This is a genomic window from Collinsella sp. HCP28S3_B9 (assembly GCF_052066095.1).
In the GTDB taxonomy this organism is placed as follows: domain Bacteria; phylum Actinomycetota; class Coriobacteriia; order Coriobacteriales; family Coriobacteriaceae; genus Collinsella.
Genome location: NZ_JBQHST010000009.1, coordinates 1 through 57,671 on the forward strand (window position 1 = coordinate 1; position 57,671 = coordinate 57,671).

A 57,671-nucleotide genomic window follows, 5' to 3' on the forward strand; every position below is an offset into this window, starting at 1 on the left:
ATGGGACACCCCCTCGGCGTCAGAGGGCGGCACCACCGGCCAGGGACGCGCCGTCGAGGCGGTGCGACTGAGGCTCACGGGGTCCCTCGCCAGGGACTACGACGTCTACTAACGCGTCCACGCCTCCAACATCGGCTGGATGGCGTGGGCAAAGGACGGCGAGGAGGCCGGCACCACCGGAATGGCCTACTCTCTTGAGGCCGGTCAGATTAAGTTGATTAAATCTGGTGACTTGGCAACTTATTTTGATGTCTGGTACAGAGTCCATGTGGATAATATTGGCTGGCTTGGTTGGACTAAAAATGGCACCGTCGCTGGCAGCACCGGTTATAGAACGCATGTTCAGGCTGTTCAAGTTCAACTAACAAAGAGAGTTGCCAATGCTCCCGGAAGTACCGCTTCTTCGTGTTTGCTTGGGCAACCTTTTGCACTTGCAAATCCAAAGCAGAAGAAGATTGTTGAGCTTGCTCGACAGGTACCCTCTCCTGGTCCTGGTTTGTGCCCTGAGTGGATCGCAGATATCTACGAGCGCGCCGGATTTAGGAACGTTCATAAAGACGCCTGCGATTACTACTGGGATTATTGTAATTATACCGATTATTCTCAGCTTAAGGTTGGAATGGTCATTGACGTTCCTTCGCATACGCACACATATATGGGCGGGATTTACGGTCACGTTTGTCTCTACATCGGTAATAACCAGGTTATGGATAACGTCGGTCGGATCAGGACGCTCGATATGGCTTACTGGTTGGATTACTATTCCACCTCTTATAAGCTAAAACGGGGCTGGTACGACAACATGCTGCTTGCATAACTAATCGACTGCTATGTCATTGCAAGGGCTCCAACAGACACTCTGATTTAAAACGAACGGGTCGTTTTGCAACGGTCCGTTCGTTTCTATATATCTGCCATTCACGTTTTCGATACTTAAGAAATTGCCGAAACGATAAATAATGATGCTAAAAATGGTCGATTGATGGGGGAGTCGAATGAAGAAGACGCAACGACTGCTAGCAACGGCAATGACGCCATTACTGATCCTTCAGTGTCTTCTGACGCCCCTTTCTGTCTGGGCTGATTCTTTGCCGGTGCTACCGGAAGCTACTGATTATTCCGACGGTGCTGCCAGTAGCTCGAAAGACGAGGGGCCCGTCTTAAATGACGAACGACAGGGGGTTGAAGTCGAACAGCCGGTTGTGTCAGACGATGATTCTCCCACATCCGTTTCTAGCAAGTCTACCTCCAATGCAACTGATTCGGCGAAACCCGAAAATGATGTATCCACTGTTTTTGGCTCCGTTTCATATCAAACTCATGTACAGGATATTGGCTGGCAAGCTCCCGTTTCAAACGGAATGACGGCTGGCACTACAGGTCGTGCTAAGCGTGTCGAAGCCCTCAAGATCAGTCTTTTTTCACAGGATTGCAGCCCTTTGGAGAATGACTGCATTTCGGTCCAATCACACATTTCCGGGATCGGCTGGGAGTCTCAGCCGGTAGGCAACGGGCAGACTTCTGGAACAGTTGGACAGTCGCGAGCTATCGAGGCCATCAAGCTATCTTTGTCGGGCGGTCTTTCTGATTCGTATGACATTTGGTATCGCGTACACTCTGCAAATGTTGGCTGGCTTGGTTGGGCTTCAAATGGCGAGCCTGCCGGAACACAGGGCTATGCTTACCAGATTGAGGCAGTTCAGATTAAGGTGCTTCCCAAAAATGCCCAAGATGCGCCAGCGCGAGGCGATTCCTTTAGGGGCCATGCTCAGGAACCGCCTACCGTATCCTATCGATCTCATGTCTCCAATGTTGGTTGGATGAGTACGGTTGCGAATGGAAATACCTCGGGTGTCGTTGGCTCAAAGAATGCTATTGAGGCGTTGTCGCCTAGGGTTACTTGGTATGGGCACGGAGGTGCTATCTCTTCTCGTGCGCATGTCTCTGGCATCGGTTGGCAAAACTGGTCTTCAGATACTATTGGCACGACGGGTCAGTCTCGATCGATTGAGGCCGTTCAGTTTAAGCTGAACGGCGAGATTTCTACTGCCTATGACATCTGGTACCGGGTCTATGCTTCTGGATTGGGTGGATGGCTCGGCTGGGCGTCGAATGGGGCTCCTGCGGGATCTACGGCGAAGGGTGTTGGCATCCAAGGTGTTCAGATCTTATTAGTTGAAAAGGGCGGTTCTGCTCCTGGTGACACCACGTGCCATTTTGTTGGAGTTGCGGATACTTTGAGCGGTATCTCCCTCGGTCTGAACGGTAAAAGCCTGGGCCTTGCACAGGGAAAGTCGATATTACTGGGTTCTGAGAGCCGTTCTGAACCATTGACTTCAATTTCCCTTGCGCTTGAAAATCAAGATACTCTGGGTTCAATTGATTACTCCGGTTGTTTTGAATTTGGAGGATGGAGTGATATCGTTTCTGATGGTGCGGCACTTAATTCAAAAAATGACGGGCGTGCCTTAAAAGCTGTTAGATTGACTCTTACAGGAGATTTGTCTGGCTCCTATGACATTTGGTACCGCTGCTTTGACTCTCAAAAAGGATGGCTTGGCTGGGCGTGTAATGGCGCGGATTCAGGAACGGCTTTGGCCGGCTCATTCCTTAAGGCGATTGAAGTGCGTGTCATCAGCAAGGATGGCGGTGCTCCCGGCGTAATGGACGGAGCGTTTGTTGCGGACCCGTCCGCTGATGGTCCACATGTTATCTACCAGGCCCATTCCGCTAACAATGGGTGGTCTTCATCTGTTCTTGATGGGCGGGAAGCTGGTACGACTGGAAAATCGCTCTCTCTTCAGGCTTTGAATGTGTCGCTGGCTGGCGTTGACGATGATTCGTTGATCGAGGCCAGGTCCCATGTTGCCAATATTGGTTGGCAGGATTGGCGTTCCGTTGATTATGTTGGAACTGTTGGGCAAGGGCTAGCCATTCAGGCCCTTGAACTGCGTATAAATGGCCCGATTGCGAATCAGTATGACATTTACTATAGAGTTCATTCGGCTGGTTATGGCTGGTTGGGTTGGGCCAAAAACGGCGATTCCGCTGGAACTACCGGGTTAAATATCCAGATAGAAGCTGTCCAAATTAAGCTTGTCGCGAAGGGCGGGGAGCCTGGCGTGTCGTCTGCGCCCGCATTTATCACGGCTCCAGCTCTAACGCTCCAGGCGCATGTTGCCACACTTGGTTGGATTAATCCTGTTGGCAACGGTGGTGTTGTGGGCACAACTGGTAGATCACTTGCTGTTGAGGCACTGAAGCTGAATGTCTCCAGTAGCGTATCGGGCGGCATTGAGTACTCTGCCCATGTGCAGGATGTGGGCTGGCAAGGCTGGACTTCTAATGGGGATGTCGCTGGCACGGTAGGCCACGCAAAGCGTATCGAGGCCTTTAAGATTAGGTTGACCGGTGATTTATCGAACTACTTTGATGTTTGGTATCGAGCGTATTGCCAAGACTTTGGATGGCTCGATTGGGCTTCAAATGGGCAGCCTGCGGGCACATCTAAGATTGGGTACAGGGTCGAGTCGGTTCAAGTGAAGATTGTTCCCAAGGGTGCTGGTGCTCCCGGTCCTACTGGTCGTCCATATACTGAACAGCCGATGCTTCCGACTGACATGATGGCTATGCTCAGCCGTGCCAATCGCTATGCGAGCAATACAAGCTGGCTCATCTTGGTAGATAGGCAGGCGTGTCACCTTGGGGTTTTTCGCGGCCAGCGCGGGTCGTGGAGTTACGCTCAATACTGGACTTGCTCTACCGGTGCTCCTAGTACTCCAACGCCTACGGGTGAGTATACTGTCACCGGCAAGGGCTACTCGTTTGGACATGGGTATACCTGCTATTGCTATACGCAGTTTTATGGGGACTATCTGTTCCATTCAATTCCGTATTACCAAGGGACCTTTAATCCCATGGACAGTAGAATGGGGATGCACGTCTCACAAGGTTGCGTTCGCTTACCGATTGATCGCGCCAAATGGATTTGGGATAACGTGCCCCTTGCTACTAAGGTCGTAATCTACTAGCTATTCCTATATTGGTGGGAGCCTATTAGAGGGCCCTTTCCTGTTACTGAAGTCTCATCAGCAGGAAAGGGCCTTTGCCTTCGGATAAGGTCCCATTTCTTCGTTCCCCTATTTGATGACATTAAAGTGGCCCGCTTCCGATGGTATTTTTAAAATGTCTGCCTATCTGTTGAGGGTCAGCCTTTGGCGAACTCTCGGTCCGATGCAGTGTAACCGGCTTAGTGCTGCGGAAGTTTTGATTTGCCTTAGAAAAATGGATTACGATTACGAAATATAGGTCAATTCCGTTGTTCATCTTATTTAGAAAACTATTCCGGATGATTTGATATGCTTAGCTGATATTCGTTTATCGACTTGATTTCTATTAATTGGGGATTCGTTTGAACACTAAGAAAATTGCTAGGGATATGGTCTTTGCCGTATTTGCACAAGGTCTAAGCACAGCCGTTAGTGTCATACTGACCCTTCTTTTGCCTAAGGTCCTGGGTGTTGCTGAGTTTGGATATTGGCAACTGTTCATTTTCTATCTTAGTTACGTTGGATTCTTTCATTTTGGGATTAATGACGGTGTCTATCTCATCCATGGCGGAGAGACCCGAGATGCGCTCGATAAAAAGGCGATTAACTCCCAGTTTCTGGTCAGCATTATTTATCAGGCAGTAATCAGCGTTGCGGTAATACTCGTCGCCTTATTTGGTCCTTTTGAGGCGCAGCGCCAGTTCGTTATTGTCTGGATTGGCATAATTCTGCTTGCAAATAATTGCTCATTCTATTTGGGATATGTATTTCAGGCGGTAAATGAAACCGCGCTGTTTTCTTTTTCGGCAGCGCTTGACGCCTTGGCCTTTTTTGCGGCTCTGATCATTCTGGTTATTTTTGGAGTTGATTCGTTCGAGCCCTATATTATTTTTTATACGCTCGCCAAATATCTCAGATTGGTTTACTGCCTGTATAAAGCTAGGGATATTCTGTCTGCCGGGGTTTTAACGGGCTCTGCTTGTGTTAAGGAGTCGATTGAGAGCATACGCGTTGGCATCAAGTTGATGTTTGCCAACATAGTAAGCAGTTTGATACTTGGAGTTGTTAGGTTTTTTGTTGATTTGAACTGGGGAATTGAGGTTTTTTCAATTGTCTCTTTTTCTCTATCGATCGCTGCTTTTTTCTTGACGTTCCTGACGCAGGTTAGCATGGTGCTGTTTCCGAATTTGAAACAACTCGACCGCCATGGCTGTTCGAGCGCCTTTTGTATGATGAGGGACATTCTCGATTTGCTGCTTCCGGCGGTGTATATCCTTTATGGCCCTATAACGGTTGTTCTCAATTGGTGGCTTCCCCAGTATGCGAGAAGCATTCAGCTATTCGCGGTCCTATTCCCGATTTGCGTTTTTGAGGGGAAGATGGATATTATCGGCACGACGTTTTTCAAAGTTCTACGTGAAGAAAAGCGTCTGCTAGAGGTTAATTTAGCAACTCTTCTCTTTAGCTTCGCGTGTACTTTATTTGGTACCTTTGCGATTAATTCGGTTGAATTTGTTCTCTTTTGCGTCGTAATTGCACTCGCGTTCAGATGTTTGTTGTCAGAACTGCTAATCGGAAGAACGCTCAATGTTTCTCAGTCTAAATTATCATTTGTAAGTGTCATGTTGAGTGTTGGGTTTGTAATTACTGCGCAAGTGTTTACCCCACTTTTGACCTCTGTCATCTTTCTATTCGTATATTCAGCCTATCTAATCATCAATAAGACGGTTCTACGCAGGGTATTCAAGCTCGGCGATGTATTGAAAAGTTAGGGATTTACCATGAAAGGCATCATCCTCGCCGGCGGGTCCGGCACGCGCCTGTACCCGCTCACGCTCGTGACCTCCAAGCAGCTGCTGCCGGTCTACGACAAGCCCATGATCTACTACCCGCTTAGCACACTCATGCTGGCGGGCATCCGGGACATCCTGGTCATCTCCACGCCGACCGATCTCCCCAACTTCGAGCGCCTGCTCGGGGACGGCTTGCGCTACGGCGTCAACCTCTCCTACGCCGAGCAGCCGAGCCCGGACGGCCTCGCGCAGGCCTTCACCATCGGCGAGGACTTCATTGCCGGCGAGCCGTGCGCCCTGGTGCTCGGCGACAACATCTTCTACGGCAACGGCCTCAGCCGCCACCTGACGCGCGCCGTACAGAACGCGGAGTCGGGTAGGGCCACGGTCTTCGGCTACCACGTGGACGACCCCGAGCGCTTCGGTGTTGTCGAGTTCGATGCGCAGGGCAGGGCCGTCTCCATTGAGGAGAAGCCCGCGGAGCCCAAGAGCTCCTACGCCGTCACCGGCCTGTACTTCTACCCGGGCGACGTGGCCGCCAAGGCGCATGAGGTCAAGCCGTCGGCCCGCGGCGAGCTGGAGATCACCACGCTCAACCAGATGTACCTGGAGGAGGGGACGCTCTCCGTCGTCACCCTCGGCCGCGGCTACGCGTGGCTGGACACCGGCACAATGGAGAGCCTGCACGAGGCCGCGGAGTTCGTCCGCGCCGTGGAGCACTCCCAGGACCTGCCCGTGTCCGTGCCCGAGGAGATTGCCTGGGAGAACGGCTGGATCACGACCGCGGAGCTGGAGGAGGCCGCGAAGGCCTACGGCAAGTCGGTCTACGGCCAGCACCTCAAGAAAGTCGCCGCCGGCGAGATCGTCAACAGCCCGCGCGAGTACTAGGAGAAACCCCTCATGTCTGAGTTTTTCGAGCCCAGGAACATCATCGTCACGGGCGGCTGCGGCTTCATCGGCAGCAACTTCGTGCACTACGTCGTGAACAACCACCCGGGGGTGCACGTCACCGTGCTGGACAAGTTGACCTACGCCGGCAACCCCGAGAACATCGCCGGGCTGCCCCCCGACCGCGTGGAGCTCGTCGTGGGCGACATCTGCGACGCCGAACTGCTGGACCGCATCGTCCCGGGCCACGACGCCATCGTGCACTATGCCGCCGAGTCCCACAACGACAACTCCATCGCCGACCCCGAGCCGTTCCTGCGCACCAACGTCGAGGGAACCTTCCGCCTGCTTGAGGCCGTCCGCAAGTACGGCATCCGCTACCACCACGTCTCCACCGACGAGGTCTACGGCGACCTGGCGCTCGACGACCCGGCGAAGTTCACCGAGGAGACGCCGTATAAGCCGAGTTCTCCGTACTCGAGCACCAAGGCGTCCTCCGACATGCTCGTGCGCGCCTGGACCCGCACCTACGGCCTTCGCACCACGATCTCCAACTGCTCCAACAACTACGGCCCCTACCAGCACGTGGAGAAGTTCATCCCCAGGCAGATCACGAACATCATCGACGGCGTGCGCCCCAAGCTCTACGGTAAGGGCGAGAACGTCCGCGACTGGATCCACACCGAGGACCACTCCTCGGCCGTCTGGGACATCCTGACCAAGGGCCGCATGGGGGAGACCTACCTCATCGGCGCCGACGGCGAGAAGAACAACATCACCGTGCTCCGCATGATCCTGGAGGCGATGGGAAAGGACCCCGAGGACTTCGACTGGGTCGCCGACCGCCCCGGCCACGACCGACGCTACGCCATCGACAGCACGAAGCTGCAGCGCGAGCTCGGCTGGAGGCCGGCGCACACCGACTTTACCGAGGGTCTGAAGCAGACGATCGACTGGTACGTCGCCAACGAGTCCTGGTGGCGCCCGGCTAAGGAGGCCACCGAGGCCCGCTACCGCGCCCAGGGGCAGTAAAGAGGGGATAGAATTATGGCAGACATCGCATTCGAGAAGGACCTCTCCGTGGCAGAGACCGGCATCGGGGGCCTCAAGGTCGTCGACCTCGCCGTCCACGGCGACTCGCGCGGCTGGTTCAAGGAGAACTGGCAGCGCGCCAAGATGACCGCCCTGGGCATCCCCGACCTCAGGGTCGTCCAGAACAACATCTCCTACAACGACAGCCGCGGCGTCACCCGCGGCATCCACGCCGAGCCCTGGGACAAGTTCATCTCCGTCGCCCGCGGCTCGGTCTTCGGCGCCTGGGTGGACCTGCGCGAGGGCAGCGCCACCTACGGGAAGGTCTACACGACCGTGCTGGATCCGTCCAAGGCCATCTACGTCCCGCGCGGCGTGGGCAACAGCTTCCAGGCGCTGGAGGACGGCACCGCCTACACCTACCTGGTGGACGCCCATTGGTCCCTTGAATTGAAGAAGACCTACACGTTCGTGAACCTCGCCGACCCCGAGCTCGCCATCGAGTGGCCGATCCCGCTCGATGAGGCCACCGTATCCGAGGCCGACCTCAACCACCCGTACCTCAAGGACGTCGTCCCCATGGCGCCGAAGCGCACACTCGTCACCGGCTGCAACGGCCAGCTGGGTCGTGCGGTCCGCGCGCTGGCCGAGGAGCGCGGCGTCGCCAAGGACTTCGACTTCTGCGACATCGACACCTTCGACATGTCCGACCCGGACGCCTACGATCAGTACGACTGGTCGCTCTACGGCACCGTGATCAACTGCGGCGCCTACACCGCGGTGGATAAAGCGGAGACCCCCGAGGGCCGCGTGACCGCCTGGAAGGCGAACGCCACCGGCCCGTCCCTTCTCGCCCGCACCTGCGCCGAGCACGGGATCACCCTGGTCCACGTCTCCTCCGACTACGTCTTCGACGGCACCGCCGAGGCGCACACCGAGGACGAGCCCCTCAGCCCGCTGTCCGTCTACGGCCAGACCAAGGCCGCCGGCGACATCGCCGTGGCCGGGTGCCCGCGCCACTACATCATGCGCAGCTCCTGGGTCATCGGCGAGGGCCACAACTTCGTGAAGACGATGAAGGGACTCTCCGACCGCGTCGCAGACCCGGACGACAGCCTTGCGCAGGTCACGGTCGTGGACGACCAGCTGGGACGCCTGACCTTCACGCGCGACATGGCGGCTGCGATCTTCCACGTGCTGGGCACCCACGCCCCCTACGGAACCTATAATTGCACGGGCTCCGGCGCCGTGAAGTCCTGGGCGGACATCGCCCGCGCCGTCTTCGAGGCCGCCAACGGCAACGGCGAGAAGGTCGTACCGGTGTCGACAGCCGACTACTACGCGAGCGCCGAGGGGCCCGTCGCCCCGCGCCCGGTCCACTCTGCGCTCGACCTGTCCAAGCTTGAGTCGGTCGGCTTCCGCATGCCCGACTGGGAGGAAGAGCTGGGGGAGTACCTTGCTTCATCGCAATTAATGTAGAAAGGTCTATAAGTGTCTAATTCAGAATCTCTAGTTGATATCGTCATGGCAACGTATAACGGAGAGCGCTACATTGCCAAACAGATTGAGTCAATTCAAAATCAATCATATAAGAATTGGCGACTGCTAATTTCCGATGACTGCTCCACCGACCAGACTTTGAAGATTGTTCGTGACTATGCCGAGAACGACCATCGTGTGCAGATAGTTTCAGAGGGTATTAAATATGGCGGCGCAATGGCAAATTTTATGTCAGCTATAAAATATTCTGATGCCACTTATTTTATGTTTTCCGATCAAGATGATATTTGGAATGAAGATAAAATTGAATTGTCCATTCGGGCTTTGATTGATTTGGAGGACGCGTGGGGTTCCGATTCCCCGTCTTTTGTCTCTAGCGACTTATCTATTGTTGACGATGACCTAAATCTAATCGCATCAAGCTTTATGAAATATGAGAATTTCGAAACCAACGAGGACTCGCTTCAACGAGTCCTCGTTGAAAACACGGCTTGGGGTTGTACGATTGCGGGCAATCGAAAGTTAAGAGAGCTGTTGTCTCTTTGGCGCGAGTCTGATTGTCCAATCATGCATGATTGGTTAGTAAATCTAATCTGTAAAGCTTGTGGTCATTCAGCGTTTATTGAAAAGCCAACCATTTTGTATCGTCAACATGCTGGGCAAGAAGCCGGTGCGCATAAGTTCTCACTCATTTCTCTGCTTCAAAATTACCAGATTTCGAAATCACGAGAATATTGGCATGGCATAAGGTTAAACGCAAAGGTCTTCTTGGACATATATTCTGATCAAATGCCAATGGAACAGAGAAAGACTGTTGAGGATTTTTTAAGCATATTTGAATTCCGCCCAATTAAAAGGCTGTGGTTCGCTGTGTCTCATGGCTTTCTTCCAACGGGCATCACAAGACGCATGGGCCAAGCTCTCGTCTTTATCCTTACGCCGTCTTCCTTCTTTTGAGGTGAAAAATGAACCGGTATCTAGTTTGGGGCCTTTCTAATCGAAGGGCAGGAACAGAGATGGTAATTAATAACTATGTCAGTCATATCGATTTCTGCTCTTTTGATTTCATTACCTTTGAGCGTCCGGACAATTTTGAGAATCTATTTAAGGGAACCGCTAACCGGTATTTCGTTATAACTGCAAAGAATCGCAATCCGATTAACTATTACCGTGATTTAAGATTATTTTTCCGTGAGCATAAAGGGGAATATTCTGGATTGTGGTTCAATACGAATCATGCAGCGAATATTGATGTGCTCAACTATGCCCATAAAGCAAATATCCCTCGTCGAATTGTACATAGTCATAATTCGAAGGACCCCGAATCCCTTCTGTTGAAGGCGCTTCATTGTCTTCATAGAAAACAGATGCTTAGAGTGGGGACGGAATTTTGGGCATGCTCGGACGTTGCCGCTAAGTACATGTTTCCAGAGAAACAGTATCGGTTTGTTCCAAATTTAGTAGATTCTGAAAGGGTTGCTTTTTGCGAGGAAAAGCGAAACAGGCTACGCAAGGCTTTAGGTTTAGACAATGCGTTTGTAATTGGATCTATTGGCAGGCTGTCGCCTCAAAAGAACCATACTTTTCTTGTTAAGGTGCTTGCCTCCCTTTGCACGCTGAAGACGAATGCATTTTTGGTTATTGTGGGGGAGGGAGAACTTCAGGATGAGATAGCATCTTTGGCTGAATTATTGGGCGTTAAGGATAAGGTGCTATTTGCTGGCGCCCAAAATGATATTCAAGCTTGGCTTTCATCTTTTGACGTCTTTGTCTTTCCGTCGCTTTATGAAGGCTTGCCCGTTTCGTTACTAGAAGCTCAATTTAACGGGTTGCCCTGTGTTATTTCGGATCAGATTACTCAAGATGCCGTGATCTCCAACAACTGTATTACCTGCAATATCGACAGTCCAGATGAATGGGCTACTGTTATCAATAAGAGTATTAGAAAGCCAGCGGCCGTTTCTTTGGGCGCTTCTGCTGATAAATATGATATTAGGCGATGCGCTATAATTTCGCATAAGCTGTTTGACTAATCATGGAGAACCGTTTTGAGTGCCCCAATTGCTTTTATTAATTTAGATGGCATTAATGTAACGCCTTATTTTGAGCACTATGAGCACCTGCTCGCAAAGCCATATGACTATATCTATTGGCAGCGTTCAGACATTGGCGTTGAGCCCGATGCGCAGAAGGTATGGCGCTACAAGCATACGGTCTCTAGTGCCGGATTAAAAAAGTATACTGATCTGCTCGCAGGTTATTTTGGATTTAGACAATTTGCCCGTCGCATTTTGTTGAGCGAAAATTATCAGAGGGTGATTGCGCTTACTGGAAACAGTGCTGTCTTAGTCGGGGATGTTCTTAAAAAAAAATATAGAGGTCGTTATTTAATTGACATTAGGGATTATTTTCTAGAAAACAATCCCTTATATCGTATGTTTGAAGAGAAAATAATTGACAGTTCGGGTCTTTCGATTATTTCTTCCCCTGCATATACCTCTTTTCTCGGAGAGCACGATTTTCTTCTGATGCATAACGCTCATTTGATTCCTCAGTCGGACATTTCGCGTGTAAATCAAAGAAAAAGACCAGGGACGCCTTTGGTGCTTGCTAGCATTGGTACAGCAAAAAACATTGAGCTAGACAAGCTCGTACTCGATTATTTTGCAAATGATTCTCGCTTTAAATTGATGTTTCTTGGACGTGGCTATGAGCAGCTTCGTCCTTATATTGAAAGCAAAAAAATCGAGAATGCTGTAGTTTCGGGTGAGTTCGATTCTTCTCAGACTTATGCTCTATATGAGAATGTCGATGTTGTCATGAGTATGTATGGTTCGAAGTCGACTCACGTAAAATACCAGCTAACAAATAAGTTATATTATGCAGCTCAGTTGCATCTTCCTATTCTCGTTAGCCCGGGTTCCTATATGGAGACAATTTCATCTAAGTATGATTTTGGTTTAGCTTGCGATCTGTCTGACGATAGTCTGAAAGATAAGATTTTTGAAATGTTTGAGCCATGTAAGTTTAAACGTATGTGCGATCGTATGGATTGTTTTATGGAAGATGTATTGGCCACCAATAGGAAGACCAATCTTTCGGTTCAGGCATTCCTTCAATAGCTTTTATTTATCCTTCCAGTAAAGAAAGATTCCAATGTGCAAAATCAGTTTAATTGTTCCCTGCTATAACGTGGAGAAATATCTTCCACGTTGTCTTGATTCTCTTGTCAGCCAAACTCTCCAAGAGATTGAAGTCATATGCATTAATGACGGCTCTCCCGATAGGTGTATTGATATTCTTCAGAATTACAAGAAAGAGTATCCAGATAAGATTGTTGTAATCGACAAAAAAAATGAGGGCGTTTGGCGTGGTCGCCAAGACGCAATCGCTTTGGCAAAAGGGGAGTATATTGGCTTTGTCGATAGCGATGACTATGTTGCCCCCGATATGTGCGAATCCTTATATTGTTGTGCCTTAGATAACGGTGCCGATATAGCTGTTTCTGGTTTTTACAGAGTAGATGCTGATTCCGGGAAAGTTTTAAATGAAGAGATGACCGATTCTCGTAAGGCTTTTTCAGTGAAATCAGACCCCGTGCAATTGCTCCAATTGAATGGTGCACCTTGGAATAAAATCTTTAAGGCCCATCTGTTGAAGGATATGTACGATTTCAAGAATCCTCCAAAAATATTTGACGATATGATGATGCATCTCTTGGTGTATCCCTTCGTTGACAAGGTCGCTTTTGTCCCTAAGCCACTTGTTTATTACGGCATTCGAAACGATTCGATTATGACTACTATTTCTAAAGAGAAGGTCGATTCGACGTATCGATGCATGCGAGAAGTTAAAACTGTTTATAGGTCATTAGATGCTTCTCCTAATTTAATTGAGTTTCTTGATCTATCTGCTGGCTTGCATCTTGGCGTATCGCTGATGTTTAGACTTGCGTACGATAAATCGGCAAATTTGAGGGATGTTATATCGGAAAACGATAGATATCTAGATCAGCACTTTAGCACTTGGAGAACGGCCGACATTTCTTCTAATAGCAAGGCAATGCGAAAGATTAAATTTGCTAGGGCTGTCCGATGCTCTGGTCAGTTCCTTTTAGCACTAAAGGTTTATCGTGCCATGGTAGACAAGCTCGGTATTGACATTAAGTGGTAGCGGGCAGTCGTCTTAGCTCGTCGCTCTTTCGATAAGCGATAATAATCGGTAGGCGCAAATCATTTTATTTTGAGTGTTCCCGATTCAGCTGAACATATTAAGGGATGTCCCTTTCCTTCGGTTTTCCGCACGCCCCCGTGCCTTTTTTGGGTTTCGGGGGCGATATTTTCTGAGCTAGATTATCTGCGGCAGGCCCGGCGATTGATTTACGACATCCATATACAGAATGTAAATTAGCAGAATGTATTTCTATGCTAATTTCGTACGCTAAAATAAATTAAGAAACTAAGACTTCGAGAATGGATTTGCGTGTCCTATTGTCCAAGAACCCTTGTTGCCATTCCGGCATATAATGAGGAAGAGTGCATAGAAAACACCATAATCGAGCTTAGGCAAGTCGCGCCTAAGTTCGATTTTGTAGTTATTAATGACGGATCTCATGACCGCACGCTTTCTATCTGCGAGAATATCGGCTGCAATATTATTAACATGCCAATTAACTGTGGTCTTACTGTCGGTTTTCAGACTGCAGCTCGATATGCTGTCGATCATGGATATGACTATATGGTTCAGTTTGATGCTGACGGGCAACATCGTCCGGAGTATTTGGCTGCTCTTGTTGAGAAAGCGGTAAATACTGGTTCCGACATTGTTATTGGTTCCAGGTTTTTGACTGTCCGAAAAGATAAATCGATGCGCATGGTCGGTTCACGTATGATTACCGTTTTGATTAAGATGCTCACCGGTCATCGCATTAGTGATCCTACATCTGGCTTCAGGCTGTTTAGTCGCCCTGTACTCGAGAGATACTATTACGACAATACTCTTAATCCTGAACCTGAATCTATCGCTTTGTTTTTAAAGCAAGGGTATTCGGTCTCTGAAGTTCAGGTATCAATGCGTGAACGCCAGGGCGGCGAGAGTTACTTAAATCCTGTCAAGTCAATGCAGTATATGCTTAGAGTGTTTGCTACGCTGCTAATAGTTCAATGGTTCAGGTGAGTTGTATGTCATTTACACTGCGCGCACTATTGGTATTTTTTGCTGTTGCTGTCTTTTATTTTGTTATTCGGAAATTGAAAAAAGCTCAAATGCAGGTTTTGGACTCGCTGTTTTGGATTTTGTTTAGTACTAGCTTTGTCCTACTCGGTATATTTCCTGATATAGCTGTGCGCATCGCTGACCTTTTGGGGTTTATGTCTGCCTCGAACTTTGTTTTTTTATATGTTATAGCCGTTCTAGTTGTTCGCGATTTCACCATTTCTGTGAGGCTTGCTAAGCAGGAAGAACGGTTGAATTCTCTTGTTCAGGCAACCGCTTTAAATTGGGACAGTATTGATTTGAAATCTTCTAATGAGGACTGATTTCTATGATGTGTATCTAGAACTACTGTGGCTCGGCGTCCTTTCGATGATTACGCCGAGCCACAACTCTATACGGATATGAGTGTTTCCATAGGTTAAAAATCAATTTGATACAGTCGCATATCGCCATCGGAAAGCAGGCATGTAAAACCTGGGGTATCATCTGTGATGTCTAATATGCCTTTCCATTCGTTTGGGTCAAAGTAGCCAACATTTACAGTCTCATCGAGGATGAGCACATAACGTGCGCGCGTTTTCTGTATTGCGTTAAGGACGTCATTGTTTCTAGAGGCCTCGTAAAGTGAAGTTTTAAACAGCTCGTATTCTTTATAAGGCGTAGAGTAAAATTGACGAGAGATTACGTTTATATCATCGGATGCATATAACCAGATACTGCCATCTGAGGGTATATTGATCACGGTGTTATTTCCAACGATTCGTTTTACCTTGTCTACAAATTGCCTTTCTCCAGGTGAAATGGAAACGCCTGACGCTAAGGAATAATTCACCTGTATTTGCTCGCAAAGATATCTGTAATTATTTTTGCCGAATGAAATAGTTTTAGGATAAGCAACAATGAGGATGATCATGCATAGGGTGAACACAGGAAGTAGTAATTCGACAGGTTTTATTCTGCCACTATTTAATATGGGCCTAATAAGTATGTGTACGATTTTGCATAGTCCAATTGAGGCTAGCGGCACGGCGATAATTGCTAGCACTCCATCTAGTCGAATAGTTCCCGAGTACCAGAAGCCGCATATGAGCTGACGAAGTGGATGGTTCAGAGTCATGCATGTAAACACCAGTGCGGCAACTAAAATGTATGAGATTGAAAGCCATTTATATCTAGTGCTTGCGAACGCGGCGACGAGTCCAATAATAACAAGCAGTCCGAGTATGGGTTGCGCGTTGGCGGACTGTCCGAATTTAAAAAGAAGGATGTTCTTAAAAGCTTCTAGTGGTGATGCCGTCGGTTCTCTATATATGTTGACGATAGGTTGGATAAAAGGCAATGAATATACCAATAGCCAGAGGATGCCGATCAATCCAATCGTTAGTATTGGGCTCAGAAAACGTAGCTCAATTCTGTTCGTATAGCGTCCTGCCGTTTTCCAGGAAAATTGGACAATCAACGGAATGAAAATTACGCCGGCAGAGAAAACCGCATTAGTCTGTGACCCTACAAGAGCAATGAATGATATAAGCAATATTATTATCGCGCTTGGTGCGGAAGACAGTGTATTTGCTTTTGACTTTTCGATTGACCCTTTGTTTGAAAGGTAAATGCTTGTAATTAATTGATAGAACGCAAAGAGAAACCCTGGTAATAGCGCGTTTGATAGTAAATTAGAATCAAATTGCCCCACAATCAAAAAAGCCCAAGGAAAATAGGAAAATAGGCTACAGGTAACTCCGCCTGCAAAAATGAGACCTTTTTCGTTTTTAAAAACGGAGGAAAGAAAAAGCCATGTTGAAAGGGGGTATACAAATGCGCAGATAATGAAATTAATCGCATTGTGTGCAACGATGATATTCGTTTTTGATAGTCCGCTTGCAACGGCAGTAATGATGTGCCAAGCAGCGGGATAGAATATGCCCTTTCCTGCGTTCATTAAGTCTGGGTATTCGGAGGCATGTAGAATCGAATACCTGCCCGAATCGAGCATGGCATTTGCGCACGATAAATGGAAAGTTGTATCGGTCTGCACCGAATAAGATGCCGGCCCGTCTATATTTCGAAGGAATATTAAGACCGTCAGGGCTGTTCCCACAAGTACATAAGTTGATAGCGATAAATACTGGCTGGTATTCAGTGCCGATCTGTTTCTCCTAAATAGCATGAATAGCGTGAGGCTAAGCAATAAAACTAGCAAATATATTTGGAGCGCAGACATGCTAATTTGATATGCAATTAAACCCACAACTATGAATAGTGCAACAGATGCTGCCGGCGAGAAAGCGATTGCTTGTAAAGGGTTACTAAATAAGGTCCGTCCGATGAAGTAGCCCGGAACAATTATTGTTAAAATGCCGCAAAGAAAAGCAGCTATAAAAGATGCCCACATGAGTACGGTCTGCCCTTTCGGCTGTATAGTGCTTGTAGCCTTTGAATCGATCGGTATCAATCTTTTCGTTGTAACGTCTTATGGCGTGCTTTGCTAATTAATGATTTTATATAGTGCCATATCCCCTGTTTGTAAGATCAATTCGAAACCTGGCGTTGCTTCGCTAATCGAGAGAATTCCCGTCCAACGTGACTGCTCAAAAGCCGGATACCATGCCTTCATGGTCCCCTCGTCTTCCTCAAGACTGAGCACATACTGAACATCCTTGTCGCGGACGTTTTTCTTTGTTGAACTTGAACTCACGTAGTTGCAAAGGTTAGACCGAAGATCAATGGCCCAGCTGCTTGTGGTTAATTCGGTATAGTTTTCATCGTTACAGAATAGTAGATTGAGGTTAGCAATGCCTTTTGCAAAGCAGCTTCCATCGTATGGGGTGTTAGCGATTACGGCATTCGGACCAGTGATCGTAGCGACTTTATTCAAGAATTCAATTTTGGACTCAGTTAGAATTGCTCCCTCATCAACCCTTGTAAATCCTCTCATGTTTGCGGTCATGGTCGAATAAGGAGTGGTAATTTCCGTGACACCTCGGATGACAAAAGAAGGTAGGGCAAATATAACAAAGATCGTGATGACCGCGGCGATACTGACGAAGTAAGACTTGCTTCCCATGTCAAACCGATTAGCGATCGCCTTAAATGTCTTCAAGAGCAGGGTGAATCCCGAATATGCCATGGGAATGGAACAGAAGGCTAACATCGCCGCTACTCTGTACGGGTCGGTGTACCAAAAACCTGTTAGCACATGTTTAATGACGTTGTCGCCAAAACCTGCAGCAACGACATATAGAACGATTGCTAATAAGCATGAAATAACTGGCCAATATTGTTTTTTTTTCAGTAACTGTAAAAGTCCTGCCGCGCACAGCAATGCCATAAAAACACTTGCCGGTTGAATTGGATAAGCTATAAAAAGACAGTCAGCCATCGATTGCCAAATAGTGCTTATCGGGCTCCAATAATATGAAACTACGCCCTGAAAAGATGGTAATTTATATAAGGCAATCCATATCAATGAGATAGAAATGGTTGCAATGGAACCGGTAATTAATCTCGCCTTCTTTATTCCGATCCTATTTGCAAGTTTCGTTTCACAGCCATGCTTTGAGCAGATCCATACAGTATATGGAATAAGAAATACGGCGCACACAAAAATGCCGTTGGGCTGCGTGACACTTAATCCGCCACAGCATAGAAGAAATCCCGCGACTTTGGTCAGCCTATACTTGTTTGAATCGGTTGTCGCATCAATAAACAAGGCGGCTGCAGCCGGGACAAGACACATTGTGGCAAGATTTGGAAATAGAGGCCATACTGCGAGCAATACCCAGGGTGATGCCGGTAAAACCAGAGAAACGATGGCCCCAGTGGCGACGCGCAGCTTGGATTCATTTGGAAATACTTGGCTAATTAAGTAATAAGATCCCAGAGGCAGTGAAATGCCGATAAGAGTGAAATTAACTACATTTGTTCCAATTCCTATGCTGGTCGCTGCCAGTGCGCAGGTAATAGCAGGTGGAATATGCCATCCAAGGGGATAAAATCCTCCGGTCTGGGATAAATAGGGGTTGAGCGATTGAGAAACGCCTATTCCATACATGGACACGTTTAGCGTCGACCAATCCGTTGAGTTGAGAAGACTGCGTATGTAGGCATAGTGACGAATGTTGTCTTCGGATTGCGTTAGATGGGACCAGTCTGCCAAGGAGTGTGAAAAGAACCAATAGGCAAAGACGAAGCCGGTTCCTATGCAAATTAATAGAGGTAAGAAATCCTGTCCATTAGGCTTGGCTATGGAAGGATTTGTCTTCCTAGTTTTTGAAATAACCAAGAAGAATAGAGAGATGCCAATTGAAAGCAAAACTGTGAACGTAAATATGCTAATCGCCGAGATGGCAATATGTAATTTCGAACACAAGATGCCGACTAACACATATGCAAAAATACTCGTTGGAGGCGCCGCTGCGGCAGTCGCTGCTGGGTTGTCAAAGCGGTTGTTCCAAATAATGCAGCCAGGAAGGTAGAGGACTGCAAGCGCAATGAGGAACGCTGTTAGAGGAAACAAAGGGATTCTCCTTTACGGGCTTCTCGAGCAATGAGTTTTATCTAATTATACGAAGCGGATGATAGTATTAGACCCGTAGTATTCGTTACGTTAACGGTGGGCTATGTTGAAAAATCCTAAAGTTTCGATTTTGGTGCCAATATGCAATGTTGAGCGCTACTTGCGCGAGTGCCTTAATAGTCTGGTAAATCAGACGCTTCGCGAAATTGAAATCATCTGCATTAATGACGGATCAACCGATTCATCCTTGTCGATTATTCGCGAATACGAGCGACGGGATGAGCGTATCGTTGTAATTGATAAGCCCAATAGTGGGTACGGCGATTCGATGAACAAAGGCATTGACCTTGCTCGTGGCGAGTATATCGGGATCGTTGAGTCCGATGACTTTGCCTCCCTCAATATGTTCGAAACGCTTTATAAAGAAGCGACTAAAAATGATCTCGACGTCGTCCGTTCAAATTACTATGCCCATCGTACGGGAGAGGACTCGTCGTGCGATTATCTGGTCGAAAATCTTGCTGCCTGCGGGTCGTACGACAAGGTTTTTCATCCGATCGATAATCCGCGCGTCTTTATGTGCCAGCCTGCAATTTGGACAAGCATTTATAAAAAATCGATGATTGATAAGGATGAAGTGCGTTTCCTGCCTACGCCAGGGGCTTCGTTCCAGGATACGGCTTTCTATTTCAAGGCATTTTATGCAGCAGACAGAGTCAAGCTGCTTAAAGATGGTTATCTCCATTACCGCATCGATAACGCCAACTCTTCTGTAAAGAATCAGAATAAACTCTTTTGCGTGTGTGATGAGTACGCTGAGGTTTGGGATTATGCCAAACGAGACCTCGATAAGTTCCAAACTTTAAAGCATTGGATTCCTCGCCAGCAATACGAAGGCTATCTGTGGAATCTAAATCGACTTGCGCCCGAACTGCAGCAGCGTTTTTATCCGAGATACGTTGAGGAGTTTAGCAAGATAAGGCAAGCGGGATTGATTGATTCAGATCGATTCGAATCGCGCACTTTAGCTCGCTTGAATAAAATGCTCGACGAGCCGGAGACATATTTCCTCGAACAGTATGGTCCTAGTGAACCCAGGCGCTCGGTCTTAGTCTGTTGCAATGCTCTTTCTATTGCGGATGCAAAATCATCCGTGCGGGCTTTGCTGGATGTATTATCAAATGATGACGAGGTATTTGTTGTTTCGCCTGATTCTGACTCCCTTGTATTTGAGCTTAAAAATGAATTTGAAGGAATGGGCAGACTTCGCAGCGACGCTGACGTTCTTCAGCATCGCCTTTTGGGCCATTGTGATGCGGACGCGTGCCGTGCTGAGAACATTTCTATTGTTGCCCTTGCTGCGAGAGACGCCAATTTTGACGATCTTGCTGCTACCGCTGATGGCGAAGATGTTTATTCGACTGATGGTAAGAACTATGCCCTTCGAGACGTTGAGCTTCGGGTCGAGGATTCTTCTACGCTTGTGACGGCTGCACTTCGTGCAATTTCGAAACTGGATCTAAATCAAATTAAGCGGCTCCCGGATAATTGGGCGTCTTTGCTTTGTTCCTCTTGTTCTCTCGAGGATGGGGCTTTTGGCATTGCCATAGATGATGCAAAAGAAATGGCAAGCTGTTTGTTTGACATGTCTGAGCCCTATGAAAAGGTACGACTACTTTACGGACAGCTCCTCTCCGTGTGGTCTTCGGTCCGCAAGGGGTATTCGGCTCTCGATTGGGATCAGGCTTGCCGTTTGCGCGAACAATATTATTCCATGGCAAGTGTTGATGCGCTGTTTACTCCTCATGCCTGCTCGGATGATTCGCCTTTCTTGTCCGTAGTCGTCCCCGTTTACAATGTTAGTAAGTATCTCGAAGAGTGCCTGGATTCTGTGATCCAGCAGTCTTTTAAAGATTTTGAAGTATTGCTTATTAACGACGGCTCAACTGATGGCTCTTTGGACCTGCTGGAAGAGGTCGCATCTCGTGACTCGCGTGTTCGTGTCTGGAGTCAGTTTAATTGTGGCGCTGGTTCTGCCCGAAATAGAGGTATTGAGCTGGCTAGCGGCAAGCACCTTATTTTCATTGATCCCGATGATATATTTGCCACTGACCATGTGTTTTCCGATTTGATCGATGCGATGGATAAGTCGGGAGCTCTCATCTGTGGTGGCTCTCTTTCATTGATAAAGCCGTCCGGAAAGATTAAGTCTGAGTTTTCATTTGATGAGTCTTTCTATCATGTTTCTTACGAGCGCGAAGTGCCTCTCGAGCAGATTTGGACTGACTACGGTTGGATTCGTTTTATGTACGACTCGTCCCTGTTTGTCGACGGTAAGGTTCGTTTCCCTCAACTGAATTGGTATGAAGACCCCGTCTTTTTCTTGCGTGCAGTGGAGAAGGCAGGCTGCTGTAAGGTCGTTCCGGTTGACGTGTATCATTATAGGGTCGGCTACAAAGAAACTGAATGGACCGTTGCTAGAGTCAGAGACATGCTTTGGGGCATGGGGCACAATCTTGCTGTTGCCGATAGGCTGAAAATGCGCGAGCTATACGTGACAATTGTCAATCGATTTAACCGCGACTACTCAGACGCCATCTTAAAACAGATTAAGGATCCTGGAGTTTACGAACAGCTCGTTACTATTCAGGCCTCCATCAACCATAGGCTGTTAAAGGAGTGCTCTGCATATGATGAGCCCTATTATTATCTGCTGCCTTTATACGGCGATCGAAAGAAGCGAGCGGTTGCTGTCGAGAGACTTGCTCGCAGAATTGCTGAGTCCAAGGCGTATGTCTCTGCTCAACGTCTTATTTATAAATTGACTGGACGCGCTTAATTAACTCTACTTCCGATTGCTAATTGGTAATGAGGTTGTTTTAGACATGAAGAATTTTGTTAAGAAACTCCTGCCTGTTTCTTTATCGCGCTTCGCATTGCTTTCGAAGGACGTTGAAGATATTAAGACAAACATGCTATGGGCTTCTGAGGCACGCAGTATTCACGATGAGCTGCATTGGGATGTAAGCGTTCAGCTTCTAAATGAAGTCAAAGCACTGAGGGACGATCTTAAATCTCATGATGAAAAGGCCATGCTCTTTGCATGGGAAGAATATCGCAAGGAGGGGGAGGCACTGATTGATGCCAAAAAGCGCTTCTTTACATCGCTCCCTGCTGCCACGGGCAGCTTGAGGCTGCTTCAGCTTGGATCGGCTAAGTTGCTGGCCGACTTTGACTCCCTGTGCAGGGATAATGACATCCCGTATTTCGCTACCTGTGGGACCCTGCTTGGAGCGGCGCGCCATAGTGGTTTTATTCCCTGGGATGATGACATCGATCTTGGAATGCTGCGTGAGGATATTGAGCGTTTGATAGGCCTGGTCCAATCTCACGACCGATTCCGTGTCTCAGTTGCTTTTGATGGATTTGTCCAGTGCCGTCAGGTGAGATTCCAATACGCGGACGAATCTATCCCCGTATTCTTGGACATTTTTATTTTTGACTGGGCGTCAACCGACAATGTTGAGATCTACGACCAACAACTTCAAATTCGTGAGGCAATGGTCGAACGCATGCGCAATGACTCTTGTCTTTCGTCTTGGATCGATAAGTCGTGCGTTCCTGCCACTGATCCCAATATGGACATTGTCGATTCTTTATTTTCGAATGCGATAAATGAGGAAAAGACAGTTGGTCTTGTGTGTGATAGGCACGATGCAAAGGCAGTTGTCTGGTCGATCGACAACACCGTTGGTGTTGACAATTTCCATTGGGTTTCGCCGTTAGATGAAATATTCCCTCTTATCGACCTTGAGTTTGAGGGAATGCAAATCAAGGCGCCCTGTAAGTACATGGAATTGCTAACGAAGCATTATGGCGACCCTTTTAGCCTTCCAAATGATATTGCTTCCCATTTTAAGCATGCCGATGTTGCTGATAGCGCTACCGAAAGTGCACTTCAGCGGCTTCTAAACTAGTATAAGATGAGATGGTTTTGACACTATTTGTGTAAGGGCGTGCTGTTGGTTACTTGGTTAGACAGCACGCCCTTCCTCTGGGCTCAACACTTTGCGCGGCATAGTTTCTTGACAAGTTTTGTGTATCCAGCTTGCATTAGCCTAAGTATTGAGGAATCGACAATACTTGCTATCAATAATGCCAAAAGATATGCCGACAGAAGCGCAATCAAGAAAAGCGGCAAGCGCATGATTGTTGCTAGTGTTGTCTCTTGTCCCAAAAAACCGTTATTGACTAGTGGTGTGAATACAATGCCTATTGTTGTTACTTGCAGTAAGTATATTGAATAGGAACGCCTTGCGGTCCAACTTAGCGCCTTGCAAATCGAGGCGCTTTCGATGCTTAATTTACTGAACAATAAGAATATGGCTGCAGTTGCCGGGAACCACAAATAGCTCGGATCTGATCTCTGGTAACCAAAATGTGATAAAAATGCGCCTGTAATCCAACAGATAATGCCAGCATATTCAATTACTTTAATTTTATTCGGTTCTAGGTATTCAGGAATTATCTTAACGAAATAGCCCAAACAGAAATATGGAAAGAAGCTTCCTAGAATTACTTGTGATCCCGATGGAACAATATAATTCATTACGTTGACAATTCTTGACAAACGTGAATTGGGCAAAAACGAAGTAATTAGTGTTACAGCTATTCCAAATGCGCATGCGGCGGTCAGTATATACCCAAGTGTTCTTACCTCTTTTTTACCAAGCGAGGAAAACATTTGATATAAAAGTGGTGCAATAATTAGATAAGGTATGAGTGTCGGGATAAACCAGTAGCTACTCGCCAATATGCTGGCTGTCCATTCCAGGAATGCGCTTGGGCCGAGTGTGATGCCTCCAGCTAAAGTTCCATAAAAATAGACAAGAACTACGTATGTAAATAGGGGGAGAACAATCGTTCGGACCTTATTTGATAGATAGTAAGCATAAGATTGCTTAAGAGGTCTAATGGCAAAGTATCCTGACAATGTAAAGAAAATCGGGTCACAAATTAGAGCGAGCTCTCCAATTACCCCCTGAATTGATGTGCCGTGGACGGGTCCAAGATAGCCTGCCGTGTGTACGACTACAACCAAAAACATTGAGATTGATCTGAGTAAATCCCAATTAGCCATTCGCGCGTTTGACATTAGATATTAATCCCTATCTATCGTGAATTTATTTAATACCTGCTACTAGCATCGTATCGATTGCATCGTTAGATTAGCATGTTTAATGCTTTAATCTAGCGATGTAATTATGTTCGGTTCTTTGCCCGCGTGTTTTGCGCGTGCAATGATATTCACATAATGAGTTATAACGGGTCTGATATCTTTGGTGCAGGGGTTCACTCGAGAGAAAGATGAGTAAGTCATGGCGATTTGCGCAATCGTTATCGCTGGTGGAGTTGGCTCGCGTATGGGGCAGAAGATTCCTAAGCAGTTTATTAATGTGGGGGAGAAGCCTGTCATTGTTTATACTCTCGAGGCCTTTCAGAACCATCCGCTTGTGGATTCGATTGAGGTAGTTTGCCTGGATGGCTGGGAACAGGTTCTTGTCGCGTATGCGAAACAATACAAGATTGATAAGTTAAAGTGGATCGTTAAAGGCGGAACTTCGGGTCAAGAGTCTATTCGTAACGGCGTGTACAATCTCGAGGGTAAACTCTCTGAGGATGATATTTGCATCGTGCACGACGGTGTGCGGCCGATGCTCGATCCCGAGGTTATTACTGACGTCATTCGTGTGGCGCAGAGTCACGGGAATGCCGTGACAAGTATGCCTTATAACGAGCAGATTTTTATCATTGATGAGGAGGACCCAACCACCACCACACAGTATATTCCGCGTGAAACGCTCCGTCGTGTTTCAACCCCGCAGGCATACCGTTTCGATCTCCTTGACTCCAAGTATCATGAGGCGTTCGAGAAAGGCGTGGGAATTGACGGGTCTAACTACACGAACACGATGATGGTCCAGCTGGGCGTTAAGCTTAACTTTGCCGCTGGTTCTGACAGAAATATTAAGCTCACTACGCCCGAGAATCTTGAATTCTTTCGCGCATGGGCTGCGGAGAAAGAAGCTCGTGATGAATAGATTGGCCTGCACTGAATACGTTGCCGATCTTGATGCCGTGTGCAATCTCGATCTTCCTTGGAATGACCTTAAGGAGAAGACGGTTGTTGTCTCCGGTGCGACCGGAATGATTGGTGCGTTTCTCATCGATGTTTTGATGCGAAAGAATAAGACGGACGGATTGGGTTGCAACGTTGTCGCATTGGGCAGAAGCGCTGAGAAGGCTCGCTTGAGGCTCCCATACTTTGGTGCGTCTTTCTTTTCATTTGAAGAGGCCTCTATTGTGGCGCCTGGCTATCGCCCCGCCATTTCTGCAGATTACGTCTTACACTTGGCAAGCTCCACGCATCCACGGCAGTATTCAACCGATCCAATTGGCACAATTCGAGCGAACGTCGATGGGCTGCAGAATCTGCTCGAATTCTCCGCCGACAATGGCGCAAGATTACTCTTTGCTTCGTCTGTGGAGATTTACGGTCAGAACCGTGGTGATGTTGAGCGCTTTGACGAACGATATTGTGGAAACATTGACTGTAATACATTGCGAGCGTGCTACAACGAATCTAAGCGCCTGGGCGAGGCAATGTGCCAGGCCTACCGCTCTCAGAGGGATGTCGAGGCGGTAATTGCACGTATTGCGCGCATTTACGGACCGACGCTTTTGAACGATGACTCTAAGGCCCTATCGCAGTTTATTCGACGATCGCTTGACGGTGAAGACGTTGTCCTCAAAAGCGATGGGACGCAAAGGTTTTCGTATTTACATGTTGCGGATGCTGTGTCCGGTTTACTGCACGTGATGTTGCTTGGTATAGATGGCGAGGCATACAATCTTGCCGATACAGGGTCCGATATTTCATTAAAGGATCTTGCCGGACTTGTTGCCGGCGTCGGAGGCGTGAGCGTTGTCTTTGATTTGCCCGATGCTCAAGAGGCGGCTGGTTACTCGGTGGCTACATTAGCTCTTATGAACGGTTCAAAGGCTCAAAGTCTTGGCTGGAGGGCTCGTTATACTATTGCAGATGGTATGCGGTCGACTGTGCAGCAGATGCGCAAGATGGGTTGGGCGACGTCGGTTTAGTTGCTTTAGGGATTGGCTCGTAGCGAGCCTGTAGCCTAAATCAAAATGCTGCTATGCGCGTTAGACTGCTTTAGCCCGACCGTGGTCCTGAAGCCCCAGGGTTCGTATGCTGCCCATGGGGTCATCTTAGAAACAGGAAGAACGTATGAACTTTAAACTTGCTAACATAATCTTGCGGGTCGATAGACACGCGGCCATGCATCCCGAGCTTTACTATCGCGTGCTTTCTGGTGATGTCTCGTATAACGATGACATTCATTCACTCCATATCAACGGAAGCGTCGACTTTCTGACCTATGTAAATGGCCTATCTGCCAACAAGTGGCATCGGTATGCGTCTGTAAACGGCGTTGTCTTGCATATGGCTTTATTTGGCTGCGGCCGGGTTGTCGTTCATGGAGTGAGATCTGGTGAACTGGATCCTATCGATTTAAAATCGACCTCTTTTGAGGGTGATCAGGTTGATCCTCGCGTGCTTGACATTGATATCGATACGATCGGCTACGATTTAATCGGTTTTAGGGTTGAGAGCGATGCGAACTATTCCGTTGACCTTTTGAGCGCTTCTTATCTGACCGATGTTTCTGAGGGCTCAATTAACTCGATTAATCTTGCTCTTTCTACTACCACATTTAAGAATGAGCAGTACATTCTTCCCAACATCGAACTTGTTAAGGAGGGCATTTTCAAAGAGGACGGTCCAATCCGCGACCACTTCCATATGTTCGTTGTCGACAATGGGCAGACGCTTGATTCTGTATCGCTTTCCGATGAATTGGTCACTGTGCTCCCGAATCCCAATACGGGCGGTTCGGGAGGATTCGCGCGTGGAATGATGGCGGCTACCGAAACTCCCGGTCAGTTCACCCATATCATTTTGATGGATGATGATGTCTCCATCATGCCCGAGAGTTTGATTCGCACGTTCAACCTGCTCTCTCTTGCAAAGGGTAAATACAAGGATGCCTTCATTAATGGTGCCATGCTTTCGATGGAAGATCCAAGCCGCCAGTTCGAAGATGTCTCATTTGTGACCCCTTCTGGTGCCTATCGTCGCGTGAAGGAAGATTTGAATGTCGGTAAGTTGACTGCCATCCTCGAAAACGAGCGCACAAACGTCGAGGTTGACCAGGCTTACGGAGCTTGGTGGTATAGCTGCATCCCTGTGAAAGCTATTGAAAAGAACGGCCTTCCCATGCCTTTCTTTATCCGCTGTGACGACGTTGAGTTTGGCATGCGCAATAAGCCTGTCTATATGACCATGAATTGCATTTGCGTGTGGCATGCAAGTTTTGAGGGGCGTTTCCGCGCTTCGGTTGATTGCTACCAGTACTTTCGCAACTTCTTTGCCATGATTGCTCTCGATGATTGTGCTGACGAGAAGATGTTTGTCCTTCGTATTCAGCGAGGGGTACGTCAGAACTTGCGCGATATGGACTATCAGGCTGCCGAGTTTATTCTTGATGGCTTTGAGGACTATCTGCGCGGCCCTGAGTATCTCCAGAAGCTTGATGGTGCCGCAACGATGGTCGGCAAGGGTAAGTTAAACGAAAAACTGACTCCTGTTTCCGAAATGGACCCAGAGCTTCTTCGTAATGCAGGGGTTACGGAGCAAGTACTCGCTAATGCTAATCTGGAATTCCATCCATCGAGGTTTATGAAGATCTGGAGATCCATTCCTTACGACAAGCATTATCTCCCCGATGTCCTGTTGCGTGGCAAACCTGGCTATGTGGTTAAGAACGGTAGCTGTACGCTTGAGGGCAACTCGATGCGTTGCAAGACGCTTATCTTTCTTGATCCGACTCGTGAGAAGGGGTCGGTCCGCACGATGGATCGAGCACGGTTCAAGAGTATTCGCCGTCGAGAACACGAACTGATGACGCGCTATCGTAAAGAAGGCAAGAGCGTCAGAGGGGCATGGAAAGATGCCATGCCGTATATGACTTCGCGAGAGTTCTGGGAAAAGTACTTGGGACTTTAATAAGAAGAGGTCCGGATTAAGTCCGGACCTCTTCTTATTTTGAATAGGTTTTATAGGCTTGTAGCTCCCATTGCTTTCGTTCAACCTTCGCAACCGAGTCGAGAATGAGTCCCGTTGCCAAGCTCAGGCCGCACAGAAACATGAATGAGGCTGCGAGCATGGCTGTGGGGAAGCGGGGGACTAAGCCGGTTTGGAAGTACTCCGCAACAATTGGTAATCCCAGGGCAAGACCGATGATGGCGAAAACGAGTGCAATAAGACTAAAGAACTTGAGCGGACGATAGTCTTTAAAGAGCGTCCCGATCATTGCGATGACCTTGATGCCGTCGCTGACCGTGTTGAGTTTGGATTCGGAGCCAGCAGGGCGATCGCGATACTCCACCGGCACGTCTTTAATGCGCCAGCGGTGATCGACGGCGTGGATGGAGAGCTCGGTTTCGATCTGGAAGCCCTCGCTCAAGACGGGGAAGGTCTTGACGAAAGGCTTGCTCATGGCTCGGTAGCCGGTCATCACGTCGTCAAAGCTGTAGCCGTAAATCCACTTAATCATAGCGCGAACAAGGTTGTTGCCAAATCCGTGAAAGGCTCGTTTATTCTCTTCGGCATAGGTGCCGTTTGACAGGCGATCGCCAACGGTCATATCCGCTTCGCCGTTAAGGATGGGCTCACAGAGTGGCTTGGCGGCCTCAGCAGGGTAGGTATCGTCGCCGTCGACCATCAAGTAGCATTCGGCATCGATATCGCGGAACATTTGGCGGCACACGTTGCCTTTGCCCTGCCTGGGCTCGTGGCGCACCGTGGCCCCGTGCTGATTGGCTATTTGCGAAGTGTCGTCGGACGAGTTGTTGTCGTAAACATAGACAACTGCGCCGGGCAGCTCTCGATGAAAATCGTCGACAACTTTGCCAATCGTCAGCGCTTCGTTGTAACAGGGGATTATGACGGCGGTATTCGAATAGTCCATGTAGGACCTCCTTTAATGACTCATCTGGTCGAAAGTATACCTATCGCCCGTCGCTTTGATTAGATATGGGTTAGTTCTCCAGATTTGTTGCGGTGGGTTATCGTCATCGTGGGAGGGCTATACTTTCCACTGTTATGTTTTACGAGACAAGGAGATGGTCCGTGGCTGACAACGTAGAGAGTCAGAAAGCGGTGGCTAAACCGGCCTCTCACGCTAAAAATGATTTTGAAAAGGACAAGTTCATTCTTAAGCAGCTTGTCACCAAAGATTTTAAAATCAAATATCGTCGCAGCGTTTTGGGCGTGGCATGGTCCGTCCTCAATCCGCTGTTGATGATGGTTGTTATGTCGATTGTGTTCTCGACAATCTTCGCGCAAGGTCGCAATGGTTCTATTACGCCCGAAATGTATCCGCTTTACTTGATTGTCGGTAACGTGACGTTCTCTGTCATGTCCGAGTCGACGAACCAAGCGCTTATGTCCATCATTTGGGCTTCCTCGCTGCTTAAGAAGGTCAAGGTGCACCGTTGGGTCTTTCCGGTGCAGAAGGTGCTGTTCTCGCTCGTTAACTTCGCCTTCTCTTTGGTTGCTGTCGCCTTGGTTATGCTTTGGTTCCACGTGCTTCCCACCTGGCATTTAATTCTGCTGCCGGTTTGCTTGCTCCTGCTTATGTGTTTCTGCATGGGCTTGGGCATGATGCTGTCTGCGCTGGCGGTTTTTTTCCGCGATGTTATGCACCTGTGGACCGTTGTTATCACGGCCTGGATGTATCTGACGCCGATTTTCTGGACGACCGACTTCATTAGCCAGATGGCACATTGGATTCAGGTGCTCGTGGTTGTCAATCCCATGTACAACTACCTTCAGTTTATGCGCGATATTTTCCTGTTTAACACCATGCCCTCTGCGCTTACCTTTGGGCTGTGTGTTGTTTGGGCTGTTATTGCTCTTGCTATTGGCTACACCGTGTTTCATAAGACCGAGCACAAGTTTATTCTCTACATCTAAGGAGTGCTGTTCATGACTGAATCTGCTATTGATTACAGCAAGCAGCCCCTTGCTGTTGAGGTCAAAGACGTCACCATGATCTTTAACATGGCGTCCGAGTCGCTTACAAACCTCAAGGAGTACTTTATTAAGCTCGCCAAGCACGAGCTGTTCTTTGAGGAGTTCCGTGCGCTTAAGCACATTTCGTTTGATGTGCATCGCGGCGAGGTCGTTGGCCTTGTTGGTACTAACGGTTCCGGCAAGTCTACGATGCTCAAGATTATCGCTGGCGTTTTGGAGCCCAGCGAAGGCGAGGTTAAGGTTCACGGCAATATTGCACCGCTGATTGAGCTTGGTGCCGGCTTTGACCCGGAACTTACCGCGCGTGAGAATATCTATCTGAACGGTGCGCTGCTTGGCTATACCAAGGAGTTTATCGACGCTAGTTTTGACGAGATCATCGAGTTCGCTGAGCTTAAAGACTTCGTTGACATGCCCTTGAAGAACTTCTCTTCGGGTATGGTCGCACGCATTGCCTTTGCTATCGCTACGATTACCGAGCCCGATATCCTCATCGTCGATGAGACGCTTTCTGTTGGCGACGTCTTTTTCCAGCAGAAGTGTGAGCGTCGTATTCAGCACTTTATTGAGAGCGGCGACGTCACGGTCTTATTCGTTTCTCACTCCATGGAGCAGGTTGAGCGTATTTGTCAGCGTGCCGTATGGATCGAGAAAGGCGATCTACGCATGGATGGCCCCGTGGACGAGGTCTGCAAGGCGTACCACGACCAGTTCAAGTAGGTTATAATTTATTAGTCGCGTGCACTTGTACCCGCTTGGACGCGCGGCTTTATGCTCCATTAGCTCAGTTGGATAGAGCAGGGGACTTCTAATCCCAAGGTCGACGGTTCGAATCCGCCATGGAGCACCATATGAGTTTTAGAGACCCGGTAATAATGCCGGGTCTTTGCTTTTTGAGACGCGTGCGCGTGCAGTGCTCCCTCAACAATAAGTCCGATGCAGCGATGCTGCACCGGACTTTCTACATCCCAGAATGGCTATCAGCCTTTGGCTGCTGCGCTCCTACGCCTCAGTCGGCTCCACGCCCAGCTCGTTGCGGACGAGCTCGAAGGCGGCGGCGATGGCCTTGTCCATGTCGTAGTACTTGTAGCCGCCCAGGCGACCGGCAAAGATCACGTCGCCCTCCTGCGCCGCCAGCTCCTCGTACTGCTTGTAGAGGGTCTCGTTCTTGGCGTCGTTGATGGGGTAGTAGGGCTCGTCGCCGGGCTTCCAGTCGGCCGGGTACTCGCGCGTGATGACGGTCTTGTCCTGCGTGCCGAACTCAAAGTGCTTGTGCTCGATGATGCGGGTGTAGGGGATCTCGCGCTCGGTGTAGTTGACCACGGCCACGCCCTGGTGGTCCTGCTCGTCGAGTGTCTCGGTCTCAAAGCGCAGGCTGCGGTACTCGAGCGTGCCCAGCTTAAAGTCGTAGAACGCGTCGATGGGGCCGCAGTAGATCGTCTTGGCGGCGATATCGGGCTCGGCGGCGATCAGCTCCTTGTACTCCACGCCGCAGCGCACCTCGATGCCCTCGAGCATGTTGGCGACCATCTTGGTGTAGCCGCCCATGGGGATTCCCTGGTAGCGGTCGTTGAAGTAGTTATTGTCGTAGGTAAAGCGGCAGGGGAGGCGCTTGATGATGCTTGCGGGCAGGTCGCGGCAGTCGCGACCCCACTGCTTCTCGGTGTAGCCCTTCACGAGCGTCTCGAAGATGTCGCGGCCCACGAGCGACAGCGCCTGCTCCTCAAGATTCTGAGGCTCGCCGATGTTCTCGGCGGCCACCTGCTCGGCGATCTTGGCCTTGGCGTCTGCCGGCGTGACGACGCCCGGCCACATCTTGGCGAAGGTGTTCATGTTAAAGGGCATGTTGTACATGTTGCCGTGGAAGTTGGCGACCGGCGAGTTGACGTAGTTGTTGAACTCGGCGAAGCGGTTAACGTAGTCCCAGACGTCCCTCATGGAGGTGTGGAAGATGTGCGCGCCGTAGCGGTGGACCTGGATGCCCTCGACGTCCTCGGTGTAGATGTTGCCGGCGATGTGGTCGCGGCGGTCGATGACCAGGACCGACTTGCCGGCGCGCTTGGCGGCATTGGCAAAGACGGCACCCGAAAGGCCGGCACCGACGACAAGGTAATCGTACTGGGACATGGATATGCTCCTTTGTATGTCAATTGGACGGTTACTTTAGATTTGGGACAAGCGCTACTGACTCATTTGCCCCATAGATTAGTGTAGCAGACGCTCCCTCAGCAGCTCCAGCGCGTGAGCGTTGCCAGGTTTCCAAATGAACTTAAGGACTCGCTATTCTGCCCGTAGGCACTCGGGCAAGACGTTTGCTACTGCATCCATTGCCTGCGGCCTCAGGTACTGCTCATTGAGTTTTGCCTTTTTGTAGGCATAGCGAGTGTCTGCCGAGTATTTGATCAATACGTCGGTGAAGAATCGCTCCCAACTTAGGTACTTGCGGCTTTCGATATAGCTCGAAGGATCCTTGAGGATTTTTGGAATGTCGTTGTTGGGGATGAGGCCGGATTGCAGAAGCGTCCACTCAAATGATTCCGGGAGGAACAAGCGAACGTTCTTGTAAACGCGCTGTCCCAGCACCTTTTCGATGTAGGGGCCAAACGCTGCGCCGTCTCCAATGGCAAGAACGTTTTGCTCGGGGCATTCATGAATCGTTCGTTTTAGGTTTGCTACGCCGGTAGCGGTGTAGCAGGGGATTCCCAGTCGGTTGCAAAGGGCGCTGTAGAATTGATAACCAGACTTGCTATCCTCGACAATTACGGCATCGGGATTGTCGAAACCTACGTTAAGGTCCTGATACAGCATACTTGCCGTGTGGTCATATAGCGGCTTGGTCACCGAGTAGAAGCGCCTGTCGCTCTTGCGGCCATTGATCGTCTTGCTTGTGGTGTTGACCAGTTTTAGGATCTCGTCGACGCTGTAGGGGAGCTCGTTGGCGTCGCGACGAGATATCAGAACAAAATAGTTGGACGAGCCGTTGACGGCTTTGGCGAAGTCCTTTGAGTAGATAAACTCGTTACCCTCATCTAGAAAGACGATTGAATCTTCGATGATCGACAGCTCGCGCTCCCAGCGTCTGCCAGAAAGCGTTTCGCAAGGTACGTCGCAGCTGAGTGCAACGCCGCTTTCCGGTCCTCGGTCGTTGTAGTCGCGAATCATCGAGATGAGCGTCGTTTTGCCCGTGCCGCTGTTGCCGCGTATGAAGGAAATATTTCGTTTAAACGTGAGCGTGTATTTGACCTTTGCACGCTCTACGACAACGGTGTGCGTTCCCCTCATTACTCATCAACATCCAAATAGTCATTCGTGGCACCGACAAACTCCTGCATGTTCCTGACGATGCGGCCATCGTTTTCAATGCGGATTTCAAAGTTCTTCCAGGGGAATTTCATGATGTGGTAAAGGGTCACCAGCACATCCTGTTCTTTGCCGATCTTGAGTAGCCAGCGGGCACAGTTGTCTCCGCAGGTGGATGCGTTAAACACCATATTTGGGAGATTGCGCACCAGCAGCAGCGTCTTAACGCCGCCGGACAGTTCGAGTGGAGTGATTGAGCCCAGCTGCTTGCTTACGATGTTGTGGGGACCGATGAGCTCTGATCCGTCCACGCGTTTAATAATCTGTGCGGCCATGGGGTCTTCGAACCATGAGTCCAAGTATGAGTTCCTAAAATAGGTTTCGGTATCGTAGATGGAACCGGGGTAATCCCCCAGGTGAATGCTCAGCATGTGGGTCTCCAGACGTAGTGTGACTGCAACGATTATATGCCAGTAATAAAATGCCGGCAGCAGCGAGGTCGCTACTGCCGGCGCTGGCTTTATTAGCGCGTAGTCGTGTTGATGGATTTGCTCGCGACGCTACTTTTCGAGATGCTCCTTCAGCAGCTCCAGCGCGTGCGCGTAGCCTTGCAGGCCCTCGCCGGTGATGGTGGCGAAGCAAGCCAGGCGCGCATAGCTCACCTGGCGGAAGTCTTCGCGGGTCTCGACGGCGCTGATGTGTACCTCCACGGCGGGGATGGCGACGGCTTTGAGGGCGTCGAGAATCGCCACGCTCGTGTGCGTGTAGGCAGCCGGGTTGATGACGATGCCGTCGACCTTGCCGTAGGCCTCCTGGATCTTGTCGACGATGCTGCCCTCGTGGTTGGACTGGAAGACCTCGACCTCGTCAAAGCCCTGTGCGGCGCCTGCCTCCTGGCAGATCTGGACCAGGCGGTCGTAGTTGTCGCTGCCGTAGATGCCCGGCTCGCGAATGCCGAGCATGTTGAGGTTGGGTCCGTTGATGACGAGTGCTTTCATGGTTGCTTCCTTTGCGGTCTGGTTGGTGGCGGGGCTTGCTGTCTGCGGCGTTTGCCCAGATAAAACCTGCCAAAATAAACCTGTCCCTTTTTGGCAGGTTTTAGAGGGTGTCGAGGAGGGCGCGGGCGGTGTTGGCGGCGCAGTCGCGTGAGTCGATGATGTAGTCGGCCCAGGAGCGGTAGCGCGGCATGCGCTGCTCGGCGAGCTTATCGATGCCATCGCGGGCGGTGATGGGGCGACCCTTGTGGGCGAGCTCTTCGAGCTTGCGGTTGAGCATCACGATTTGGCTGTTCTGGTGCAGCAGCGGGTAATTCTCGTCGCGTGTGACCACGCCGCCGCCGGTGGAGAGCACCAGGCCACTGCGCTTGGAGATGTCGGCCAGCGCCGCCGTCTCCTGCTCGCGGAAGGCCGCCTCGCCGCGCTCGACGATAAAGTCGGCGCAGGACATGCCCAGACGCTCCTCAAGCGCGCGGTCCAAGTCGATGTGCTCGCGGCCCGTGAGCTGGGCGATCTGCTCGCCCACGCGGGTCTTGCCCGAGCCCGGCATGCCGATGAGCGCGATGTTCTGCTCACGGCGAGACAAGCGCTCCGTTACGTCCAGGATGCGCTCGCGCGGGGTGACTTGGCCGGTGTAGCGCTCAACGGCCTGTGCCGCTTGGGCCACGAGCATCAGCAGGCCGCCGATGCAGGGGATGCCGCGGCGCTCGGCCTCGAGCATGAGTCCCGTGCGGGCGGGATTGTAGACAATGTCGATGACGCCCTCGAGCGCATCGAGCCCTTCGAGCGTGCAGGGAGCGTCGGGGCAGTGAGGGAACATGCCGGCGGGCGTGCAGTTGACGAGCAGCGCCGCGTCGGACTGCTGTGCGATGTTCTCGTAGTTGACTTCACTCGTGCGGCCGACAGGTACAACGACCGCGCCCAGGTCACCGAGCACCATGCTTGCTGTGGTGCCGGCACCACCGGTGGCGCCGAGCACGAGGACCTTCTTACCGGCAACCTCTACGCCCAGCTCCTCGACCAGGCATTGGAAGCCAAAGTAGTCGGTATTGTCGCCGCGCAGGCGGCCGTCGGGTAGGCGCGTGATGGTGTTGACGTTGCCCATGCGCTTGGCCAGCGGACTCAGCTCGTCCAGGTAGTCCATGACGGCGCGCTTGTAGGGGATGGTCACGTTGGTGCCCTCCCACTCGTCGCCCGTCATAAAGGCTTCAATCTCCTCGGGCTCGCGCTCAAAGCGCACGTATTCCAGCCCCGCGAGCTCCTTGTAGATGGTCGGGGTGTAGCTGTGCCCCAGCACGCGGCCCAGCACGCCGTAGGGGCGGGTTGCGGCGGTATCGGTCATCTAGAGCACCTCCGTGTAGCTGCCAAAGTAGGTGAAACTCTCGCACACGTCGTCAATCGAGTCGAGCAGGTCGTCGAGGGCCTTGCTGCCAAAGGGGCAGTCCAGGTCAAAGTAGAACATAAACTCAAAGTCGTGCCCGGGGATGGGGCGGCTCTCGAGCTTGATGAGGTTGATGTTGAGCGCGTAGAAGCGCTCGAGCACGCGGTAGAGGGCACCCGGTTCGTTGGCCGTGGTGATCATGAGTGAGGTACGGTTGGCACCGGGATAGACGCGCGGCTCGCGGCAGATGGCGACAAAGCGCGTGTAGTTGTTGTCCGAGTCCTGGATGTTGGGCTCCAGTACCTCCAGACCGTAGAGCGCGGCACAGCTGCGCGAGGCGATCGCGGCGACGTCGGTGCGATCGGAGTTGGCGACCAGCTCGGCCGACATGGCGGTGTTGGGGTACTTGGTGGCGTGCAGGCCGTGGGCCTCGATAAAGCCGGCGCACTGGGCGATGGCCTGGCCATGGCTGTAGACCTCGCGCACGTCGGCGAGCTTGGTGCCGGGCTTGACGAGCAGGTTGTGATCGATCTTGAGGCGCAGCGAACGCACGATATGGAAGTCGAACTGTGCGAGAAGATCGTAGACGGCGTTGACCGAGCCAGCGGTTGAGTTTTCGATGGGCAACACGCCAAACTCGCAAAAGCCGTCGCGCACGGCGTGCATAACGCCCTCAAAGGTCTCGAAGAACGCGATGTCGGGTACGTCGAAGAGCTTGCATGCGGCGATTTGGCTGTAGGCGCCCTCGACGCCCTGGCAGGCGACGGAGGCCGTTTGAGGGAAGGGCGTGTCAAATGCTGCTGCCGTGGTATGGGCCTTTTGCGACACGGTGATGCCCTTGAGCTCGTTGATGTAGCGCTGCTGCTCGGCCTTGCTCATGCTCATGAGAAGGCGGAACAGGGTAATGGTCTGGGCCTCGTAGCGCTCGGGTGCTCGGCTGGCGAGGTTGTTGAGTTTGGAGCGCTCGCGGGCGGGGTCAAAGACGGCCTTGCCCATCTCGATTTTTGACTTGGCGACCTCGGTGGCAATGTCCATGCGCTCGACAAAGCTGTTGAGCAAGGCGATATCGATGCCGTCGATGGCCTGGCGAATATCGGCAAGGTCCATGGAGACCCCTTTCGTGAATCGTTGCCTGGGGTAGCTAATTTGGGACGGGGCTTTTTTAGCTACCCCCATATGCCAGTGAGTATTTGCCCCGGCACCCATCGATTCGCCACCAGTCAAAGGGTAGCTAAAAAAGCCCCGTCCCAAATTAGCTACCCTCGAGGTGGGTGGGCTAAAGCTGGGCGGCGTCTTCTAGGAGGGCGTCCCAGATGGCGAGCGCTGCGGCTGCCTCGGCTACGGGGACGGCGCGCGGGACGATGCAGGGGTCGTGGCGGCCGTGGACCGAGAGCTCCGCATTTTCCATGGCGTCCATGTCCACGGTCTGCTGCTCGCGGCCGATGGAGGGCGTCGGCTTTACGGCCATCCGCCACATGACGGGTGCGCCGGTGGAGATGCCGCCCAGGATGCCGCCGGCGTTGTTGGACTCGACCGCAATCCCGCCGGTCTCGGCATCAACGCGATACGGATCGTTGTTCTCGCTGCCGCGCATGGCGGCCACGGCAAAGCCCATACCAAACTCCACGCCCTTTACGGCGGGGATGCCAAACGCGATCTGCGCGATACGGTTCTCGATGCCGTCGAACATGGGGTCGCCGATGCCCGCGGAAAGGCCGTAGATGCCGCACTCCACGATGCCACCGATGCTATCAAGCTCGTCGCGTGCGGCGAGAATCTCCTCGCGCATGCGACCGGCGGCCGCGGCATCAATACAGGGCAGGTCGTTCGTAAGGATCGCCTTGCGGTCGGCCTCGCGATAGACCATATCGTCCATGGGCAGGTCGGAGATGCCGCCGATCTGCGCGACGTGCGCCATCACCCGAATACCGCGGGCCTCGAGCGCCTGCAGCGCAATGCCGCCGGCGATGCATAGGGGGGCCGTTAGGCGGCCGGAGAAATGTCCGCCGCCAGCGACATCGTGCATGTTGTGGTACTTCACGCGCGCGGGGTAGTCCGCATGTCCCGGGCGGGGCTTGCGGCGCAGCTCGGAATAGTCCTTGGAGCGCGTGTTGGTGTTCTCGATAATCGCGGCTATAGGCGCGCCGGTAGTGTGCCCATCGACTACGCCAGCAATGATATGCGCGGCGTCGGCCTCGCGGCGCTTGGTCGCGGTCTCGTCGCGACCGGGGGCGCGACGGTCCAAAAAGGCCTGCAGCTGCTCCTGGTCAACGGCGATACCTGCCGGAATGCCGTCGAGCGAGCAGCCGATGGCGGGGGAGTGCGACTGGCCGAAGATGCTTAAGTGCAATACGTTGCCAAAGGTCGAGGACATACTACTCCTCCTCGAGCGTGACCTTGCCGCCCAGCAGGCGGTAGTGGTCAAAGAAATCGGGATAGGACTTATTGACGGCCTCGGCGCCGTGGATCACAACTTCGCCGGTAGCACGGCTCGCGGCGATGGCGGCCATCATGGCGATACGATGGTCGTTGTGCGAATCGACCTCGCCGCCGATAAAGGCATCGACACCCTTGATGATGAGGTCGTCGCCGGCAATGCGCACCTGCGCGCCCAGTGCGGTGAGCTCGCGGGTGGTGGTGACCAGGCGGTCAGATTCCTTGATGCGTAGGCGGGCACAATCGCGGATGAACGTGCGGCCCTGCGCCAGCGAGGCCACGGCCGAGATAACGGGCACCAGGTCGGGGATGTCGTGCGCGCTCATCTCAAAGCCGGCGAGCTTGTCGGACTGCACGGTGGCGGCGTTGGTGGAGCGCACGATGCGGGCGCCAAAGCGCGAGAGCGCGGCAAGCACGTTGCGATCACCCTGGGCCGAGCTGAGTGACACACCCTCGACGGTGATGGGGTCGGAGCCGATGGCGCCGGCACACAGCCAAAAGGCGGCGTTGGACCAGTCGCCCTCGACAGCCACGTTGCCAGGCGTGCGGTACGAGCCGCTGCTCACGCGGAAGTTTGTGACCTCGGGCTTGCCGTTTTTGGCGGGGATGCGCTCGACGTTGACCTCGACGCCAAACGCCTTCATAGCCTGGATGGTCAGGTTGATGTAGGGGCGACTCTCGATAAGGCCGGTCACCTGCACGCAGGAGGGCTGGGCCAGCAGCGGGGCCGCCAGCAGCAGGCCCGAGATATACTGCGAGCTCACGTTGCCCGGCAGGACAAATGTGCCCGGGCGCATGCGGCCGCTCGTCTTGAGCGGAAAGCCGCCCAGGCCCTGCAGGTCGCAGCCGGCGGCGATGATCTCGTCGGAGAGCGGGGAGAGCGGGCGGGCGCCCAGACGGCCCTGGCCCACAAACGTGGCCTCTGCCCCCAGCGCGCAGGCCACGGGCAGCATAAAGCGGAGCGTGGAGCCGCTTTCGCCGCAGTCGAGCGTGCCGCCGGCAAGTGCCTTGAGCAGGCCAAACTCAATACTCTTCATAGTGGGATGGACTTGGAAGCCATCCTCGACGGTCTCGATGCGGGCGCCGAGCGCCGTGAGGCAGCGCACCGTGGCCTCGATATCGGCGCAGGTGGTATTGCAGGTCACATGCGTCTCTCCGTTGGCAAGGGCGGCGCAGATGATCAGGCGGTGCGCCATCGACTTGGATGCGATGGCGGGGACGGTGCCCTTGAGTGGGGACGGAGTGATGCGGGCTAGCATGCGGAGACGTCTCCCTTCTGGCCGAGGCCCTCGGCAATTAAATCATGGAAGGTGGAAAGCGGCGTGCGGTCGATGCTGCAGCGGCCAATGTCGTGCGGAATTACCAGGTCGATGGTGTCACCGGCTCGTTTTTTGTCGTGCAGCGCCTCGGCAAAGATGGCGTCGGCGGAAAGCGAGCAGCGGGTCTTGAGACCGTGGCGTGCGCAGAGCTCCTCGATGCGGCCGGGCAGCGCGGCGTCGCAGATGCCATGAAGCGCTGCGGCGCGCGTGATGATGCCCATGCCGATCGACACGCAGTTGCCATGTCCCAGCTCAAAGTGCTCGCAGGCCTCGACAGCGTGTCCGGCACTGTGCCCAAAGTTGAGGAGCTTGCGCTGGTTGGTCTCGCGCTCATCGGCGACAACCACGGCGCGCTTGATGTCGATATTGCGGGCGATGATGAGCGCCACACGGGCCACGTCGCGGTTGAGGAGCTCCAGCGTGAGCGGGGTCTTCTCCAACTCGGTGAAAAGCTCGGGGTCGGCGATCACGGCGTGTTTGACGACCTCTCCGCAGCCGTCGGCGAACTGCTCGGGCGTGAGGGTGGCGAGACACCCCACGTCGGCAATAACAACACTCGGCTGCCAAAAGGCGCCGGCCAGGTTTTTGCCGGCGGCCAGGTCGATGGCCGTCTTGCCGCCCACCGACGAATCGACCATGGCGAGCAGGCTCGTGGGGATCTGCACAAACTTGCAGCCGCGCATGTAGGTGGCGGCCACAAAGCCAGCCACGTCGCCTACAACGCCGCCGCCGAGTGCCACGATCACGTCGGAGCGCGAAAGCTCGTGCTCGGCCACAAACTCCAAGATGTTGATGTAGGTCTCGGCGCGCTTGTGTGCCTCGCCGGCCTCGAAGGTGCAGACACTCACCGTATAGCCCGCAGCCTCCAGGCTCTGCTTAACGGGCATTTGGTAGAGCGGACCTACGTTGGTGTCTGTCACAATAACGGCGCGCGATCCGCCGGCGGTGGCGCGGACGAGCGGGCCCGCCTGCTCCAGCAAAAACGTGCCGACGTGCACTTGGTAGGGGCGTGCGGTGTCGATATCGATGGTAATCGCCATAAGCTTTGGTCCTTTCGACCTGGCGTGATAGGTGGTCTAGTGGGCGGCCTCGTCGTCGAGCGCGCGCTTAATGCGGTCGCCCTCGGCAAGGAGATTCTCAAGATAGCGCTGGTCGCGGTCCTTGAGCGCACGGCTGTAGGCGCCGAGCGAGTCGATCAGATGGTCGATCTCGAAGGCAAGTGCGTCGGCGTCGTCAATCATGAGCTCCGACCACATCTGGGGGTTGAGGTGCGCCACGCGGGTAAGGTCGCGGTAGCTACCGGCCGAAAAGCCGTGGTGAACCTGGGCAGTCGGGCTTTTGACGTAGGCGTTTGAGACGACGTGCGCGAGCTGGCTCGTAAAGGCGATCACGCGGTCGTGCTCGGCGGCGGTGGTCACGCTGAACTTGCCAAACCCTAAGGGGCGCACCATCTCTCGCACCTGGCCTAAAAGCTCCAGTTTGAGCGCATCGTCCACTGCAGGCGGCACGAGCACGAGTGGCGCGCCCTGGAACAGGTCGGCACGGGAGTGAGCGTAGCCCGAGTACTGGGTGCCCGCCATGGGGTGCGCGCCCACAAAGTAAAACCCGTATTCGCGGGCGAGTTCGAAGGCACGCTCGCACACGATGCCCTTCACGCCCACGGTGTCAATCACCACGGGCCCCATGATGGCCTCGGTATCGGTGGCGTCGGCGAGTGCCTGGGCGTGCGCCTCGAGCCATTCGATGCAGGCCTCGGGGTAACAGGCCAGCACGATGATGTCGCACTCGCCGAGCGTCTCGTCGTTGAGCTCGCCGGCGACGGTGCCCATGCTGGCGGCCGTCATGACGTCATCGTCGGGGTCCCAGGCCAGCACACGGACGCCCGCCTGTGCATAGCCGCGGGCAAAGCTGCCGCCGATCAGACCCAGGCCCACAACGCCGGCGCATTTGGGGCCGCCCTGGTTAACGCGTGCGTTTCTCACCGTACCCATGGGCTACTCCATGGTCTCTTGGCAGACGACCTCGCGGATGGCGCGGATGCGGCGCATGGTGTCGTCAAACTGGTCGGGGGTGAGGGCCTGGGCGCCGTCGGACCATGCGCGGCTGGGCTCGTCGTGAACCTCGATCTCCAGACCGTTGGCGCCGCAGGCGGTCGCGGCGAGCGCCATGGGTTCAACGTAGCGGGTGTAGCCGGTCGCATGGCTGGGGTCGGCCACGACGGGCAGGTGCGACAGGTGGTGCAGCACCGGCACGGCGTTGAGGTCGAAGGTGTTACGGGTGCGGGTCTCGAAGGTGCGAATGCCGCGCTCGCACAGGATAACGTTGTCGTTGCCCTCGCTCATGATGTACTCGGCAGCCATGAGCAGCTCGTCGATCGTGCCGGACATGCCGCGCTTGAGCAGGACCGGGGTCTGGGTCTTGCCGACCTCCTTGAGCAGGGGGAAGTTCTGCGCGTTGCGGGCGCCGATCTGCATGACGTCAATCTTCTTATCCAAGAAGACCTGCACGTCGCGCGGGTCCATGATCTCGGTGACGATCGGCATGTCGAGCTCGGCCGAGGCCTCGCATAGCAGGTCCAGGCCGGCGGGGCCCATGCCCTGGTAGGCGTAAGGGGAGGTGCGGGGCTTGTAGGCGCCGCCGCGCAGCATGGTGGCGCCGGCGGCCTTTACGCGGCGTGCGATGCGAATGAGGTTTTCGCCCTCGACGGAGCAGGGTCCGGCGATGACCTGGAACTGGTCGCCGCCGATCTTGATGCCGTGGCCGCAGTCGATGACGGAGTCCTCGGGGTGAAACTTGCGGTTGGCACGCTTGAACGGTTCGGAGACGCGCTGCACGCGCTCGACGACATCCATGGACTCGAGCAGGAACGGGTCGATCTTGGTCGTATCGCCCACCAGGCCGATGATGGTCTCGTTCTCGCCGCGCGACACGTCGGTTTTGAGACCCTTCTTCTCAATCCAGCTGACGATGTGGCCGATGGCCTCATCGCTGGCGCTCCGCTTTAAAATTGCAATCATGGTGTGCCTCTCACCTCGATGGATAACCCTTGCAAAAACGGCCCGCAGTGCGAGCCGTATCATATGGTGCATGAGAGTTTATACTAATTATTTCACTTTTGCGTCCTAAAGTGAGCCGTTGCGCTTCGTCTCCCACGTAATTGCAGAGCTTTTTCTATTATGTTGTTAGCTCGTGGCGCACTTGGGTATAATGCCAACCGTTCGCCCTATTAGCTCAGGGGATTAGAGCGTCTGCCTCCGGAGCAGAAGGCCGTTGGTTCGAATCCAACATGGGGCACCATCGAACGTAAGACCGTCCGAACCTCGCATGGTCCGGGCGGTTTTTCTTATACCGACGCGACGTGATAGGACGTGGTATGGCAACGACGGATATCGAGCGCGGACTTTCGACCGCCGAGGTCGAGGAGCGCATTGCCGCCGGCAAGATCAACCGCAACATGGAGCTTAAGACCAAATCGGTTCGTGAGCTTATCATCGAAAATCTCTGCACGCTGTTCAATCTGATCAACGTGATTTTAGCGATTTTGGTCATTATGACCGGATCGTTTAAGAACCTGACGTTCCTGTTCGTGGTGTTCCTCAATACCGCCATCGGTGTTATCCAGTCCATGCGCTCCAAAAAGATGGTCGACAAGCTCACGCTCCTCACTTCAAAGAAGGCCATCGCGGTGCGCGACGGCGCCGAGGTGGAGCTCGACTTGGACCAGATCGTGCTCGACGACATCATTCGTCTGGGGCGCGGGGACCAGATACCTGCCGACGCCGTGGTGGTATCGGGCGAGGCGCTCGTTAACGAAAGTCTGCTGACGGGCGAGAGCGACCTTATTAAGAAGCAACCTGGTTCCGAGCTCATGAGCGGCAGCTTTATCGACTCGGGCCTGTTGCGTGCCCGCGTGGTCCATGTTGGTGCGGATAACTATGTGGCCAAGATCAACAACGAGGCCAAGTACGTCAAAAAGGTCAATTCCGAGATCATGAACGCGCTCAACGCCATCGTGCGTTTTGCGAGCGTCATCATGATTCCGCTTGGTCTGGCCTTGTTTGCCTCGAGTGTAAGTGGGTTATGGGGCGCCGCCGGTACCCCGGGCGATAGCGCGCTTTCGTGGTGCTTTTCCGAGCTGCTGGCCGGTCGCGTGCCTTCGTCGGCGCTGCTGTCCACGGTGGGCGCTCTTTTGGGCATGATTCCGCAGGGCCTGGTGCTGCTGACCTCGTCGGTGCTTGCCATCGCCACGGTGCGCCTGGCGCGCCGCAAGGTACTCGCGCAACAGCTCTATTGCATCGAGACGCTCGCGCGCGTCGACGTGCTGTGCCTGGACAAGACGGGCACCATCACGTCGGGTCGCATGGAGGTCGAGGGCACCTATCCGTTGCCCGTTGAGGGCGTGGGCTTGGCCTCGGACGAGGCACCCGTCCCCGTCGATACTACCGTGCTCGATTTTGCGCTTGCCAATGTCGCGCGCGCGACCTCGGCCGATGCCAATGAGACCTGTCAGGCGCTGCTCAACTACTACGCCGACCGCCCGGTCGAGGTGTCCGAGCCGCTGTCGGTCATTCCGTTTTCGTCCTCCAAAAAGTGGAGCGGCGCCTCGTTTGCGCAGGGCTCCTATGTGATGGGCGCGGCGCAATTTGTGCTTTCGGAGCGTATCTTTGCGCAGGTCGAAAATCGTGTGGCCGAGCTTGCCGACACCTGCCGCGTGCTCGTGGTGGCCCGTGTGGACGGCTTTACGCCCGATGGCGATATGGTGGGCGAGGCCGAGCCCGTGGGCTTTGTGACCATTCGCGATGAGATTCGCACTTCGGCCGCCGAGACCATCGGCTACTTTAACGAGCAGGGTGTGACCCTTAACGTGATCAGTGGCGACGACCCGCGCACGGTGTCGTCGATCGCGCGCGTGGTGGGCGTGCCGGGGGCCGATGCCTACGTCGACGCCACGACGCTCGATACGCCGTCCAAGATTGATGCGGCGGTGGACCGCTATCACGTCTTTGGCCGCGTGACCCCGCAGCAGAAGCGCGAGCTCGTGCAGGCGCTCAAACGTCGCGGCCATACCGTTGCCATGACGGGTGACGGCGTCAACGATGTGCTGGCGCTCAAGGAGGCCGACTGCTCCGTGGCCATGGCCGCCGGTTCAGACGCCGCACGCAACGTGGCCGAGATCGTGCTGGTCGATAACGACTTTGCCTCGATGCCCGCCGTGGTGGCCGAGGGCCGTCGCTCCATCAACAACCTGCAGCGTTCGGCCTCGCTGTTCCTGACCAAGACGCTGTTCTCGATGGGCCTGGCGGCACTGTGCATCGCGCTGCCGCCGTATCCCTTTGAGCCTATCCAGATGACGCTCATTAACTTCTTCTGCATCGGCGCGCCGGGCTTTGTGCTGGGCCTTGAGCCCAACAATGCCCGCGTGAAGGGGTCATTCTTGACCAACGTGCTCAAGCGCGCGCTGCCGGCGTCGGTTGCAGTCATTTTGGCCGCGGCGCTCGATATCTTTGTGGCGCGCGTGTTTGGCTTTAGCCAGCTCACGCTGTCGACGATGTGCCTTCTCACGTCGTGCGCAGCAAGCGTGAGCCTGATCTGGCGTATCTCGCAGCCGCTCACACCCTTGCGTGTGGTGCTCTTTGTATTTGTCGTCGTCGGCATCTTGGTGGGCGTTATCGGATTCCCCGAGCTGCTGTCTATTGCCAACTTGTCGATGGGCGAGGCAATTATCCTTCTGGTGATTGTGGTCTTTACTTGCAGCGTGTTCTTTAAACTCGCCACGATGATGGATTCGCTTAAGCCGCGTCGCCGCCATGCCGCCACTGGCTTTGGCCGCGGCGTGCGCGTTCGCTTGGGCCGCGGTGGCGGCAAGGTGAGCTCGACGGGCTCGACGGCCGAGCGTTTTGCCAAGCGCGTCGCCGCCGACATGGCGCAGCGCCGCGAGGAGCGTACGACACGTGAGGCCGAAGCCCGCGCGCTCGAGGGCGTGGAAAAGACCCAGCCCAAGAAAAAGAAGGGCGCGGGCGCCAAGCGCTCGCGTGTGACCAAGTCCGCCCAGGGCATTAAGGTCTCGATGCCGAGCAAAAAGAAAAAGTAACCGCACCTCACAGGGTAGCTAATTTGGGACGGGGCTTTTTTAGCTACCCGGCTGATGACGCGATCTATTTGGCCGATTGGCGGCCAGGGCAGCTAAAAAAGCCCCGTCCCAAATTAGCTACCCTGCGATGTTGAATTGGTGCCCTGTGCCTTTAGGGGCGTAGCGATGTTATGCTCTAACCTCGATGGTTCGAATGATTCCGAAAAGAGGATGCCGTGATTTGCCCGCATTGTCTCAAGACCATAGAGGACGGCTCCTCGTTCTGCCCCTATTGCAACACCTATGTTGGCCCGGGCGATGGCCCCGAGCACACCGAGTTTGTGTTCTGCGAAGGCTGCGGTGCCCGTCTGTCGCCGCATGACCGTACCTGTTCCAAGTGCGGGCGCCCTGCCCCGGGCATTCTATCCGAGGATGCGGCCGCATCCGACCTGGCTGCTGGGCGCACGGCTGGTTTTCCCCGCCTGACGCAGGAGCAGATCGATACCGAGGTGCCCCATGCGCCGGCCTCTGCCGCCGCGGTACTTTCCGATGCCGCCGATCCCAATGAGACCTGCGTGCTGCCGGCTTTCGACAGGGATTTTGGCATTCCCAAGGTCGATATCCCGCTGCCGGTGTCCCTTCGTGACGACGCTCAGTCCAAAAATCAAAAACCCAAGCGCAAGGTGCATCCGGACGAGGATGCCTACCACAAGCACAAGCGCCGTATTCCCAAGCCGCTCATCGTCATCGCGTTGCTCGCTGCCGTGTGCGGCAGTGCCTATTGGTTTGTGACGTCGGACCCCATGGGCGTTATGCCGGGCTTTTACGACCAGTTTGGCCAGGCTGCCAAGACGACGTTCCCCTCGCGCCAGAAGGGCGAGGCTACCGAGGAAGAGACCAAGTCCGACGATACCGCCGAGGTGGTCCAGGAGGAGACCGTCCTTTCCGACGACCAGCTCTATACCAAGCTCGACGGTCTGTATCGGACGATCGTGTCGTATGGCGACGATGATCAGATCGGCGAGGTTGTCGACTCGTTTAACAGCGGGTACCTGCGCACGCCGCTCTCCACGCGTCAGGAGCTGTCGCAGAGCGCTTATGCCCTGCGCGACCAGATCAAAAATACCCAAGACGAGCTCAACAACCTTAAGGTGCAAGATGATACCGTCTACGCGGAGGATATCGAGCACCTCAAGCAGCTTGCCGAGTGGATGTACGAGCGCGTCGACATGATCTGCCAGAGCTGGGATATCTCGCTGTCCATTCCCGATGGCGAGTCGCTGAGCGCCCGCCAGAGTGAAATCTTGGCGCCCATCGCACAGGGCGGCAACAGCGCCCTTAATCAGTACGATGCCAATGTGAGCGCCTGGAAGCCGCAGCCGCGTTCGTAATTTGTTGCCCTCCGACGGCATAACCTGCGTGCGCAATTGATGGAAGCCCGTGCTTATTGCTACAATTCGTACAAATATGCTTTAAACGCACGAGGAAGGAACCACATGTTTGGTTTTAAGAAAGAGCTTTATACGCCCGAGTACCAGCTCGCTGGTGACGAGTGTGCGATCATCGAGACGTCGAAGGGTACGATCAAGGTCAAATTTGACGGCGAGGGCGCTCCCATCCATGTGGCGAACTTCTGCGAGCTTTCCACTATGGGCTTTTATGACGGCCTTAAGTTTCACCGCTATGTGCCCGGCTTTGTGATCCAGGGCGGCGACCCCAATACCCGCGATATGTCCGGCGCTGACGTCGCCGCCGGCCTTGAGGGCCCCGACGGTATGCCCGGTACCGGTGGCCCCGGCTACTGCATCAAGGGAGAGTTTGCCACCAACCCGCGCAACAGCCATGTGGACGGTGCGCTTGCCATGGCACGTTCCATGGATCCCGATTCCGCGGGCTCCCAGTTCTACTTCTGCCTGGGTGCCCAGCACAATCTGGATTCCGGTTACACCGTCTTTGGCACCACGGTCGAGGGCCTCGACGTGATTTCGCAGCTGCGTGCCGGCGACGAGATCGTCCATGTCGAGATCGTTCACGAGTAAAAGGGGACTTCCTTGAATAGCCAGCTGATTCAACAGGGTCGAGCCGCTTATCGTGCGGGCGACTTTTCCGCTGCCGCTCAGATGCTCGGTGCGGCAAAGACCCCCAGCGAGATCATGGGCGAGGCCGACCATCTGCGTGGCAACGCTCTGATGCACCTGGGTATGTATGCCGAGGCTGCCGAGGCGTACGCGGCTGCCCTCAACGACGGCACCTATGGAAAGCGCGGCGCGCTGCTCACCAACCGCGGCAAGGCGCTCGCTGCCGTGGGTGACTATGTGACCGCAGCCCAGGCGTTCTCCGCCGCAACGCAGGATGCTTCCTACGCCACGCCGTTTAAGGCCTATCTGGGTCTTGGCAACGCGCTGTTCCAGTCGGGCGATTTCGCCAATGCAGGCACTGCCTTCCGCCAGGCCGCCATCGATGGCGCCAATCCAGCCCCCGCGGCCGCCCTTGGCGAGCTCGGCCGCTGCTTCATCAAACTTGGCCGACCGGCGGACGCCGTGGAGACCTATCGCACGGCTATCGACTTTGCCGGTCCGCGCGATGACACGCGTGCGCTTAACGCGGGTATGGGCGAGGCACTTTCTGCCGCGGGTCGTCCTTCCGAGGCGCTCGATGCCTTTAATGCCGCCACCGCCGACGGCATCTATCAGCTCACGCCCGAGCAGGCCGATGAGCTTGCCCGCGTGCACGATTCACTTGCCGCGCTTTCGGCCCAGACCGCCATGGCCACGGCCCCGGCGCCCGCCATGGATACGACTGCTGTCGATTCGCTCGATCCCACGGGTGCCACTGGCCAGTTTATGCCCGATCCGTCCGACACGGGCTTCTTTACGCTTTCCGAGTCCGAGATGGTCCAGCAGGATCGTCAGGACCGCAAGCAGGCCAAGGTCCGTCGTCGCCATCGCCATACGGGCCTCAAGGTCTTCCTGGTTTTGCTTCTGCTGATTGTTCTTGCCGCGGGCGGTTTGGGCTTTGCCTACACGCGCGGCATGGGTATCCCCTCGCAGGAGTCCGTCATCACCGATCTGTTCCAGGCTGCCGGCGACGGTGATACCGCCAAGGCCGAGTCCTGCCTGGCCTCGAGCCTGTCCGAGGACGCCAAGGCGATGATTATCTCCTCGATCCCGCAGGGCGCCACCGTCTCCGTTGAAGGTATGGATCAGTCCATGACCGAGACCACCGCGAAGGTGAAGGCTTCCCTGTCCAAGGGCGGCGAGCAGGAATATACCGTCAAATTCGTGCGCTCCGACAACCATATCGGCTGGGCGGTATCTTCGCTCGACATCGATTTCTCGGCCGCTGACAACCAGTAGTGACCTTATGAGATTTGGCGCTGCCCGGTGCTTCACCGCAAGTGAGGTGCCGGGCTTGCGCTAGTATGATGAGCTAGTAGTTTTCCAGCAATCATCCAACACATCAGGAGTTGCGTTGTTTTCTTTGATGGACATGTTCTTCGGTAGCTATGCGGGCGATCTAGCCATCGACCTCGGCACCGCCAATACGCTTGTCTCTGTGCGCGGCAAGGGCATCGTCATTCGCGAGCCTTCCGTCGTCGCCATCGACAAAAACGATGAGCGCATCCTTGCAGTCGGTATCGAGGCTAAGCGTATGCTTGGCCGTACGCCCGGCAACATTGTGGCCGTGCGTCCTCTTAAGGATGGCGTTATCGCCGACTTCGATGTCACCGAGGCCATGCTTCGCTACTTCATTGATAAGGCTTCCGAGAAGCGCTATCCGTGGACCCCTCGTCCGCGCGTCGTCGTATGCGTTCCCTCCGGTGTCACGTCGGTCGAGAAGCGCGCCGTGTTCGAGGCTACGATTCAGGCTGGCGCTCGCCAGGCCTATCTGATCGAGGAGCCTATGGCCGCGGCTATCGGTGCTGACTTGCCTGTCGAGGAGCCGACCGGCTCCATGGTCATCGATATCGGTGGCGGCACCACCGAGGTCGCCGTTATCGCCATGGGCGGTATCGTCGTGTCGCAGTCCATCCGCATTGCCGGCGACGAGTTCGATCAGGCTATCCTCACGCATGTTCGCGATGCCTACAATTTGGCCATCGGTGAGCGTACGGCCGAGGACATTAAGATTAAGGTCGGCTCTGCCGTGCCGCTCAAGGACGAGCTTGACGTCGAGGTCAATGGCCGCGACGTGATCACGGGCCTGCCCAAAACCGTGCGCATCGAGAGCGAGGAGATTCGTCGTGCGCTCAATAAGCCGCTCGACGAGATGGCCAAGGCCGTCAAGGACGCACTCGACGCCACGCCGCCCGATCTTGCCTCGGACCTTATGTACTACGGCATTCTGTTGACCGGCGGCGGTGCGCTGCTGCGCGGCCTCGACGTCCGCTTGCGCGATGAGACAGGCGTTTCGGTCAACGTGAGCCCCACGGCGCTCGACAACGTCGTAAACGGTTGTGCCCGCGTGCTCGAGGCCAACGCGTTTGACGGCGGTTTCGTCCAGACCAATGCTTAATTTCCAAAAGGTGGATTCCATTTGGCACGATCTTCGGGTTTCTCTTCAAATCTGAATACCAAACGACAATCAACGGGTATGCGCCCGTTGATTGTTTTCAGCCTGATTTCTGTGTTGCTGCTCACGTTTTACATTCGAGAGGGCGAGGCCGGGCCGATACATGCCGTGCGTTCGGGCGTCACGACAATCACCTCTCCGGTGCGTTTTGTTGGCTCGGCGGTGGCGGCGCCATTCAATGCCATCGGCAACGTGTTCTCCAACCTCACCGCTTCGCAGGAGTCGCTCGACGACCTTAAGAAGCAAAACGAGGTCCTCACTTCCAAGGTCGCGGAGCTTTCCGAGGCCCAAAAGACCGCTGAGCGCCTTGAGGGTCTTGTGGGCCTGCAGTCGACCTATAACCTCAAGTCCACTGCGGCTCGTATTGTCGGAGCCTCGGGTGACGCCTGGACGTCGACCGTCACCATCGATAAGGGTTCTGCCGACGGGCTTACCATCAACATGCCCGTGACGAGCTCGGCCGGCGTCATCGGCCAGATTATCGAGGTTTCGGCCAAGACATCGACCGTGCGCCTGATTGGCGACGAGAACTCTGGTGTGTCCGCTATGGTGCAGGACACGCGCGCACAAGGCATGCTACAGGGCCAGCCCGATGGCACGCTGCGTCTTGAGTACGTGAGCGTCGACTCCGATGTTAAGGTGGGCGATATCATCGTGACCTCGGGCATCGGTGGCGTGTTCCCCAAGGGACTGCCGCTCGGCACCGTGTCTTCGGTCGAGAAGTCGGCTAACGACGTGTACTACACCATTGTGGTGCGTGCGCAGACCACGGCCGAGAATAACGAGGAAGTGCTCGTCATCACCTCGCTCACCGACGAGCAGTCGGCTTCGGACGATGATGTGAGCTCGGCCAATAGTACCCCGCAGGGCTCGTCGCGCGATGCCGCGACTCAGTCTAAGGACGAGAAATCGGATGATGATTCCGACACGGCCGAAGCGTCCGATTCTGGATCGAGCGAATAGGGAGGCATGTCCATGGATCTACACGAGCAGGGGACTGGCTCCCGCGCCTTTGCAATTGCCGCTATCGTCTGCGTGCTGCTGCAGGCGGGACTGGCTCCGCAAATCTCCATCGCGGGCGGCCGCGTCAACTTTATGATTATTTTGGTGTGCCTGAGCGTGTTTTCGGGCGACCCTACGCGTGCCGTCGTGTGCGGCTTTTGCAGCGGTCTGTTTTACGACCTTTCCGCCGCCGTGCCGGTGGGCGTTATGTCGCTGCTGCTGACCGTGGGCAGTTTTGCTTTGGTGCACAGCGCGGCTGGTCAGACGGGCGGCTCGCCGGGTGCGCGCGGCGTTACCGTGGGCGCCTTTGCGCTTGCCATCAACGTGGTCTACAGCATCATCTTGCTGTTTATGGGTCTGGAGACGAGCTTTGTGGTGGCCATTTTTGGGCACGCTCTGCCGTCCTCGATCCTGACGGGCTTGATTGCCATTCCGTTTTTGATGTCCGGCGCCGCTCCGCAGTCTGGCTATGGGTTCTCCGCGCGCGGTGGGCGTCAGACGGGCATGCGCTTTAAGCCCAAGACCCGTAAGCTCAAATAGGGGAGGCCTCAAGATGTCTTCCCAGTTGACGGTTGTTGTCGCCGGTATCGCGCTGGTCGTGGCCATTGTGGTCGCGCTGGTCATCATGCGCCGCGGCGACTCCCGCTTTACCTACGACACACAGCACGGAACGGCACCGCGCGCCACCGAGGGCGAGGGCAATACGGCCGCCACGGCCTTCAAGGGCCGCTTCTCCATCCTCACCACGGGCGTGGGTGCCATGTTTGCCGCGCTTGCCGTTAAGCTGTGGGGCATGCAGATGGTCTCGTCGGACTACTACGACAAGCAGGCCAAGAGCAATCAGACCCGTACCGTTACCACGCCGGCCGTCCGTGGCCGCATCTTGGACCGCAACGGCGTCGCACTGGTGCAAAACCGCCCCTCGCTCGCCGTCGTCGCCTATCGCGATCTTGCCGACGACAAGGTGCTGGTGCGTCATCTTGCCAACGTGCTCGGCATGCCGTATGTCGCGGTGCTGCGCAACATCCAGGACAATTCCGAGGGCGCGCAGAGCCTGCATACGATCGCGACTGACGTGCGCCGCTCTACCGTCGCCTACATTCAGGAGCACGCCGGTGAGTTTCCCGGCGTGAAGATCGCCGAGCGCACCGAGCGCCAGTACCCGTATGGCGAGACCGCCTGCCATATTTTGGGCTATACCGGCACCATTACCTCCGAGCAGCTCGAGGCGCAGAACAAGAAGTCGTCGGACGGCAACGAAAGCGCGGCTGGCCAGATCTCGTATCAATCGGGCGATATTGTGGGCCAGGCGGGCGTAGAGATTTACTACGAAAACCTACTGCAGGGCATTCGCGGTGAGCAGACCGTGAAAGTTGACGCCTCGGGTAACGTTACCGGTCAAGCCGGCGCCGTTCCCGCCAAGGCCGGTTCTGACATTAAGCTTACGCTCGATCTTAAGATTCAACAGGCCTGCGAGACGGCTCTGGCGAATGCCATTGAGCTTGCCAAGACTACGGGCCATAGCAATGCCGGCAACGGAGCCGTGGTGTGCCTTGACCCCAACAACGGCGAGATCTTGGGCATGGCAAGCGAACCCAAGTTTGATCCTTCTGTCTTTATCGGCGGCGTCTCCAATGACGTGTGGACCGAGCTTAACGATGACGAGGGCTCGCATCCGCTGCTCAACCGCGCCATTAGCGGCCAGTACATGTCCGCCTCGACCATCAAACCCCTCTCGGCGCTGGCTGGCCTCGAATTTGGCACGTACACTTCGAGTCAAACGACCAACTGCACGGGATATTGGACCGGCTTGGGCAAATCTTGGGGAAAGTACTGCTGGCTGCACTCCGGCCACGGCACGATGACGCTGCAGTCCGGTATCGCCAACTCCTGCGACCCCGTGTTCTACGATATGGGCAAGGCCTTTTTCTACAACGACCAGCATCCCGAAGGCCTGCAAGAGGTCTTTCGCCGTTGGGGCCTGGGCAAGACCTGCGGCATCGACCTGCCGAGTGAGGGTGCGGGCCGCATTCCCGATGCCGAGTGGAAAGAGTCGTACTTTACCGACGCCTCGGCCGAGGACCGCAAGTGGAATGCCGGCGATATGACCAACATCGCCATCGGCCAGGGCGACATTCTGGTGACACCGCTGCAGATGGCCTGCGCCTACATGGGTATTGCCAACGGCGGCAAACAGTATGTGCCGCATGTGTTCTTGTCTGCTGTCTCGCGTGATGGCGACGGCGATGCCTACAAGTACAACGGCAAGGGCAAAAAGAAGCGCCTTGAGGCCCAAATTAACAACGATGCCGATCTTGCGCTGGTCCGCAACGGCATGCACGATGTGATTTACTCGGCGTCGACTTCGACCGCCGCGCACTTTAACTCCCTGACCCCTACGGTCTACGGCAAGTCCGGCACGGGCGAGAAGAGCGGCGAGGACGATTACGCGTGGTTTTGCGCCTACGCGCCGGCCGATGACCCCAAGTACGTGATCGCCACTGTCTTGGAACAGGGCGGTGGCGGCTCCGATACCGCGCTGCACGTTGTGCGCGATGTCCTCGGTGCGATTTATGACGAGCCCGACACGTCGACGGCCACGGGCGATTCCTCGGTTCGATAGGAGGTTGCGATGGACTTTTCGCCGGCGGACCTGTTCCGCTCAACCAAAACCGGCTCTCGCAGCAGCCTGGACCGCGTCAACAAGCAGATTTCCGCATCGCGCGGAACGTTTCGCCAAAAGGTGCACGTCGGCGTGCTGTTGGCGACTGTGGCGCTCGTCACCTATGGCGCCATTATTATCTGGTCCGCCTCGCAGTTTAAAGCCGATGCCTCGTTCTCGCGTCACCTGCTGGGTATCGGTATTGGCGCGGTGCTGGCGGTGCTCGTCTGGCGCACCGACCTGCGCGGCATTTCCAACTTTTCGACGGCCCTGCTCGTCATCGATCTCATCGTGATCTTCTCGCCTAAGATTCCGGGCCTGTCCTACACGGGCGGCTTGGGAATGACGGGTTGGATCAAGATTCCCGGTATCGGTTTAACATTCCAGCCCGTTGAGCTTGCCAAGCTCATCACCATCTTCTTTATGGCCACGCTTGGCTCGCAGTACAACGGGCGCATCGATACCGCTCGCGACTACATTAAGCTCTGCGGCATGCTGTCCGTTCCGTTTTTGGCCGTCGTCGCCATGGGCGATTTGGGCTCGGGTCTGGTCGTGCTGGTGTCGGGCGCCATCGTCATCTGCATGAGCGGTGCGCGCCGCGAATGGGTGCTGTCGACTTTGGCTCTGCTCGTGGGTTTGGTGGCGCTCGTCCTGGCGCTCGATTCGGTCTTCGATTCGCTGCTCGGTCATGATGTGCTCATTAAGCAGTACCAGATGAATCGTCTGACGGTCTTTATCGACCCCGACAACGCCGATTCGGACGATGCGTACAACCTGCAGCAGTCGTTGATCGCGGTCGGCTCGGGCGGTTTCTTTGGTAAGGGCCTGGGGCATGCGACGCAGTCGGCCGGCGGCTTCCTGCCCGAGTTCCATACCGACTTCGTCTTCGCCTTTTTGTCAGAGACGTTCGGCTTCTGCGGTTCCTTTTTGTTGCTGTGCCTGTACGTACTGCTCATCTTCTCGACGATCCGCGTCGCCTTTAAGTGCGAGTCTCTGTTTCTACGCTTGTCATGCGTGGGTATTGTCGGCATGTGGGCATTTCAGACGTTCGAGAACATCGGCATGTGCATTGGCATGATGCCGATTACCGGTATTCCGCTGCCGTTCATTAGCTTTGGTTCGTCCTCGATGATGATCCAGTTGTTGACGGTGGGTATCGTACAATCCATATGGCGGCATCGTTCGGGCGCCGCGTAACCGCTGGAGGGGTTTGCCATGAAGATTCCCGTGGAAAAGCTGACTCGCGCTTTTAAAATGGGCGCGACCACCAAGAGGGATTCCGATACGCCGGTGCGCGTTTCGGTCTACCTGGATTCGACTGCCTCGCGTTTTTTGGTCGAGACGGTGCGCGATGCCTTTGTGCCGCAGACGACCTCGGGTATTGTCCGCGTTGAGCGTCTGGGGGAGGAGCGTATCGTCCCCAAGACCGATACCGACGTGGTGCTGGTGCTTTCGTGCGGATCTGAGCGCCTTGAGAGTGCTGTACAGGAGCTCGTCATTGCCGGCGCGCCCGTGTGCGTGCTGGCCGAGTCCGCTGTCGAGGTGCCTTTTATCCAGGAGTCCACGCCCATGCTCGGCGTGGTAGCGGCCACCGATAAGACGTATCTGCTCGAGACACTCGCCCGCTGGATCCTGGACCGTACGGAAAAGGAGACGGCCTTTGCGGCGAACTTTGCCTTTATGCGCATCGCCGCCGCCAACCGCATCATCACCTCGTGCGCGCTTACCAATATGGCGACGGGCGCGCTGGTGTTTTTGCCGGGGGCCGATTATCCCGTTATGGCGCTGGCGCAGGTTGGCATGCTCTTTGAGCTTGCGGCCATCTTTGGACGCGGCATTAAGCCCGAGCGCGGCTACGAGGTCGCGGGCGTGCTTGCCGGCGGCTTGGTAATGCGCGCCGTCACTCGCGCCCTGGTAAAGCAGACGCCGCATATTGGGTTTGCCGTTAAGGCACTCTCCGCCGCCGTCGGCACCTATGGCATGGGTCGTGCGCTCGTGTCTCTCTACGAGCGCGATATCGACTACAGCCGTGCCAACGAGGTGGTTGCCGCCACGTTCTCGCGCGTCCGCGACCTGGTGACCACGGTTGCCGGCGCTACCCGTCCCATGAATCCTTTTGAGGATGCATCCGATCTCGCTGCTTAGGGGTTTCTTTTGCGCGTTCCATACCAAGACTGTTTTCATTTGATCGAGCCGCTGCTCGCGAAGGTCGAAAAGCCGAGTCGCTATATCGACCACGAGTGGGGTACGCTCTCCAAGGCCGATGCCGACTATCGTTGCTGCATGATTTACCCGGACGTGTACGAGGTCGGCCTGCCCAACCAGGGTATCGCCATCCTGTACAACATCCTTAACCAGGCCGAGGGCATCTCCTGTGAGCGCGGTTATGTGCCGTGGCCCGATATGGGCGATGCCATGCGCGAGGCCGGTATCCCGCTGCTGTCGCTCGAGGGCGCAGCGCCCGTGGCCTCGTTTGATATCGTCGGTATGCATGTGCCGCACGAGATGGCCGTGACAAACTTTCTCGAGGCGCTCGACCTCGCCGGCATTCCGCTGCTGGCTGCTGACCGCACCGAGGACGATCCCATCGTCGTCGCCGGCGGACCTTCGGTTTATAACCCCGAGCCGTATGCGGCCTTCTTCGATGCCATCCTGATTGGCGAGGGTGAGGAGTCGCTGCTCGAGATCTGCCACCTGCATCGCCGCCTGCGTGACGAGGGCGTCCCGCGCGCTCAGATTGTCGAGCGGCTCGCGACGGTCGGTGGCACCTATGTGCCGTCGCTGTACGAGGTGCGCTATGACGAACCCTGCTCACCGCACGGCTACACCGTGCCGCGTGAGGGTAAGGACGTCCCGCCGGTGGTCTACAAGCGCGTCGTCGAGGACTTTGGCGCTACCAATCCGTTGTCGCAGTCGTGCGTGCCCTATGCGCAGCTCGTTCACGATCGCCTGTCTATCGAGATCCTGCGCGGCTGCGCTCGCGGTTGCCGTTTTTGCCAGGCCGGCATGACGTATCGCCCGGTGCGCGAGCGCTCGGCAGACCAGATCGTGTCCTCGGTGATCCAGGGCCTGGAAAAGACCGGCTATGACGAGGTGTCGCTTACCTCGCTTTCGACCACCGACCACTCCTGCATCCGCGACGTGCTCGGTCGCCTTAACCGCCGCCTGGAAGATACGGGCATTCGCGTGTCCATTCCCTCGCAGCGCCTGGATTCGTTTGGCGTGGATATGGCCGAGTCGGTCGCCGGCGAAAAGAAGGGCGGCCTGACGTTTGCCCCCGAGGCCGGCAGTCAGCGTATGCGCGACATCATCAACAAGAACGTGACCGAGGAGGACGTGGACCGCGCGGCCAAGGCGGCCTTCGAGGCCGGCTGGAACCGCATGAAGCTCTACTTTATGATGGGTCTTCCCGGCGAGCGCGATGAGGATATCGTGGCCATCGCCAACCTGGCCGACCATGTGCTCGAGCTCGGCCGCTCCGTGGTACCCAAGGCGCGCCGCGGCTCCATCTCGGTGTCCATCTCGGTGTCGGTGTTTATCCCCAAGGCCGCCACGCCTTTCCAATGGTGCCCGCAGCTCGATTACGACGACGTCAAACGCCGTCAGAAGCTCCTCATTACGAGTGTTCGCAACCGTGCGGTCCGCGTGCACTACCACGATGCCGAGACCTCGCTTATCGAGGCGGCGCTGTCTCGTGCAGGCCGCGACATGACGCCGGTCATCATCGATGCCTGGCGTGCCGGTTCGCGTTTTGACGCCTGGGTGG

At 54.3% G+C, this 57,671-nt stretch carries 46 protein-coding genes and 2 tRNA genes (1 of these 48 running past the window's edge); 33 read left to right on the forward strand and 15 right to left on the reverse strand.

The genetic code is table 11. From position 1 onward, the window contains the following. From ACTNBB_RS03310 to ACTNBB_RS03370, 13 genes are all read left to right on the forward strand, one after another. Positions 1 to 112 (forward strand): hypothetical protein (locus tag ACTNBB_RS03310; RefSeq protein WP_441056686.1); only part of this gene is annotated, 112 nt, incomplete at its 5' end. An 18-nt stretch (positions 113 to 130) separates the two neighbouring features. Next, positions 131 to 817, forward strand: coding sequence for a hypothetical protein (locus tag ACTNBB_RS03315; protein WP_441056684.1), 687 nt, complete (start codon positions 131 to 133; stop codon positions 815 to 817). A 178-nt stretch (positions 818 to 995) separates the two neighbouring features. Then, a complete protein-coding gene (locus ACTNBB_RS03320) occupies positions 996 to 4,031 on the forward strand; it encodes a L,D-transpeptidase family protein (RefSeq protein WP_441056680.1) in 3,036 nt (1,011 codons plus the stop codon). 380 nt (positions 4,032 to 4,411) lie between these two features. Then, positions 4,412 to 5,821, forward strand: a complete 1,410-nt coding sequence (locus ACTNBB_RS03325) for a hypothetical protein (protein WP_441056678.1) — start codon at positions 4,412 to 4,414, stop codon at positions 5,819 to 5,821. Positions 5,822 to 5,830: 9 nt separating this feature from the next. Next, positions 5,831 to 6,730 carry a glucose-1-phosphate thymidylyltransferase RfbA gene (gene rfbA / locus ACTNBB_RS03330; RefSeq protein WP_441056676.1) on the forward strand — a complete coding sequence of 300 codons (900 nt, stop codon included), beginning with the start codon at positions 5,831 to 5,833 and terminating at the stop codon, positions 6,728 to 6,730. Between the two features lie 12 nt (positions 6,731 to 6,742). Continuing rightward, entirely contained in the window at positions 6,743 to 7,762 is a 1,020-nt protein-coding gene (rfbB, locus tag ACTNBB_RS03335) for a dTDP-glucose 4,6-dehydratase (RefSeq protein WP_441056674.1), read from the forward strand. Between the two features lie 15 nt (positions 7,763 to 7,777). Continuing rightward, positions 7,778 to 9,241 carry a sugar nucleotide-binding protein gene (locus ACTNBB_RS03340; RefSeq protein ID WP_441056672.1) on the forward strand — a complete coding sequence of 488 codons (1,464 nt, stop codon included), beginning with the start codon at positions 7,778 to 7,780 and terminating at the stop codon, positions 9,239 to 9,241. Positions 9,242 to 9,253: 12 nt separating this feature from the next. Continuing rightward, on the forward strand, positions 9,254 to 10,219 hold the full coding sequence (locus ACTNBB_RS03345) for a glycosyltransferase family 2 protein (RefSeq protein ID WP_441056670.1): 966 nt from the start codon (positions 9,254 to 9,256) through the stop codon (positions 10,217 to 10,219). A 59-nt stretch (positions 10,220 to 10,278) separates the two neighbouring features. Beyond that, complete coding sequence (locus tag ACTNBB_RS03350; protein ID WP_441056668.1) at positions 10,279 to 11,295, forward strand: glycosyltransferase; 1,017 nt, start codon at positions 10,279 to 10,281, stop codon at positions 11,293 to 11,295. A 15-nt stretch (positions 11,296 to 11,310) separates the two neighbouring features. Further along, positions 11,311 to 12,384, forward strand: a complete 1,074-nt coding sequence (locus tag ACTNBB_RS03355) for a hypothetical protein (protein WP_441056666.1) — start codon at positions 11,311 to 11,313, stop codon at positions 12,382 to 12,384. A 34-nt stretch (positions 12,385 to 12,418) separates the two neighbouring features. After that, complete coding sequence (locus tag ACTNBB_RS03360; RefSeq protein WP_441056664.1) at positions 12,419 to 13,435, forward strand: glycosyltransferase family 2 protein; 1,017 nt, start codon at positions 12,419 to 12,421, stop codon at positions 13,433 to 13,435. A 309-nt stretch (positions 13,436 to 13,744) separates the two neighbouring features. Then, the gene (locus ACTNBB_RS03365) at positions 13,745 to 14,437 is read left to right on the forward strand and encodes a glycosyltransferase family 2 protein (protein WP_441056662.1); all 693 of its coding nucleotides are present in this window, start codon (positions 13,745 to 13,747) and stop codon (positions 14,435 to 14,437) included. Positions 14,438 to 14,442: 5 nt separating this feature from the next. Next, on the forward strand, positions 14,443 to 14,799 hold the full coding sequence (locus ACTNBB_RS03370) for a DUF2304 domain-containing protein (RefSeq protein WP_441056660.1): 357 nt from the start codon (positions 14,443 to 14,445) through the stop codon (positions 14,797 to 14,799). 95 nt (positions 14,800 to 14,894) lie between these two features. Here ACTNBB_RS03370 and ACTNBB_RS03375 read toward each other — a convergent pair whose 3' ends face one another. Beyond that, a complete protein-coding gene (locus ACTNBB_RS03375) occupies positions 14,895 to 16,868 on the reverse strand; it encodes a DUF6541 family protein (RefSeq protein WP_441056658.1) in 1,974 nt (657 codons plus the stop codon). A 93-nt stretch (positions 16,869 to 16,961) separates the two neighbouring features. Then, positions 16,962 to 18,992 carry a DUF6541 family protein gene (locus ACTNBB_RS03380; protein WP_441056656.1) on the reverse strand — a complete coding sequence of 677 codons (2,031 nt, stop codon included), beginning with the start codon at positions 18,990 to 18,992 and terminating at the stop codon, positions 16,962 to 16,964. 103 nt (positions 18,993 to 19,095) lie between these two features. Here ACTNBB_RS03380 and ACTNBB_RS03385 point away from each other — a divergent pair, with 103 nt between their 5' ends. Together ACTNBB_RS03385 and ACTNBB_RS03390 are read left to right on the forward strand one after the other, a co-directional pair. Then, entirely contained in the window at positions 19,096 to 21,831 is a 2,736-nt protein-coding gene (locus ACTNBB_RS03385) for a glycosyltransferase family 2 protein (protein ID WP_441056654.1), read from the forward strand. A gap of 46 nt (positions 21,832 to 21,877) precedes the next feature. After that, entirely contained in the window at positions 21,878 to 22,969 is a 1,092-nt protein-coding gene (locus ACTNBB_RS03390) for a LicD family protein (protein ID WP_441056652.1), read from the forward strand. Between the two features lie 83 nt (positions 22,970 to 23,052). Here ACTNBB_RS03390 and ACTNBB_RS03395 read toward each other — a convergent pair whose 3' ends face one another. Further along, positions 23,053 to 24,132, reverse strand: a complete 1,080-nt coding sequence (locus ACTNBB_RS03395) for an acyltransferase (RefSeq protein WP_441056650.1) — start codon at positions 24,130 to 24,132, stop codon at positions 23,053 to 23,055. Positions 24,133 to 24,370: 238 nt separating this feature from the next. Here ACTNBB_RS03395 and ACTNBB_RS03400 point away from each other — a divergent pair, with 238 nt between their 5' ends. From ACTNBB_RS03400 to ACTNBB_RS03410, 3 genes are all read left to right on the forward strand, one after another. Continuing rightward, positions 24,371 to 25,093: an IspD/TarI family cytidylyltransferase gene (locus tag ACTNBB_RS03400; protein WP_427794812.1), complete on the forward strand. Its 723-nt coding sequence runs from the start codon at positions 24,371 to 24,373 to the stop codon at positions 25,091 to 25,093. Continuing rightward, the gene (locus ACTNBB_RS03405; protein ID WP_441056647.1) at positions 25,086 to 26,153 is read left to right on the forward strand and encodes an NAD-dependent epimerase/dehydratase family protein; all 1,068 of its coding nucleotides are present in this window, start codon (positions 25,086 to 25,088) and stop codon (positions 26,151 to 26,153) included. Before ACTNBB_RS03400 ends, ACTNBB_RS03405 begins: the two co-directional genes overlap by 8 nt. A 145-nt stretch (positions 26,154 to 26,298) precedes the next feature. Further along, positions 26,299 to 28,137, forward strand: coding sequence for a glycosyltransferase (locus ACTNBB_RS03410; protein ID WP_441056645.1), 1,839 nt, complete (start codon positions 26,299 to 26,301; stop codon positions 28,135 to 28,137). A 34-nt stretch (positions 28,138 to 28,171) separates the two neighbouring features. On the opposite strand, the gene ACTNBB_RS03415 is transcribed toward ACTNBB_RS03410, so the two are convergent. Beyond that, positions 28,172 to 29,101, reverse strand: coding sequence for a glycosyltransferase family 2 protein (locus ACTNBB_RS03415; protein WP_427794809.1), 930 nt, complete (start codon positions 29,099 to 29,101; stop codon positions 28,172 to 28,174). A 161-nt stretch (positions 29,102 to 29,262) separates the two neighbouring features. Between ACTNBB_RS03415 and ACTNBB_RS03420 the strand changes: the two genes are divergently transcribed. The 3 genes from ACTNBB_RS03420 (at position 29,263) to ACTNBB_RS03430 (ending at position 31,018) form a co-directional block, all read left to right on the forward strand. After that, positions 29,263 to 30,108, forward strand: coding sequence for an ABC transporter permease (locus ACTNBB_RS03420; protein WP_427794808.1), 846 nt, complete (start codon positions 29,263 to 29,265; stop codon positions 30,106 to 30,108). Between the two features lie 12 nt (positions 30,109 to 30,120). Then, complete coding sequence (locus ACTNBB_RS03425; RefSeq protein ID WP_117776189.1) at positions 30,121 to 30,888, forward strand: ABC transporter ATP-binding protein; 768 nt, start codon at positions 30,121 to 30,123, stop codon at positions 30,886 to 30,888. Between the two features lie 53 nt (positions 30,889 to 30,941). After that, positions 30,942 to 31,018: transfer RNA gene (locus ACTNBB_RS03430), tRNA-Arg, on the forward strand. 152 nt (positions 31,019 to 31,170) lie between these two features. Here the strand turns inward: ACTNBB_RS03430 and glf are convergent. From glf to aroF, 11 genes are all read right to left on the reverse strand, one after another. Then, positions 31,171 to 32,295: a UDP-galactopyranose mutase gene (gene glf / locus ACTNBB_RS03435; RefSeq protein WP_441056642.1), complete on the reverse strand. Its 1,125-nt coding sequence runs from the start codon at positions 32,293 to 32,295 to the stop codon at positions 31,171 to 31,173. 153 nt (positions 32,296 to 32,448) lie between these two features. After that, entirely contained in the window at positions 32,449 to 33,450 is a 1,002-nt protein-coding gene (locus ACTNBB_RS03440) for a hypothetical protein (RefSeq protein ID WP_441056640.1), read from the reverse strand. Further along, complete coding sequence (locus ACTNBB_RS03445) at positions 33,450 to 33,899, reverse strand: DUF4869 domain-containing protein (protein ID WP_441056638.1); 450 nt, start codon at positions 33,897 to 33,899, stop codon at positions 33,450 to 33,452. Before ACTNBB_RS03445 ends, ACTNBB_RS03440 begins: the two co-directional genes overlap by 1 nt. A gap of 129 nt (positions 33,900 to 34,028) precedes the next feature. Further along, complete coding sequence (gene aroQ / locus ACTNBB_RS03450) at positions 34,029 to 34,466, reverse strand: type II 3-dehydroquinate dehydratase (RefSeq protein WP_022094776.1); 438 nt, start codon at positions 34,464 to 34,466, stop codon at positions 34,029 to 34,031. A gap of 100 nt (positions 34,467 to 34,566) precedes the next feature. Then, a complete protein-coding gene (locus tag ACTNBB_RS03455; RefSeq protein ID WP_441056636.1) occupies positions 34,567 to 35,805 on the reverse strand; it encodes a shikimate kinase in 1,239 nt (412 codons plus the stop codon). Further along, the gene (locus ACTNBB_RS03460) at positions 35,806 to 36,951 is read right to left on the reverse strand and encodes a bifunctional chorismate mutase/prephenate dehydratase (protein WP_441056634.1); all 1,146 of its coding nucleotides are present in this window, start codon (positions 36,949 to 36,951) and stop codon (positions 35,806 to 35,808) included. Positions 36,952 to 37,120: 169 nt separating this feature from the next. Continuing rightward, entirely contained in the window at positions 37,121 to 38,218 is a 1,098-nt protein-coding gene (gene aroC, locus ACTNBB_RS03465) for a chorismate synthase (RefSeq protein WP_441056632.1), read from the reverse strand. Position 38,219: 1 nt separating this feature from the next. After that, on the reverse strand, positions 38,220 to 39,539 hold the full coding sequence (aroA, locus tag ACTNBB_RS03470; RefSeq protein WP_441056630.1) for a 3-phosphoshikimate 1-carboxyvinyltransferase: 1,320 nt from the start codon (positions 39,537 to 39,539) through the stop codon (positions 38,220 to 38,222). After that, a complete protein-coding gene (aroB, locus tag ACTNBB_RS03475; protein ID WP_441056628.1) occupies positions 39,533 to 40,639 on the reverse strand; it encodes a 3-dehydroquinate synthase in 1,107 nt (368 codons plus the stop codon). Before aroB ends, aroA begins: the two co-directional genes overlap by 7 nt. A gap of 36 nt (positions 40,640 to 40,675) precedes the next feature. Then, positions 40,676 to 41,590, reverse strand: coding sequence for a prephenate dehydrogenase (locus ACTNBB_RS03480; protein WP_441056626.1), 915 nt, complete (start codon positions 41,588 to 41,590; stop codon positions 40,676 to 40,678). A gap of 3 nt (positions 41,591 to 41,593) precedes the next feature. Then, positions 41,594 to 42,616, reverse strand: coding sequence for a 3-deoxy-7-phosphoheptulonate synthase (aroF, locus tag ACTNBB_RS03485; protein ID WP_441056624.1), 1,023 nt, complete (start codon positions 42,614 to 42,616; stop codon positions 41,594 to 41,596). A 203-nt stretch (positions 42,617 to 42,819) separates the two neighbouring features. On the opposite strand from aroF, the gene ACTNBB_RS03490 reads away from it, so the two are divergent. From ACTNBB_RS03490 to ACTNBB_RS03545, 12 genes are all read left to right on the forward strand, one after another. After that, positions 42,820 to 42,896, forward strand: a tRNA-Arg gene (locus tag ACTNBB_RS03490). Between the two features lie 76 nt (positions 42,897 to 42,972). Next, the gene (locus tag ACTNBB_RS03495; protein ID WP_441056622.1) at positions 42,973 to 45,690 is read left to right on the forward strand and encodes an HAD-IC family P-type ATPase; all 2,718 of its coding nucleotides are present in this window, start codon (positions 42,973 to 42,975) and stop codon (positions 45,688 to 45,690) included. 215 nt (positions 45,691 to 45,905) lie between these two features. Continuing rightward, complete coding sequence (locus tag ACTNBB_RS03500) at positions 45,906 to 47,060, forward strand: zinc ribbon domain-containing protein (RefSeq protein WP_441056620.1); 1,155 nt, start codon at positions 45,906 to 45,908, stop codon at positions 47,058 to 47,060. Positions 47,061 to 47,165: 105 nt separating this feature from the next. Further along, complete coding sequence (locus tag ACTNBB_RS03505; RefSeq protein WP_154516178.1) at positions 47,166 to 47,708, forward strand: peptidylprolyl isomerase; 543 nt, start codon at positions 47,166 to 47,168, stop codon at positions 47,706 to 47,708. A 12-nt stretch (positions 47,709 to 47,720) separates the two neighbouring features. After that, the gene (locus tag ACTNBB_RS03510) at positions 47,721 to 49,025 is read left to right on the forward strand and encodes a tetratricopeptide repeat protein (protein WP_441048360.1); all 1,305 of its coding nucleotides are present in this window, start codon (positions 47,721 to 47,723) and stop codon (positions 49,023 to 49,025) included. A gap of 127 nt (positions 49,026 to 49,152) precedes the next feature. After that, positions 49,153 to 50,184, forward strand: a complete 1,032-nt coding sequence (locus ACTNBB_RS03515; RefSeq protein WP_006236061.1) for a rod shape-determining protein — start codon at positions 49,153 to 49,155, stop codon at positions 50,182 to 50,184. Between the two features lie 78 nt (positions 50,185 to 50,262). After that, positions 50,263 to 51,204, forward strand: coding sequence for a rod shape-determining protein MreC (gene mreC, locus ACTNBB_RS03520; protein WP_427726915.1), 942 nt, complete (start codon positions 50,263 to 50,265; stop codon positions 51,202 to 51,204). 12 nt (positions 51,205 to 51,216) lie between these two features. Further along, complete coding sequence (locus ACTNBB_RS03525) at positions 51,217 to 51,783, forward strand: hypothetical protein (RefSeq protein ID WP_441044846.1); 567 nt, start codon at positions 51,217 to 51,219, stop codon at positions 51,781 to 51,783. 13 nt (positions 51,784 to 51,796) lie between these two features. Continuing rightward, entirely contained in the window at positions 51,797 to 53,866 is a 2,070-nt protein-coding gene (mrdA, locus tag ACTNBB_RS03530; protein ID WP_154516187.1) for a penicillin-binding protein 2, read from the forward strand. Between the two features lie 9 nt (positions 53,867 to 53,875). Beyond that, the gene (locus ACTNBB_RS03535) at positions 53,876 to 55,102 is read left to right on the forward strand and encodes an FtsW/RodA/SpoVE family cell cycle protein (protein WP_154516190.1); all 1,227 of its coding nucleotides are present in this window, start codon (positions 53,876 to 53,878) and stop codon (positions 55,100 to 55,102) included. An 18-nt stretch (positions 55,103 to 55,120) separates the two neighbouring features. After that, positions 55,121 to 56,050: a YcjF family protein gene (locus ACTNBB_RS03540; protein ID WP_427718704.1), complete on the forward strand. Its 930-nt coding sequence runs from the start codon at positions 55,121 to 55,123 to the stop codon at positions 56,048 to 56,050. A 9-nt stretch (positions 56,051 to 56,059) separates the two neighbouring features. Next, positions 56,060 to 57,671: the 5' portion of a TIGR03960 family B12-binding radical SAM protein gene (locus ACTNBB_RS03545; protein WP_441056618.1), read on the forward strand. The gene runs 266 nt beyond the window's last position; 1,612 of the gene's 1,878 nt are visible here — the first part of the coding sequence; its start codon is at positions 56,060 to 56,062; its stop codon lies beyond the right edge, outside the window.

Coding starts and splice junctions, on each gene's coding strand:
- ACTNBB_RS03320 (WP_441056680.1), top strand. CDS start 996: ATGAAGAAGACGCAACGACTGCTAGCAACGGCAATGACGCCATTACTG.
- rfbA (WP_441056676.1), top strand. CDS start 5,831: ATGAAAGGCATCATCCTCGCCGGCGGGTCCGGCACGCGCCTGTACCCG.
- rfbB (WP_441056674.1), top strand. CDS start 6,743: ATGTCTGAGTTTTTCGAGCCCAGGAACATCATCGTCACGGGCGGCTGC.
- ACTNBB_RS03340 (WP_441056672.1), top strand. CDS start 7,778: ATGGCAGACATCGCATTCGAGAAGGACCTCTCCGTGGCAGAGACCGGC.
- ACTNBB_RS03350 (WP_441056668.1), top strand. CDS start 10,279: ATGGTAATTAATAACTATGTCAGTCATATCGATTTCTGCTCTTTTGAT.
- ACTNBB_RS03360 (WP_441056664.1), top strand. CDS start 12,419: ATGTGCAAAATCAGTTTAATTGTTCCCTGCTATAACGTGGAGAAATAT.
- ACTNBB_RS03370 (WP_441056660.1), top strand. CDS start 14,443: ATGTCATTTACACTGCGCGCACTATTGGTATTTTTTGCTGTTGCTGTC.
- ACTNBB_RS03375 (WP_441056658.1), bottom strand. CDS start 16,868: ATGTGGGCATCTTTTATAGCTGCTTTTCTTTGCGGCATTTTAACAATA.
- ACTNBB_RS03385 (WP_441056654.1), top strand. CDS start 19,096: ATGTTGAAAAATCCTAAAGTTTCGATTTTGGTGCCAATATGCAATGTT.
- ACTNBB_RS03390 (WP_441056652.1), top strand. CDS start 21,878: ATGAAGAATTTTGTTAAGAAACTCCTGCCTGTTTCTTTATCGCGCTTC.
- ACTNBB_RS03395 (WP_441056650.1), bottom strand. CDS start 24,132: ATGGCTAATTGGGATTTACTCAGATCAATCTCAATGTTTTTGGTTGTA.
- ACTNBB_RS03400 (WP_427794812.1), top strand. CDS start 24,371: ATGGCGATTTGCGCAATCGTTATCGCTGGTGGAGTTGGCTCGCGTATG.
- ACTNBB_RS03405 (WP_441056647.1), top strand. CDS start 25,086: ATGAATAGATTGGCCTGCACTGAATACGTTGCCGATCTTGATGCCGTG.
- ACTNBB_RS03410 (WP_441056645.1), top strand. CDS start 26,299: ATGAACTTTAAACTTGCTAACATAATCTTGCGGGTCGATAGACACGCG.
- ACTNBB_RS03415 (WP_427794809.1), bottom strand. CDS start 29,101: ATGGACTATTCGAATACCGCCGTCATAATCCCCTGTTACAACGAAGCG.
- ACTNBB_RS03425 (WP_117776189.1), top strand. CDS start 30,121: ATGACTGAATCTGCTATTGATTACAGCAAGCAGCCCCTTGCTGTTGAG.
- glf (WP_441056642.1), bottom strand. CDS start 32,295: ATGTCCCAGTACGATTACCTTGTCGTCGGTGCCGGCCTTTCGGGTGCC.
- ACTNBB_RS03440 (WP_441056640.1), bottom strand. CDS start 33,450: ATGAGGGGAACGCACACCGTTGTCGTAGAGCGTGCAAAGGTCAAATAC.
- ACTNBB_RS03445 (WP_441056638.1), bottom strand. CDS start 33,899: ATGCTGAGCATTCACCTGGGGGATTACCCCGGTTCCATCTACGATACC.
- aroQ (WP_022094776.1), bottom strand. CDS start 34,466: ATGAAAGCACTCGTCATCAACGGACCCAACCTCAACATGCTCGGCATT.
- ACTNBB_RS03455 (WP_441056636.1), bottom strand. CDS start 35,805: ATGACCGATACCGCCGCAACCCGCCCCTACGGCGTGCTGGGCCGCGTG.
- ACTNBB_RS03460 (WP_441056634.1), bottom strand. CDS start 36,951: ATGGACCTTGCCGATATTCGCCAGGCCATCGACGGCATCGATATCGCC.
- aroC (WP_441056632.1), bottom strand. CDS start 38,218: ATGTCCTCGACCTTTGGCAACGTATTGCACTTAAGCATCTTCGGCCAG.
- aroA (WP_441056630.1), bottom strand. CDS start 39,539: ATGCTAGCCCGCATCACTCCGTCCCCACTCAAGGGCACCGTCCCCGCC.
- aroB (WP_441056628.1), bottom strand. CDS start 40,639: ATGGCGATTACCATCGATATCGACACCGCACGCCCCTACCAAGTGCAC.
- ACTNBB_RS03480 (WP_441056626.1), bottom strand. CDS start 41,590: ATGGGTACGGTGAGAAACGCACGCGTTAACCAGGGCGGCCCCAAATGC.
- aroF (WP_441056624.1), bottom strand. CDS start 42,616: ATGATTGCAATTTTAAAGCGGAGCGCCAGCGATGAGGCCATCGGCCAC.
- ACTNBB_RS03495 (WP_441056622.1), top strand. CDS start 42,973: ATGGCAACGACGGATATCGAGCGCGGACTTTCGACCGCCGAGGTCGAG.
- ACTNBB_RS03505 (WP_154516178.1), top strand. CDS start 47,166: ATGTTTGGTTTTAAGAAAGAGCTTTATACGCCCGAGTACCAGCTCGCT.
- ACTNBB_RS03515 (WP_006236061.1), top strand. CDS start 49,153: ATGGACATGTTCTTCGGTAGCTATGCGGGCGATCTAGCCATCGACCTC.
- mreC (WP_427726915.1), top strand. CDS start 50,263: ATGCGCCCGTTGATTGTTTTCAGCCTGATTTCTGTGTTGCTGCTCACG.
- ACTNBB_RS03525 (WP_441044846.1), top strand. CDS start 51,217: ATGGATCTACACGAGCAGGGGACTGGCTCCCGCGCCTTTGCAATTGCC.
- mrdA (WP_154516187.1), top strand. CDS start 51,797: ATGTCTTCCCAGTTGACGGTTGTTGTCGCCGGTATCGCGCTGGTCGTG.
- ACTNBB_RS03535 (WP_154516190.1), top strand. CDS start 53,876: ATGGACTTTTCGCCGGCGGACCTGTTCCGCTCAACCAAAACCGGCTCT.
- ACTNBB_RS03540 (WP_427718704.1), top strand. CDS start 55,121: ATGAAGATTCCCGTGGAAAAGCTGACTCGCGCTTTTAAAATGGGCGCG.